The 40,908-nt window shown below is 66.6% G+C and carries 42 protein-coding genes and 1 other RNA gene; 22 read left to right on the top strand and 21 right to left on the bottom strand.

Features of this window, described 5'->3' with window-relative positions; all coding sequences use genetic code 11:
• On the top strand, positions 1-481 hold a 481-nt coding region (locus ACYP5B_RS03190), incomplete at its 5' end, for an amino acid ABC transporter ATP-binding protein (RefSeq protein WP_459568512.1).
• 94 nt (positions 482-575) lie between these two features.
• On the opposite strand, the gene ACYP5B_RS03185 is transcribed toward ACYP5B_RS03190, so the two are convergent.
• Positions 576-1,406: a class II glutamine amidotransferase gene (locus ACYP5B_RS03185; protein WP_043343649.1), complete on the bottom strand. Its 831-nt coding sequence runs from the start codon at positions 1,404-1,406 to the stop codon at positions 576-578.
• A gap of 142 nt (positions 1,407-1,548) precedes the next feature.
• Here ACYP5B_RS03185 and ACYP5B_RS03180 point away from each other — a divergent pair, with 142 nt between their 5' ends.
• From ACYP5B_RS03180 to rnpB, 5 genes are all read left to right on the top strand, one after another.
• Positions 1,549-2,637 carry a tartrate dehydrogenase gene (locus ACYP5B_RS03180; protein WP_267605506.1) on the top strand — a complete coding sequence of 363 codons (1,089 nt, stop codon included), beginning with the start codon at positions 1,549-1,551 and terminating at the stop codon, positions 2,635-2,637.
• Positions 2,634-3,974, top strand: coding sequence for a glycerate kinase type-2 family protein (locus ACYP5B_RS03175; RefSeq protein WP_459568511.1), 1,341 nt, complete (start codon positions 2,634-2,636; stop codon positions 3,972-3,974). Before ACYP5B_RS03180 ends, ACYP5B_RS03175 begins: the two co-directional genes overlap by 4 nt.
• A 47-nt stretch (positions 3,975-4,021) precedes the next feature.
• The gene (pyrC, locus tag ACYP5B_RS03170) at positions 4,022-5,056 is read left to right on the top strand and encodes a dihydroorotase (protein WP_459568510.1); all 1,035 of its coding nucleotides are present in this window, start codon (positions 4,022-4,024) and stop codon (positions 5,054-5,056) included.
• A 38-nt stretch (positions 5,057-5,094) separates the two neighbouring features.
• A complete protein-coding gene (locus ACYP5B_RS03165; RefSeq protein WP_459568509.1) occupies positions 5,095-5,994 on the top strand; it encodes a DUF3025 domain-containing protein in 900 nt (299 codons plus the stop codon).
• Between the two features lie 43 nt (positions 5,995-6,037).
• Positions 6,038-6,379, top strand: an RNA gene (gene rnpB, locus ACYP5B_RS03160) — RNase P RNA component class A.
• Positions 6,380-6,460: 81 nt separating this feature from the next.
• Here rnpB and ACYP5B_RS03155 read toward each other — a convergent pair.
• Positions 6,461-6,883 (bottom strand): OsmC family protein, encoded by a 423-nt coding sequence (locus ACYP5B_RS03155; protein ID WP_459568508.1) that lies wholly within the window; start codon positions 6,881-6,883, stop codon positions 6,461-6,463.
• A 766-nt stretch (positions 6,884-7,649) separates the two neighbouring features.
• Here ACYP5B_RS03155 and rplM point away from each other — a divergent pair.
• From rplM to erpA, 5 genes are all read left to right on the top strand, one after another.
• A complete protein-coding gene (rplM, locus tag ACYP5B_RS03150) occupies positions 7,650-8,078 on the top strand; it encodes a 50S ribosomal protein L13 (RefSeq protein ID WP_006156415.1) in 429 nt (142 codons plus the stop codon).
• A gap of 11 nt (positions 8,079-8,089) precedes the next feature.
• Positions 8,090-8,482: a 30S ribosomal protein S9 gene (gene rpsI / locus ACYP5B_RS03145; protein WP_006156414.1), complete on the top strand. Its 393-nt coding sequence runs from the start codon at positions 8,090-8,092 to the stop codon at positions 8,480-8,482.
• 325 nt (positions 8,483-8,807) lie between these two features.
• A complete protein-coding gene (locus ACYP5B_RS03140) occupies positions 8,808-9,503 on the top strand; it encodes a DUF6776 family protein (RefSeq protein WP_459568507.1) in 696 nt (231 codons plus the stop codon).
• 34 nt (positions 9,504-9,537) lie between these two features.
• On the top strand, positions 9,538-9,951 hold the full coding sequence (locus ACYP5B_RS03135; RefSeq protein WP_400095813.1) for a bactofilin family protein: 414 nt from the start codon (positions 9,538-9,540) through the stop codon (positions 9,949-9,951).
• A 110-nt stretch (positions 9,952-10,061) separates the two neighbouring features.
• Entirely contained in the window at positions 10,062-10,430 is a 369-nt protein-coding gene (erpA, locus tag ACYP5B_RS03130; protein WP_150987988.1) for an iron-sulfur cluster insertion protein ErpA, read from the top strand.
• Positions 10,431-10,494: 64 nt separating this feature from the next.
• Here erpA and ACYP5B_RS03125 read toward each other — a convergent pair whose 3' ends face one another.
• Entirely contained in the window at positions 10,495-11,292 is a 798-nt protein-coding gene (locus tag ACYP5B_RS03125; RefSeq protein WP_459568506.1) for a phytanoyl-CoA dioxygenase family protein, read from the bottom strand.
• A gap of 92 nt (positions 11,293-11,384) precedes the next feature.
• On the opposite strand from ACYP5B_RS03125, the gene ACYP5B_RS03120 reads away from it, so the two are divergent.
• Positions 11,385-12,299 (top strand): LysR substrate-binding domain-containing protein, encoded by a 915-nt coding sequence (locus ACYP5B_RS03120; protein WP_400095811.1) that lies wholly within the window; start codon positions 11,385-11,387, stop codon positions 12,297-12,299.
• Between the two features lie 16 nt (positions 12,300-12,315).
• Here the strand turns inward: ACYP5B_RS03120 and ACYP5B_RS03115 are convergent, their stop codons facing one another.
• Both ACYP5B_RS03115 and ACYP5B_RS03110 read right to left on the bottom strand, forming a co-directional pair.
• Positions 12,316-13,458, bottom strand: coding sequence for an anhydro-N-acetylmuramic acid kinase (locus ACYP5B_RS03115; protein WP_400095810.1), 1,143 nt, complete (start codon positions 13,456-13,458; stop codon positions 12,316-12,318).
• 19 nt (positions 13,459-13,477) lie between these two features.
• Positions 13,478-14,860, bottom strand: coding sequence for a peptidoglycan DD-metalloendopeptidase family protein (locus ACYP5B_RS03110; protein ID WP_459568505.1), 1,383 nt, complete (start codon positions 14,858-14,860; stop codon positions 13,478-13,480).
• Between the two features lie 226 nt (positions 14,861-15,086).
• Between ACYP5B_RS03110 and tyrS the strand changes: the two genes are divergently transcribed.
• From tyrS to ACYP5B_RS03085, 5 genes are all read left to right on the top strand, one after another.
• Positions 15,087-16,328 (top strand): tyrosine--tRNA ligase, encoded by a 1,242-nt coding sequence (gene tyrS / locus ACYP5B_RS03105; RefSeq protein WP_318236705.1) that lies wholly within the window; start codon positions 15,087-15,089, stop codon positions 16,326-16,328.
• Between the two features lie 19 nt (positions 16,329-16,347).
• Positions 16,348-16,848, top strand: coding sequence for a D-aminoacyl-tRNA deacylase (gene dtd, locus ACYP5B_RS03100; protein WP_459568504.1), 501 nt, complete (start codon positions 16,348-16,350; stop codon positions 16,846-16,848).
• 22 nt (positions 16,849-16,870) lie between these two features.
• Positions 16,871-17,038: a hypothetical protein gene (locus ACYP5B_RS03095; RefSeq protein ID WP_400095805.1), complete on the top strand. Its 168-nt coding sequence runs from the start codon at positions 16,871-16,873 to the stop codon at positions 17,036-17,038.
• A 47-nt stretch (positions 17,039-17,085) separates the two neighbouring features.
• The gene (locus ACYP5B_RS03090) at positions 17,086-17,745 is read left to right on the top strand and encodes a YbhB/YbcL family Raf kinase inhibitor-like protein (protein WP_267605519.1); all 660 of its coding nucleotides are present in this window, start codon (positions 17,086-17,088) and stop codon (positions 17,743-17,745) included.
• A gap of 111 nt (positions 17,746-17,856) precedes the next feature.
• On the top strand, positions 17,857-18,531 hold the full coding sequence (locus ACYP5B_RS03085) for a histidine phosphatase family protein (protein ID WP_459568503.1): 675 nt from the start codon (positions 17,857-17,859) through the stop codon (positions 18,529-18,531).
• 17 nt (positions 18,532-18,548) lie between these two features.
• On the opposite strand, the gene ACYP5B_RS03080 is transcribed toward ACYP5B_RS03085, so the two are convergent.
• The 16 genes from ACYP5B_RS03080 to ACYP5B_RS03005 form a co-directional block, all read right to left on the bottom strand.
• Positions 18,549-19,274, bottom strand: a complete 726-nt coding sequence (locus ACYP5B_RS03080; protein ID WP_459568502.1) for a queuosine precursor transporter — start codon at positions 19,272-19,274, stop codon at positions 18,549-18,551.
• 129 nt (positions 19,275-19,403) lie between these two features.
• Positions 19,404-19,988 carry a BPSL1445 family SYLF domain-containing lipoprotein gene (locus ACYP5B_RS03075; RefSeq protein WP_459568501.1) on the bottom strand — a complete coding sequence of 195 codons (585 nt, stop codon included), beginning with the start codon at positions 19,986-19,988 and terminating at the stop codon, positions 19,404-19,406.
• Positions 19,989-20,163: 175 nt separating this feature from the next.
• Complete coding sequence (ruvB, locus tag ACYP5B_RS03070; RefSeq protein ID WP_318236699.1) at positions 20,164-21,222, bottom strand: Holliday junction branch migration DNA helicase RuvB; 1,059 nt, start codon at positions 21,220-21,222, stop codon at positions 20,164-20,166.
• 127 nt (positions 21,223-21,349) lie between these two features.
• The gene (gene ruvA / locus ACYP5B_RS03065; protein WP_006156399.1) at positions 21,350-21,931 is read right to left on the bottom strand and encodes a Holliday junction branch migration protein RuvA; all 582 of its coding nucleotides are present in this window, start codon (positions 21,929-21,931) and stop codon (positions 21,350-21,352) included.
• A 180-nt stretch (positions 21,932-22,111) separates the two neighbouring features.
• Positions 22,112-23,299, bottom strand: coding sequence for a glycerophosphodiester phosphodiesterase (locus tag ACYP5B_RS03060; protein ID WP_459568500.1), 1,188 nt, complete (start codon positions 23,297-23,299; stop codon positions 22,112-22,114).
• A gap of 77 nt (positions 23,300-23,376) precedes the next feature.
• Positions 23,377-23,922: a crossover junction endodeoxyribonuclease RuvC gene (gene ruvC / locus ACYP5B_RS03055; protein ID WP_267605525.1), complete on the bottom strand. Its 546-nt coding sequence runs from the start codon at positions 23,920-23,922 to the stop codon at positions 23,377-23,379.
• 431 nt (positions 23,923-24,353) lie between these two features.
• Positions 24,354-25,928, bottom strand: a complete 1,575-nt coding sequence (gene purH / locus ACYP5B_RS03050; RefSeq protein WP_400095797.1) for a bifunctional phosphoribosylaminoimidazolecarboxamide formyltransferase/IMP cyclohydrolase — start codon at positions 25,926-25,928, stop codon at positions 24,354-24,356.
• Positions 25,929-25,945: 17 nt separating this feature from the next.
• On the bottom strand, positions 25,946-26,179 hold the full coding sequence (locus ACYP5B_RS03045) for a Fis family transcriptional regulator (protein WP_006156396.1): 234 nt from the start codon (positions 26,177-26,179) through the stop codon (positions 25,946-25,948).
• A complete protein-coding gene (dusB, locus tag ACYP5B_RS03040) occupies positions 26,176-27,279 on the bottom strand; it encodes a tRNA dihydrouridine synthase DusB (RefSeq protein ID WP_459568499.1) in 1,104 nt (367 codons plus the stop codon). Before dusB ends, ACYP5B_RS03045 begins: the two co-directional genes overlap by 4 nt.
• 208 nt (positions 27,280-27,487) lie before the next feature.
• A complete protein-coding gene (locus ACYP5B_RS03035) occupies positions 27,488-28,729 on the bottom strand; it encodes a UbiH/UbiF/VisC/COQ6 family ubiquinone biosynthesis hydroxylase (RefSeq protein WP_459568498.1) in 1,242 nt (413 codons plus the stop codon).
• Entirely contained in the window at positions 28,710-29,237 is a 528-nt protein-coding gene (locus ACYP5B_RS03030; protein ID WP_459568497.1) for a hypothetical protein, read from the bottom strand. The genes ACYP5B_RS03035 and ACYP5B_RS03030 overlap by 20 nt, the downstream gene beginning before the upstream one ends.
• Positions 29,234-30,616 carry an aminopeptidase P N-terminal domain-containing protein gene (locus ACYP5B_RS03025; RefSeq protein ID WP_459568496.1) on the bottom strand — a complete coding sequence of 461 codons (1,383 nt, stop codon included), beginning with the start codon at positions 30,614-30,616 and terminating at the stop codon, positions 29,234-29,236. Before ACYP5B_RS03025 ends, ACYP5B_RS03030 begins: the two co-directional genes overlap by 4 nt.
• A gap of 81 nt (positions 30,617-30,697) precedes the next feature.
• A complete protein-coding gene (gene murU / locus ACYP5B_RS03020) occupies positions 30,698-31,438 on the bottom strand; it encodes an N-acetylmuramate alpha-1-phosphate uridylyltransferase MurU (protein ID WP_400095788.1) in 741 nt (246 codons plus the stop codon).
• Between the two features lie 17 nt (positions 31,439-31,455).
• Positions 31,456-31,794, bottom strand: a complete 339-nt coding sequence (locus ACYP5B_RS03015) for an AzlD domain-containing protein (protein WP_318237878.1) — start codon at positions 31,792-31,794, stop codon at positions 31,456-31,458.
• The gene (locus ACYP5B_RS03010) at positions 31,791-32,543 is read right to left on the bottom strand and encodes an AzlC family ABC transporter permease (RefSeq protein WP_459568495.1); all 753 of its coding nucleotides are present in this window, start codon (positions 32,541-32,543) and stop codon (positions 31,791-31,793) included. Before ACYP5B_RS03010 ends, ACYP5B_RS03015 begins: the two co-directional genes overlap by 4 nt.
• A gap of 31 nt (positions 32,544-32,574) precedes the next feature.
• On the bottom strand, positions 32,575-33,609 hold the full coding sequence (locus ACYP5B_RS03005) for an aminoglycoside phosphotransferase family protein (protein WP_459568494.1): 1,035 nt from the start codon (positions 33,607-33,609) through the stop codon (positions 32,575-32,577).
• Positions 33,610-33,765: 156 nt separating this feature from the next.
• On the opposite strand from ACYP5B_RS03005, the gene ACYP5B_RS03000 reads away from it, so the two are divergent.
• The 5 genes from ACYP5B_RS03000 (at position 33,766) to trpS (ending at position 40,768) form a co-directional block, all read left to right on the top strand.
• On the top strand, positions 33,766-36,174 hold the full coding sequence (locus tag ACYP5B_RS03000; RefSeq protein ID WP_459568492.1) for an LPS-assembly protein LptD: 2,409 nt from the start codon (positions 33,766-33,768) through the stop codon (positions 36,172-36,174).
• Positions 36,175-36,183: 9 nt separating this feature from the next.
• A complete protein-coding gene (locus ACYP5B_RS02995; protein ID WP_267605535.1) occupies positions 36,184-37,674 on the top strand; it encodes a peptidylprolyl isomerase in 1,491 nt (496 codons plus the stop codon).
• A gap of 18 nt (positions 37,675-37,692) precedes the next feature.
• Positions 37,693-38,742, top strand: coding sequence for a 4-hydroxythreonine-4-phosphate dehydrogenase PdxA (gene pdxA / locus ACYP5B_RS02990; protein ID WP_400095782.1), 1,050 nt, complete (start codon positions 37,693-37,695; stop codon positions 38,740-38,742).
• Between the two features lie 20 nt (positions 38,743-38,762).
• Positions 38,763-39,584, top strand: coding sequence for a 16S rRNA (adenine(1518)-N(6)/adenine(1519)-N(6))-dimethyltransferase RsmA (gene rsmA, locus ACYP5B_RS02985; RefSeq protein WP_400095780.1), 822 nt, complete (start codon positions 38,763-38,765; stop codon positions 39,582-39,584).
• 161 nt (positions 39,585-39,745) lie between these two features.
• Complete coding sequence (trpS, locus tag ACYP5B_RS02980; protein ID WP_400095778.1) at positions 39,746-40,768, top strand: tryptophan--tRNA ligase; 1,023 nt, start codon at positions 39,746-39,748, stop codon at positions 40,766-40,768.
• Positions 40,769-40,908 lie beyond the last annotated feature (140 nt).

Below are 40,908 nucleotides of genomic sequence, written 5' to 3'. Positions count from 1 at the left end.
CTTCGAGCTGTTCCCCCACCTGTCGATCACCGAGAACCTGACCATCGCCCAGATGAAGGTGCTCGGCCGCTCCAAGGAAGAGGCTACCGCCAAGGGCCTGAAGTACCTGGACCGCGTGGGCCTGAAGGCGCAGGCGGCCAAGTTCCCGGGCCAGCTGTCGGGCGGCCAGCAGCAGCGCGTGGCAATTGCCCGCGCGCTGTCGATGGATCCGATCTGCATGCTGTTCGACGAGCCGACCTCCGCGCTGGACCCGGAAATGGTCAACGAAGTGCTGGACGTGATGGTGCAGCTGGCGCAGGAAGGCATGACCATGATGTGCGTGACCCACGAAATGGGCTTCGCGCGCAAGGTGGCCAACCGCGTGATCTTCATGGACCAGGGCAAGATCGTCGAGGACTGCGCCAAGGAAGAGTTCTTCGGCAATATCGAAGCGCGCTCCGAGCGGGCCAGGCAGTTCCTGTCGAAGATCCTGCATCACTGATGCGGGCAGCCGCCTCGCCGCGCTGATGGGTGGCAGGCAGGATGCAAAAAGGGACGCCTCGGCGTCCCTTTTTGCATGGCTTGCCCGCAATCGTTCAGGTGCAGGCGCTGTTGGCCGCGTTCTTGGCCTGGACTTCCGGCGGGATCGGCACCGTCAGCGTCATCACCGAGCGGCCTTCCTCGAACATCATCAGCTCTCCGGGCGCGAAGGCGGTCCAGGTTTCGTTGTCGGTCAGCGGCGCGGTGGCGATCACCGCCACGCGGTCGTCGGGCGTGGTGACCTGGGCGAAGTCGATCGACAGGTCGGCATCGATCAGGTGGGCGGTGGAGAACGGCCACTGGCGCACGATGTAGTACAGGCGCGTGGAGCAGTGGGAGAACAATGCCTGGCCGTTGGAAAGCAGGTAGTTGAACACGCCGTGCTGCGTGATCTCGCGCGTGATGTCGGCGAGCGCGTGGCACAGCTCGTTGAGCGGCGGCTGCGAGCCGGGGAAGCGCTTGCGCAGCCCCTGCATCAGCGTGCAGAAGGCGAGTTCGCTATCGGTGTCGCCGACCGGCTGGTAAACCCCTGACAGGAAAGGCGAGAAGTCCTTCAGGTCGCCGTTGTGGGCGAAGATCCAGTGCCGCCCCCACAGCTCGCGCATGAAGGGGTGGCAGTTTTCCAGCCGCACCGTGCCCTGGGTCGCCTTGCGGATATGCGAGATGACGTTCTTGGACTTGATCGGGTAGCGCTTGACCAGCTCGGCCACCGGCGAGGTGCCGGCGGACTGGTTGTCGATGAACAGACGGCAGGCCTTGTCCTCGAAGAACGCCACGCCAAAGCCGTCGGCATGGTGATCCGTGACGCCGCCGCGGGCGGCGAAGCCGGTAAAGGAGAACGTCACGTCGGTCGGCGTGGCGCAGTTCATGCCGAGCAGCTGGCACATGGCGGGCACCGGAGCGGCAGCAGGCTGCCGGATTGCAATAGAATGTTCCATTATCCGGCCTGCCCGGCTTATCTGCCAAGCGCAGCGCGCCTTGCAGTGCGTTTCCCCCCGATTTCAATACAATTCAGCGGGCCCTCGAGACATGAGCAAATACAAGATCGCAGTCATTCCCGGCGATGGCATCGGCACTGAAGTGATGCCTGAGGGCCTGCGCGTGATGGACGCCGCCGCGCGCCGGTTCGGCATCGACATGCAGTTCGACCACTTCGACTTCTCCAGCTGCGACTACTACGCCCGCCACGGCAAGATGCTGCCGGACGATTGGTTCGACACCCTGGTCAAATACGACGCCATTTATTTCGGCGCGGTGGGCTGGCCGGACGCCGTGCCCGACCATGTCTCGCTATGGGGTTCGCTGCTGCAGTTCCGGCGCTCTTTTGACCAATATGTCAACCTGCGCCCGGTGCGGCTGATGCCCGGCATCCGCAGCCCGCTGGTGGACCGCGATGGCAATGCGCGCAAGCCGGGCGACATCGATTTCTATGTGGTGCGCGAGAACACCGAGGGCGAATACTCCAGCATCGGCGGGCGCATGTTCCCCGGCACCGACCGCGAGGTGGTGATCCAGGAAACGGTGATGACGCGCACGGGCGTGGACCGCATCCTCAAGTTCGCCTTCGAACTGGCGCAAAAGCGCCCGGCCAGGCATCTGACCTCGGCCACCAAGTCCAACGGCATCTCCATCACCATGCCCTACTGGGATGAGCGGGTGGAGGCCATGGCCACCAACTACCCCGGCGTGAAAGTCGACAAGTACCACATCGACATCCTGACCGCGCACTTCGTCCAGCACCCGGACTGGTTCGACGTGGTGGTGGCCAGCAACCTGTTCGGCGACATCCTGTCCGACCTGGGCCCGGCCTGCACCGGCACCATCGGCATTGCGCCCTCGGGCAATATCAACCCGGACCGAACCTTCCCCAGCCTGTTCGAGCCGGTGCACGGCTCCGCGCCCGACATCGCCGGGCGCGGCGTGGCCAACCCGATCGGCCAGATCTGGTGCGGCGCCATGATGCTGGAGCACCTGGGCCAGCCGGAAGCCGGCGCGGCCGTGCTAGGCGCCATCGAGAAGGTGCTGTCGGCCGGGCCGGAGCATGCCCCGCTGACCCGCGACATCGGCGGCAAGGCCGGTACGGCGGACCTGGGCCAGGCCATCGCGGGCGCGCTATGAGCACGGGCGCCCAACCTATCCCGGCCACGGCGGCCGACGCGCGCAGCCTGCTGCTGGAGAGCTTCCGTGCCGCGGTAGCGGCAGCCGATCCGCTGCGCATCGTGGCGGACCACTTGCCGCCGCCCCAGGCTGGCGGACGCACCCTGGTGGTCGGCGCCGGCAAGGCCGCGGCCTCGATGGCGCTGGCCGTGGAGCGGGCTTATGCCAGCCAGAACAGCGCGGTGCAGCTCGACGGCCTGGTGGTGACGCGCTACGCCCACGGCCTGCCGACCGAACACGTCCGCGTGATCGAGGCCGGCCACCCGGTGCCAGACGAGGCCGGCGAGCGCGCCGCGGCCGAGATCCTGGCGCGGGCGAGCGAGCTTGGGCCACATGACAAGCTGATCGTGCTGGTGTCCGGCGGCGGCTCCAGCCTGCTGTCGCTGCCTGCGGAGGGCATCGCCATGGCGGACCTCAAGGCCACCACGCAGGAGTTGCTGCGCTGCGGCGCGCCCATCACGGACATGAATATCGTGCGCAAGCACCTGTCGCGCATCCAGGGCGGGCGCCTCGCCCAGGCCTGCCGCGCGCCGGTGACCACGCTGATCGTGTCGGACGTGGCCGGGGACGACCCCAGCGCCATCGCTTCCGGCCCCACCGTGCCCGACGCCAGCACCTACGCCGATGCGCTGGCGATCCTGCGCCGCTACGGTGCGGCGGTCCCGCCGGTGGTGCAGGCTTACCTCGAGCGCGGTGCACGCGGCGAAGTGGCGGAAACGCCCAAGCCGGGCGATCCGCTGTTCGCGCGGGTGGAGAATCGCGTCATTGCCACCGCCCACGGCAGCCTGGTGGCGGCAGCGGATCACTTCCGCGCGCGCGGCATCCAGCCGGTGGTGCTGGGCGACACGGTGACCGGCGAGGCGCAGGAAGTTGCCCGGGTCTACGCGGCACTGGTGCGCGAGATACGCGCGTACAATGCGCCATTCGCGGCGCCCGTGGTGCTGATTTCCGGCGGTGAATGCACCGTCACGCTGCCGCAGGGCGGTGGCGGGACGGCTGGAAAGCCCCGTGGCGGGCGCTGCTCGGAGTTCCTTCTGTCGCTCGCCCTGGAGCTGGATGGCGTTGATAATGTGTATGCCATCGCGGCGGACACCGACGGCATCGACGGCTCCGAGGACAACGCCGGCGCGTTGCTGGACCCGTCCACGCTAGCGCGTGCGCAGGCTGCCGGCGCACCGGCGCGCGCCCGGCTCGACGCGCATGACGCGTGGGGCTTCTTCGGGGCCGCCGGCGACCTCGTGGTGACGGGCCCCACGCGCACCAATGTGAATGACTACCGCGCCATCCTGATTCTGTAATCCAAAGCAAGCGCCAGCCGCGACTGCCGGCCGGCCCCCCGAAAGCCATGACCCAGACTCTCACCATCACCCGCCCGGACGACTGGCACCTGCACCTGCGCGACGGCACGGCTCTTGCCGCCGTCCTGCCGGATACCGCCCGCCAGTTCGCCCGCGCCATCATCATGCCCAACCTGAAGCCGCCCGTGACCACGGTGACGCAGGCCGCGGCTTACCGCGACCGTATCCTGGCCGCGCTGCCGGCCGGCATGGCGTTCGAGCCGCTGATGACGCTGTACCTGACCGACAAGACCACCGCCGAGGAAATCATCGCGGCCAAGGCCAGCGGCTTCGTGCACGGGGTCAAGCTGTATCCGGCCGGCGCCACCACCAATAGCGATGCCGGCGTGACCGACCTGCGCCACTGCGCGGCAGCGCTGGAAGCCATGCAGCGCGTGGGCCTGCCGCTGCTGGTGCACGGCGAAGTGACCGATCCGGCGATCGATATCTTCGACCGCGAGGCCGTCTTCATCGACAAGGTCATGACGCCGCTGCGCCGCGACTTCCCCGGGCTCAAGGTGGTGTTCGAGCACATCACTACCAAGGACGCGGCCGAGTATGTGCGCGATGCCGACGGCCCCGTCGCCGCCACCATCACCGCGCATCACCTTCTATACAACCGCAACGCCATTTTCACCGGCGGGATCCGGCCGCACTATTACTGCCTGCCGGTGCTCAAACGCGAGACCCACCGCGAAGCCCTCGTGGCTGCGGCCGTGTCCGGCAGCGAGCGCTTCTTCCTCGGCACCGACAGCGCGCCGCACGCGCGCGGGCTGAAGGAACATGCCTGCGGCTGCGCTGGCTGCTACACCGGGCTGCACGCCATGGAACTGTACGCCGAGGCGTTCGAAGCCGCCGGTGCCCTGGACAAGCTGGAGGCCTTTGCCAGCTTCAACGGCCCGGCCTTCTACAGCCTGCCGCGCAATAGCGGCACGCTTACCCTGGTCCGCGAGGAATGGGAACTGCCGGCCGAACTGCCGTATGGCGATACCACGCTGGTGCCGCTGCGCGGCGGCGAGACGCTGCACTGGAAGGCCCGCTAAGCCGCGCTGGCGAAGTGGACGCGGCAGTGGAAGCGGCAGTGAAAGCAAAAGGTCATGTCCGGCCGGTGCCGGCGTCACAGGATGCCGACGCCGTAGCCAGGCTAGCGCTGGCCGCCGCGGTGGCGCAGATCGACTGGGCACAGCCGTGGTTCCGGCCGTTCGCCACCATCGGCACGGCGCTGGATAGTGCGCTGAAGGGCGGCGCCGACCTGCGCGCCGTCCTCGGCACAATGGCCACGCAACGTGCGCTGCGCAATGCCCGCGGCGTGCCGCTGCGTTTCGTTGCGCAAGCCGAACTGCCCGCCGGCACGGCCTACGAGGCGCATATCTACGCCACCGGCGCCGTGCCGACGCGCGACAACCTGCACGATTTCTTCAATGCGCTCATCTGGCTGCATTTCCCCCGTTCCAAGCGGGTGCTGAACCGGCTGCAGGCCCACACCATCGCGGCGGCAGGCGTGCACGGCCGCCGTGGCAGCCTGCGCGACGCCGCCACCTTGTTCGACGAGAACGCCATCCTGTTCCTGAGCGCCGACAGTGGCCTGGAGTCCGTGCTGCGCGGCTTCGGCTGGGAGCATCTGTTCGTGGCGCGGCGGGATGTCTGGGACGGTAGCGAGCACGCCGGCAGCCGTGACGGCACAGCCCGCTGCAGCGTGGTGCCCTTCGGCCACGCCCTGCTGGAAAAGCTGGTGCGGCCCTACAAAGCGCTGACCGCGCATGCGTGGCCGCTGGCCGTCCCGCCGGCCGCCGGCGCTGCGCTGCCTGGCTCGCTCGACGATTCCGTGTGCGCCTCGCTCGAGGCGGCCGAGTTGCACAGCGGCCGCTTTGCGCCATTGCCGGTGCTGGGCATCCCCGGCTGGTGCGAAGCCAATCGCGATCCGGCCTACTACGCGGATGCCACGGTGTTTCGCCGCGGGCGCCGCGCGCAGGCTGCATGAGGGTGGCCGTTTCGTGGTCAAACGGTGTTAGACTGCGGGCCGCAAAGCAGGCCAGACAATCGCTGCTTGCATCCTCGCGGTGCAAGGGGAGGAAAGTCCGGACTCCACAGGGCAGGGTGTTGGCTAATAGCCATCCACGGCAACGTGCGGAATAGGGCCACAGAGACGAGTCTTGCCATCGGGTTCGCCTGATGGGAAGGGTGAAACGCGGTAACCTCCACCTGGAGCAATCCCAAATAGGCAGGCATTGAGGCGGCCCGCTGAGCCTGCGGGTAGGGAGCTTGAGCCGGTCGGTAACGACCGGCCTAGAGGAATGATTGTCACGTGCCGGCAACCGCAAGGAAGCCGGCGCGCACAGAATCCGGCTTATCGGCCTGCTTTGCTTCCGATTCTTTAGTGTGGCGCGCACCCATCCCAATGGGAGCGCCACAGCAGGCCCCCCCGGGGCTGGCCAGGCGCCAGGCGCCTACACCTCTACAATTTCCACCGTGTGCGTGATTTCCGCCGTCTTGGCCAGCATGATCGAGGCCGAGCAATACTTGTCGTGCGACAGGTGGATGGCGCGCTCGACAGCGCTGGGGTTCAGGTTCCGGCCGCTCACCGTGAAGTGGAAGTTGATCTTGGTGAACACCTTCGGGTCTTCGCTGGCGCGCTCCGCTTGCAGCTTGACGCTGCAGCCGCGCACATCCTGCCGGCTCTTCTTCAGGATCAGCACCACGTCATAGGCGGTGCAGCCGCCGGTACCCAGCAGGACCATTTCCATCGGACGCGGGGCCAGGTTGTGGCCGCCGCCCTCGGGCGCACCGTCCATCGCCACGATATGGCCACTGCCCGTCTCGGCCACGAAGCTCATGCCGTCGGTGCCCATCCAAGTTACTTTGCATTCCATTTTGTTCGATCCTGCGTTCTGGTGAGTGCGCATTCGATCACGAACACGCGATTTCGAAGCTTGCTTTTTGAGTATAGGCCACTTGCTGGTAAGCGCCGTAACTCGGCAATTTTCCCGGAAACTGAAGCTTTCTTCTAAGATGACAGTACTGTTACAGTACGTTAAACTCTTAAGTTATTGATTCTATTGAATAAAAAATATTCGTGTGCGGCTTCGTGATTTTTTACAATGCGGAATGCCATTTCGCACTGCAAATTTCCTTGCGCTGGGAGGGCACCCGTGTATAATTTGAATCATTGAACGACGGCGCACAAGGCGGCGCAGAGTGCGAAAGCGAATCGGATGGTTACAGCCACATTCGCCGGCCCGCACCGCGACCCAGCCCCGTCGATCTCCCGGTGTCTCCTCCACCCTCCTCCTTTGGTGGATTCAAACCCAAGCTCAATAGCTTGGGTTTTTTTTATTCTGCGCCTGTGCCGGCCAGATGCGCTTCCTGCTGCGAAGTGCCTCATGGCCTGCTTTCTTGCCGGTCGCTGCCGTTCCGGATAGCGAGCAGCACACTGAGCGGCACCATCTTGGCGTTCTTCCCTAACTTTCCTTGTGCTCAGGCCTCAGTCCGCAGTATACTCGTGGGCTTTTCCGTCATGCCCGCGGGAAGGAATTCAGGGAGAGCCTGCACATACAAGCAGGAAGGTCAGATCCTAAGGGTCGGCCGACGACGTAAAGTCAATGTTTCGGGCAGGTTCTACAAGTCTCAGGAAAAATCATGAAGACCTTTTCCGCAAAGCCTGCAGAGGTTAAGCGCGACTGGTACGTGATTGACGCGACGGACAAAGTCCTCGGCCGTGTTGCCAGCGAAGTGGCACGCCGACTGCGCGGCAAGCACAAGCCGGAATTTACTCCGCACGTCGACACGGGTGATTACATCATCATCGTCAACGCAGGCAAACTGCGTGTCACGGGTACCAAAGAAACCGACAAGAAGTACTATCGTCACTCGGGTTACCCGGGCGGCATTTACGAAACGACGTTCGGTAAGATGCAGCAACGTTTCCCGGGCCGCGCCCTGGAAAAAGCTGTGAAGGGCATGTTGCCGAAGGGCCCGCTGGGCTATGCGATGATCAAGAAGCTGAAGGTTTACGCCGAAGCCGAGCATCCGCATGAAGCGCAGCAGCCTAAAGCGCTGGAAATCTAAGGGGGCCATCCATGATCGGAAATTGGAATTACGGTACTGGCCGCCGCAAGAGCGCAGTGGCTCGGGTCTTCATCAAGTCGGGCAAGGGCGATATCATCGTCAATGGCAAGCCCATCAATGAGTATTTCGCTCGCGAAACCTCGCTGATGATCGTGCGCCAGCCGCTCGAACTGACTGCCAACGCACAGACCTTCGACATCAAGGTCAACGTGACTGGCGGCGGTGAAACGGGTCAAGCCGGCGCAGTGCGCCACGGCATCACCCGTGCACTGATCGACTACGATGCCACCCTGAAGCCGTCGCTGTCCAAGGCCGGTTTCGTCACGCGCGATGCGCGTGAAGTGGAACGTAAGAAGGTCGGTTTCCACAAGGCGCGTCGTCGGAAGCAATTCTCGAAGCGTTGATGTGTGTTCGGCAGGTCCGGTTCACCGGATCTGGCCGCGCCAGAAAAAAACCGCACGGTTCGCCGTGCGGTTTTTTTTCGCCCCCGGCGCTCGTGAAGACATGTGCAATAGCGCGCAACGGCTGGCTTTAACCACGTTTTACAAATACTTTGCATCTCCCCGGCTACAATCCCTGCTCCTGCCGCCCGGAGAACCCGACCATGATGCATAGGATGCGATGGCCAGCCGACCCGCACCGCGCCAGCCTGTCGGTGCCGCCCGCCCGCCGCGCATGAAGTATCGCTTGTTGCGCCCGCGCCGGGGCTCACTGTCCGGGAGCCTGGCGGTGCGTTCGCACCTGCCGTGGCGGCTTCGCGTGCTGGGCGCCGCGTTGATGCTCGTCGTCATGCTCGTCGTGGCGGTGGTCGCCGCGGGTTGGGCGTACGACGCTGGCCGGCGGCTCACCGGCGCGCCGGATATGACGGCGCAGGGCAAGGCGCTGCACGAGCAGGTTGCGGCGATGACGGCTCAGCGCGAGCGCTTGCAGGCGGTGGCCAACACCGCCGAGGCGCAGTTGCAGATGGCGCGCAGCGCCCAGGAGGCGCTGGCCGGGCAGTTGAAGACGGCAGAAGGCGAGGTCGCCCAACTCAAGGAAGACCTGGCGTTTTTTGAGAGCCTGCTTCCGGCCAGCGACAATACCTCCGGCATCCATGTGCGGAGTTTTCGCGTGGGTCTTGATGAAGCCGACCCACTGAAGATGCACTATCGATTGCTGATAATGCAGGGTGGATCCAAGGCTTTTTCATCCTTGCCTGAGTTCCGCGGTGAGTTACAGTTGGTCGTTTCACTGCTGCGGGATGGCAAGCCAGTCACATTGAGCCTGCCCGAAAACGGCGCCGGCCCGTTGCCTGGTCTGCGGGTCACGCACTACCAGCGGATTGAAAGCGCCTTTGCGCTGCCTGCGGGCGCCGCGGTGCGGGCGGTCACGGTACGAATTTTGCAAAACGGTCAGTTGCGCGCGACCCAGACGGCCATGCCGTAGGGCTGCGCTGGGCCAGCAACGAAAAAAGGGACCTATGTTGTTTTCCAAGAAAAAAAGCCTGTCTATCGATACCCTGATCGGCCAGCACAGTGTGATCCAGGGCGACCTGACGTTTTCGGGCGGCCTGCGCCTGGACGGCCGGGTACGCGGCAACGTGATAGCGGCTGCCGACCAGGCAAGCATGCTGGTCATCAGCGAAAAGGGCGTGGTCGAGGGCGAGGTCCGGGTCGGACACCTGATCCTCAATGGCACGGTCACCGGGCCGGTGCACGCGACCGAGCTGCTGGAGCTGCAACCGCACGCCCGCGTGCAGGGCGAGGTGCACTACGCCGCGCTGGAAATGCACCAGGGCGCATTGGTGGAAGGCCGCCTGGTGCCGCTCGGCAGTGCGGAGCCCAAGGCGCTGCCCAACCTGGTCCTGGCATCAGGTACCCAGGAATCCGCCTGATACGGCACCTCTGGCCTGATTGCACCAACAGAACCCCTTGAATTCACGGGGTTTCGGCACGATCTTCCCAGAGCGCTTAAAATACAGGCGTATCTACATAGGAGAACCCCATGAACGCAGTCGCAGAGGCACCCGTTACCGAGGACATGCCGGCCCCGTTCGTCTTTACTGACAGCGCTGCCGACAAGGTCAAGCAGTTGATCGAGGAAGAGGGCAATGCCGAGCTGAAACTGCGCGTGTTCGTGCAGGGCGGCGGCTGTTCCGGCTTCCAGTATGGCTTCACCTTCGATGAAGAGGTGAACGAGGACGACACCACGCTGGACAAGAATGGCGTCACGTTGTTGATTGACTCGATGAGCTACCAGTATCTGGTGGGTGCCGAGATTGATTACAAGGAAGACATCAACGGCGCACAGTTCGTGATTAAGAACCCCAACGCAAGCACCACCTGCGGTTGCGGCTCTTCGTTCTCGGTGTAAGGCTCGCAAGAGCGCCACGGATTCCGGCGGCAATAAAAAAGCGCACTTCGGTGCGCTTTTTTATTTACTTCTCCCGGCGCCAGACCACCGGGAACCAGTCTTCGCGCATCCGCTCGCCGCTGGCCAGCCCGATCCCGGGGAAGGGCGGCGAGGTACGGCCCGGCCGCTCCAGGTAGCGCACGTCGTCGCCCAGGAAACGTGCCGAGAAGGCGCGGCGCCGTCCCGCGCCGGTATTGCCCGCGGCGCCATGCACCGTGCGGAAGTCGAACACCACGGCATCGCCCGGCTCCAGCGCCGGCACCAGGATGGCGTGGTTGCCGTCGTCCACGTCCGGCATCTCCATGAACTGGTCGCTGCCGGCGTAGAAATTCTCATTGCTGGCCCAGCGCTTGGGCCGTACCAGCTTGGGCCAGCGGTGCGAGCCCAGCACCACGCGCAAGGTATTGGCGGTGGTGACCGGGTCCAGCGGGATCCAGTAGCTCGCGGTCTGCAGGCCATCCAAACAGTAGTAGGGCAGGTCCTGGTGCCACGGCGTAGGCTTTGCCGTGCCCGGTTCCTTGACCAGGATGTGCTCGTGGAACACCTGGACGGCCTCGGCCTGCATGATGTGGCCGGCGATGGCGGCGGCCGGCGAGCGCCGGATGAAATCGGCGAACGGCTGGATGCGCTCCCAGTTGCAGTAATCCTCGAAAAAACGGCCGCGTTCGCCGCTGCCGACGTTCTCGATGGCAAAGGGGCCGGGCTGGGCGAGATTCTGCTCGAATCCTTCGCGCAGCGGCGTCACCCAATCGGCGAAGGCGCCGCGCAATACTAGGGCGCCGTCGCGCTGGTAGGTCTCGATATCGGCTGTGGTGATGTGCATGAGGGTCCCGTGGATGGCTGGCCTGGGACGAGTATCGGGGTAGGGCGGTAATAGGAAAAGAATATATTTCCTATGCTGTAGTATAGGAAATCATGATTGGATTCTCCTTCCGCCAGCTCGAGTACTTTGTCGCGGCCGCCGAGCACGGCAGCATCAGCGCGGCTGCCCGCGCGCGCCACGTATCGCAGCCTTCGGTGTCGCAGGCCGTGGCGCAGCTCGAGGAAACGCTGGGCGAGGCCTTGTTTCGCCGCCAGGTCAGCCGCGGGCTGGAACTGACGCCGGCGGGCCAGCGCCTGCTGGGCCGCGCCCGCGACATCCTGGCACTGGCGGCCGGCCTGGCAAGCGAAGGTGCGGACCAGGCGCAGGCGCGTGGCCTTAGCGGGCAACTGTCGCTGACGTGCTTCCAGGATCTTGGCGCCTACTACGCGCCGCGGCTGCTGGCCGGCTTCCGGCGCCTGCATCCGCATGTTGCCGTGACGCTGTTCGAGGCCGACCTGGCCACGGTGCATCGCACGCTCACTGCCGGCAAGGCGGAACTGGCGCTGACCTACGATCTCGGTTTCGACCAGCGCATTGCGCGCTGGATACTTGCCCGGCTCGCGCCTTACGCGCTGCTGCCTGCCGGCCATGCGCTGGCCGCCCAGCAAAGCGTAAGCCTGAAAGACCTGGCGGGCGAACGGCTGATCCTGGAGGACATTGCGCAAACACGTGAGTACTTCCTCTCACTGTTCTGGGCGCACGGCTTGCGCCCGCAGCTGCACCAGTACACGCAGACCTTCGAGATGCAGCGCGGCCTGGTGGCGCACGGCTATGGCGTGGCGCTGTCATGCACGCGCCCGGCGGGCGACCACAGCTACGACGGCCAGCCCATCGTCTGCCTGCCGCTGCGCGAGGCCGTGACGCCGCAGCGCGTGGTGCTGGCGCGTTCGCCGGCCATGCGGCCTTCGCCCATTGCCGAGGCATTCATCCAGTGGGTTTGCGAGGCAGGCCACGCCGGGCCGGCATGAGGGTCGGGAGGTTTTGCTACCGAGGGTAGAGCGCGCCCAATACGCGCGGGCCGGCCGCGCCGGTGACGGTGGGCACATTGCCCGGCGCCCTGCGCAGCATCTGGCGCGCCAGCCAGGCAAAGGCGATGCCTTCCACCTGCGATACCGGAACGCCCAGGTCGTCCGAGCTTTGCACCGTGACGCCGGGCAGCGCATGCGCCAGCAGCGCCATCACCAGGCCGTTGCGGGCGCCGCCGCCGCACACGATCAGCCGCGCCGCGTCGGGCGCATGCAGGCGGATATCGCGGGCAATGGCCTCGGCGGTCAGCGCGGCCAGCGTGGCCTGCACGTCGGCGGCATCGAGTGCCTTGCCGAGCTGGGAAAGATGATTTTCCAGCCAGGCGGGATGGAACAGGTCGCGGCCAGTGCTCTTGGGCGGGGCCACGCTGAAATAGGGCTCGGCCAGCAGGCGTGCCAGCAGCGCCTGGTCGATCTTGCCGCTGGCGCCCCAGGCGCCGTCGGCGTCGTAGGCCAGGCCGTGATGCCGGTCGATCCAGTAGTCGAGCAGCACGTTGCCCGGGCCGCAGTCGAATCCGGTAACCGGCCGCGCCGCGCCACCTGCGCTGGCGGCGGGCAGCACGCTGATATTGGAGATCCCGCCGATATTGCACGCCACCCGCGTCTCGGCGGCGTCTGCGAACAGCGCCTGGTGCAGCGCCGGCACCAAGGGCGCGCCCTGGCCGCCGGCCGCCACGTCGCGGCTGCGGAAATCCGCCACCACGTCGATGCCCGTCAACTCTGCCAGCAGCGCGGGTTGCTGGCTCTGGCGGGTATAGCCGGTGCCATCGTACAAGCCGGGCCGATGGCGCACGGTCTGGCCGTGCGCGCCGATCGCCGCGATGGCGCCCGGCGCCTGGCCGGCATCGCGCAGCAGGGCAGCCACGCAAGCCGCATAGACGCGCGCCAGCCCATTGGCCGCCAGTGCCTCGTGGTGGATTTCATCATTGCCGGGCTGCTGCAGCGCTGCGAACGCGTCGCGCAGCTCGGCCGGGAAGGGCTGGAAGGCCGCCGCCAGCACCGCGGGCCGTGGCCCGGAGAAATCGACCAGCACGCCGTCCGCGCCGTCCATGCTGGTGCCGGACATGATGCCGATGAAGCAGTCTGAGGACGATGTTTGCATGCTGGCCGGGCGGGCTCGATCAATTGCTGGCCGAAGCCACGTTGTAGGTACGCAGCGCGTTGATGCGGCTGAGCATCTCGCTGGTATAGCTCAGGAACTGCTGGCGCGCCGGCCCCGACAGCGCGGGCGTGTCGAGCGCGGCGATGGCCAGCGGGTTCAGCGGCACATCGTTGACGCGGAACTCGTAGTGCAGGTGCGGGCCGGTGGCCCAGCCGGTCTGGCCGACGAAGCCAATGACCTCGCCTTGCGACACATGCTGCCCGCGCTTCATCGTGGCAAAGCCGGACAGGTGCGCGTAGTAAGTGGAGTAGCCGCTATGGTGCTTGAGGATGACGATGTTGCCGTAGCCGTTCTGCTGGCCGACAAACTCGACTTCACCGTCGCCGGTGGCCATCACCTTGGTGCCCGTCGGTGCGGCAAAGTCCACGCCTTTGTGCTGCGCCCAGTGGTGGTGCAGCGGATGGTCACGCCCGCCGAAGCCCGACGACACGCGCGAAAACTCCACCGGCGAGCGCAGGAACGGCCGCTTCATGCTGCGCCCGTCGAAGGTGTAGTACGCGCCGCCCTGCTTGCTGCCTTCCGGTGCATACCAGAGCGCCTGGTGCAACTGGTTGTGGTTGATCAGCTCGACCGCAACCACGCGGCCGTTGCGCACGAACGCGCCGTCGCGATAGCCCGCTTCGTAGACGATGCGGAAGCGGTCGCCGCTGGTGATGTCGTGGTGGAAGTCGATCACGCCGGAGAAGATCGAGAGCATCTGCTGGACGATCTCGTCGGGCACGTTGGCCGCGTCCATGGCCTTGAAGAAACCGCCGTTGGCGATGGCGCCGGACAGCATCTCGTAGTGCAGCTCGTTCTTCACCGACTGCACGCGGGCCTTGTAGACCGGATCGGCAGGGTCGCCCGCGCGTTCGATCACCAGCTCGCGGGAGGCGTTTGCGTCACCGCCGAGGTTGGCTTGCAGCGACACCAGCAGGTTGTTCTCGTCGACCTCGGCCTGCACCGTCTGGCCGGGATTGAGGTCGAACAGGCCGCGCGCAGTGGTGTTGCGGCGGATAAAGGCCTGCGCATCGGGGTCGTCCACGCCAAGCCGCTTGAGCAGGCTGCCAATCGTGTCGCCACGCTGCATGCGCTCTTCGCGCACAAAGGTAGCGTCGGTTTCGGTAAGCTGTTCGAGTTGTGTGCGTAAATCGGGCAGGCGTATCGCCTCCCGGACACGCGGAGCCTGGGGATCGTCGAAGGCGCTACGGGGGGCCACGCCCATGGCGGCGGCCATGCCCAGCGTGAACACCGTACCCACCGCCGCTGTCAACTGCTTGCGCCGACGGGCGTGCAGGGCATTGGTAGGATCGACTAGAACCACCAGCTCACGCGCGAAAACTTCGCGGAGTCTGGACCACATCACGTAAAATTCACTCTTTGTTTCGGGCTGCGCTGCCGCGACGATTTGCCTCGTCTGCCTTCCTCCCCCGAGGTGCGGCGCCTGCCATATTGGTTTGCCGCCTAGAATGGCGGTTGGCCCACGGGAGCATTCCCGTTTGCACAAGAAGCGCGGATTATACCAAAACCGGCCGCAAGCCGTTTTTGTGTCCCCGTCTGAATTCTCATGTTTTTCAAAGACTTACGTCATGACTGAAGTTTCCTCCGGCGCTGCCACCTCCTACCCCCTCACGCCCACAGTGATGCACGCCCTGGAGGTGTCCAAGCGCGGTTGCGACGAACTGCTGGTCGAATCCGAATGGCTGGCCAAGCTCGCGCGCAGCGAGGCCACCGGCGTGCCGCTGCGCATCAAGCTGGGGCTGGACCCGACCGCGCCCGATATCCATATCGGCCACACGGTGGTGCTCAACAAGATGCGTCAGTTGCAAGACCTGGGCCACCAGGTCATCTTCCTGATCGGCGACTTCACCTCCACCATCGGCGATCCGTCCGGGCGCAACGCCACCCGTCCTCCGCTCACGCGCGAGCAGATCGAGGCCAACGCCCAGACCTACTACAGCCAGGCCAGCCTGGTGCTGGATCCGGCCAGGACCGAGATCCGCTACAACAGCGAGTGGTGCGATCCGCTGGGTGCGCGCGGCATGATCCAGCTGGCGGCCAAGTACACCGTGGCGCGGATGATGGAGCGCGACGACTTCACCAAACGGTTCCGCACTGGGATTCCGATTTCGGTGCATGAGTTCCTTTACCCGCTCATGCAGGGCTACGATTCGGTCGCGCTCAAGGCCGACCTGGAGCTGGGCGGCACCGACCAGAAGTTCAACCTGCTGGTGGGCCGCGAGCTGCAGAAGGAATACGGCCAGGAGCAGCAGTGCATCCTGACCATGCCGCTGCTGGTGGGCCTGGACGGCGTGGAGAAGATGTCCAAGTCCAAGGGCAACTACATCGGCGTGACCGAAGCCCCGAGCGAGATGTTCGGCAAGCTGATGAGCATCTCGGACGACCTGATGTGGAAGTACTTCGAGCTGCTGTCGTTCCGCCCCATGAGCGAGATCGACCTGATGAAGCAGGAGATCTCGCTGGGCCGCAATCCGCGCGACTGCAAGGTGATGCTCGGCCAGGAGATCGTCACGCGCTTCCACAGCGCTGCCGACGCCGAGCGCGCGCTTGAGGACTTCAACCACCGCGCGCGCGGCGGCGTGCCCGACGAAATCCCCGAGGTCAGCCTTTCCGGCGCGCCGCTGGGCATCGGCCAGTTGCTCAAGCAGGCCAACCTGGTGCCTTCCACGTCGGAAGCCAACCGCAATATCGAGCAGGGCGGCGTCAAGATCGACGGCACCATCGTCAGCGACAAGGGGCTGAAGGTCGAGGCTGGCAGCTACGTCGTGCAAGTGGGCAAGCGCCGCTTCGCACGCGTGACGCTGGCCTGAGGCCGGGCAGGGACGGTTCATGATCGCGTTGATCCAGCGGGTCGCACAGGCCCGCGTCACTGTCGACGGCCGCACTACCGGGGAGATCGGCGCCGGCCTGCTGGCACTGGTCTGCGCCGAGCGTGGCGACACCGAAGCGCAGGCCGAGCGGCTACTCGCCAAGCTGCTGGCTTACCGCGTGTTCTCCGATGAGGCCGGCAAGATGAACCTGCCCGTGCAGGACATCGATGGCCGCGGCACGCGCGGCGGCCTGCTGGTGGTGTCGCAGTTCACGCTGGCCGCCGATACCAACAGCGGCACGCGGCCCAGTTTCACCCCGGCCGCGGCGCCGGCCGATGGCGAGCGCCTGTACAACCATTTCGTGGCGCGCGCGCGCGCCGCGCATGGCGAGGTGCAGACCGGCGAGTTCGGCGCCATGATGCAGGTCAGCCTGGTCAACGACGGTCCGGTCACCTTCTGGCTGCGCGTGCCGCCGGCCGCGCCGGCCACCAATTCCCAGCCAGCGCAGGCCAGCGGCTGATGCGGCGACGGCCTGACCGGACATGACCCAGACAGTTACCCTCTACATCGCCACCAGCCTCGACGGCATGATCGCTTCGCCGGACGGCAGCGTGGACTGGCAACTGGCGGCGCACCGCGCCTTCGACGACGGCCTGCTGCAGCTCAGCTACCGCCGCCGCACCTCACCGCCGGGACCGGCCTCGGCCTGATCCCGCATGCCGCGCAGCGCGCGGCGCAACCCAGCAAGGAGAGAAACATGAAACTCTGGAGCAAGGCATTTAGCGACAACGGGCCGATTCCCGTCGAGTTCGCTTTCGGTGCGATCGACCCCGCCACCCACGTGACGCTGTCGAGCAACCGCAATCCCGACCTGCACTGGGATGAGGCGCCGGCCGAGACGCGTTCCTTTGTGCTGACCTGCCACGATCCGGACGTGCCCAGCCGCGGCGACGACGTCAACCAGGAAGGGCGCGAAGTGCCCGCCTCGTTGCCGCGCGTGGACTTCTTTCACTGGGTGCTGGTGGATATTCCGATGGGGCTGCGCACTATCTCGGCGGGCACCCACAGTGATGGCGTGATCGCGCGCGGCAAGCCGGGCCCCGAGGCCACCGGCGGCACCGCCGCGGCGGGCGGGCTGCGCCACGGCCTGAACGACTACACCGGCTGGTTTGCCGGCGACCCGGACATGAAGGGCGACTACTACGGCTACGACGGCCCTTGCCCGCCGTGGAACGACAGCCTGGTGCACCGTTACGTGTTCACCGTCTACGCGCTCGACCTGGACCGCCTGCCGCTCGAGGGCACCTTCACGGGCGCCCAGGTGCGCGAAGCCATCCAGGGCCACGTACTGGCGCAGGCCGCCTTCACCGGCACCTATACCCTCAATCCGAAACTCGCCGGCCAGCCGGCGAAGTAAGCATGGGCCGCGCGGCGCGCAAGCGCTGCCCGCCAGGGACGCTACGACCGCGTAGCGTCGCCTAAATCGCCTAAATCGCCTAAAGCGCCTGAGTCGCGTAGAGGAAACGGCATGTCGCAATTGCCCGGGCCGCATTCGCTGGCCTTCACCCACCTGATCCTGATCCGTCACGGTGAGACCGCATGGAACCGCGAACGGCGCCTGCAAGGCCAGCTCGACATCCCGCTCAACGCCACCGGCGCGGCGCAGGCGGATGCCCTGGCCCAGGCGCTGGCGGTCGAGCCGATTGATGCGGTCTACGCCAGCGACCTGTCGCGCGCGATGCAGACGGCGGCGCCGCTGGCCGAGGCGCTTGGCCTTGCGGTGCAGCCCGATCCCCGCTTGCGCGAGCGCTGCTACGGCTCGCTCGAAGGCATGACCTACGCGGAAGTGGCCGAGCAGCTGCCCGAGGATTTCGCCAGGTGGCAAGCGCGGGTTCCCGACTACGCGCCCGATGGCGGTGAGTCCTTGCTGGCGTTTCACGAGCGCGCGGTGGAAGCCGCGCTGGCGCTCGGGCGCCGCCATCCCGGCGAGCGCATTGCCCTGGTGGCGCACGGCGGCGTGCTGGACTGCCTGTACCGCGAAGCCAACGACATGACGCTGGAGGCGCCGCGCCGGCACGAGCTGCTCAATGCCAGCATCAACCGGCTGCGCTGCGACAGCGTGCGGCTCACGGTCATGCAGTGGGCGGACGTGGGCCACCTGGAAACGCTTACCCTCGACGAAGTCGACCGCAGGGTGCCCTGAGCCGCGCTGGCCGCGCGCTACACCCGCAGGCGGAAGGGCGTGAAATCGGTATTGCGGTCGTAGAAGTCTTCGCGCTCGGCGCGCTTGAGGAAGTTCACCACCTTGTAGGTGACCGGCGTCATCACCACTTCCCATGTGGTCTTGAGGATGTACTGGGCAATGGCGACCTGGATCACCTTCTCCAGCGGCCAGATGCCGTAGAAGGCGATCACGTAGAACAGCGAGGAATCGACCAGCTCGCCGGCCAGCGTGGAGCCGATGGTGCGGGTCCACAGCCAGCGGCCATTGGTCCACAGCTTCATCTTGGCCAGCACGTAGCTGTTGGTGAAGCTGCCGCAGCAGAACGCGATCAGCGAGCCCATCGCGATGCGCCAGGTATTGCCGAAGACGTCTTCCAGGCTCTTCTGGTAATCGCTCATGAAGGGCGCCACCGGCATCTTCAGCACCGCCAGGCTCATGAAGGTGGCGAATGCCAGCGCGGCGAATCCGGCCCAGACCACGCGGCGATCCCGCCCGTAGCCGTAGACCTCGGTCAGCACGTCCCCAAAAATGTAGGAGATCGGGAAGAACAGCACGCCCGCGCCGAAGGTCACCGCGCCGATCACCGGCAGCGTGACCTGGGCCGCCTTGGCCGCGCCGATCAGGTTGGAGCACAGCAGGACCGTGACGAAAGCCACCATCACAAGATCGTAGTAACGATAGACGCGCCCGCTGTGGGCGGGCGTGGCGCTTGACATGGTCATCGGGGTGTTCCAGGGGCGATTTTGCGCGATTATGCCAGCCGCGCCACCACCTTGCCCCGCCACACTGTAGACGAGCGGGCACCCTGGCCGGGTCGCCACGGGCCAGGGCTGCCTGCGTGGGGGCTGCGGCTAGATGTTCAGCTTGCTGATCTTGGAGCCGTCCAGCGACACGTCGAACATCAGCCCGACATTGGTCTGCAGGAAGGCGATCACCGGCTGCTGGCCGGTGATCGTATCGAGTTTGCCGTTGGCACCGACCTTGGCGAGCGCCACGCCGGCATCCGCGCCGACCGTCCAGCCGCTGCTGCTGACGAACTTGTTGTAGGCATCGGGCGTCATGAACATCAGCACCACCGACTTGGACTGGCCGCCGGCAGTCAGGCCGACCGAGGCAGAGGTCGTGCGGTAGTAGCCCATCGGGGCACCGTTTGAGCGCAGCACGCCCTCGCCGTATTCGCCGCCAACTACCAGCCCAGCAGACAGCACACGCGGGAAAATCAGGATGCCCTGGGCTCGCGACGCCAGCTCGCGCGAGCCGTCGACTGTCGTGAACAGCCGGTTGAGCGCGCCGTCGGCACCGGCATCGATTTCTTTCTTCTTGGCCGCCGCGTCGGTTGGCGCATAGGTGCCGGTCGTGGTGCAGCCAGCCGCGAACGCGGTGGCCACGACCAGGCTCGAGCCCGCCAGCCGGGTGACAAAGTGGCGTCGATTCATGTGCTCTCTCCTGTCTGGGATCCGTTAGCCGGCCGTCGGGCATCTGCCGTCTGTCGTCGCCTTGCCTTGGCGGTCGGGGCTAAGTCATTGTGGACAAGGAGGTTGCCCGCAGCAATGCATGACAAAAGAATTGTCTGGGGGCCTCGAAACTATTTAATGCGGATTTCGATGCCGCTCAGGCAGGCGCCGGATCGCCGCTGTCCCCGGGGGCGGCCAGCCCGAAGTGCCGGTAGGCGGCAGCGGTGGCCATGCGGCCCCGTGGTGTGCGCTGCAGGTAGCCCTGCTGGATCAAGAAAGGCTCGAGCACGTCCTCGATGGTGTCGCGCTCCTCGCCGATGGCAGCGGCCAGGTTATCCACGCCCACCGGGCCGCCGCTGAACTTGAGCAGGATCGCTTCCAGCAGCTTGCGGTCCATCAGGTCGAAGCCGACCGCGTCCACGTCGAGCATGGCGAGTGCGGCGTCGGCAATCGCGCGGGTGATGTTGCCGTCTCCTTTGACCTCCGCAAAGTCGCGCACGCGGCGCAGCAGCCGGTTGGCGATCCGCGGCGTGCCGCGCGCGCGGCGTGCGATTTCCAGCGCGCCCATCGGGTCGATGCGGGCACCCAGCAGCTGGGCGGAGCGCGTGACGATGCGCGAGAGCTCCTCGGCAGTGTAGAACTCCAGCCGTGCCACGATGCCGAAGCGATCGCGCAGCGGGTTGGTCAGCATGCCCGCGCGGGTGGTGGCGCCGACCAGCGTGAAGGGCTGCAGGTCCAGCTTGACCGAGCGCGCGGCCGGGCCTTCGCCGATCATGATGTCGATCTGGTAGTCCTCGAGCGCCGGGTACAGGATTTCCTCGACGACCGGGGAAAGCCGGTGTATTTCGTCGATGAACAGGACGTCGTTGGCTTCCAGGTTGGTCAGCAGCGCGGCCAGGTCGCCCGGGCGCTCCAGCACCGGGCCCGAGGTCTGGCGCAGGTTGACGCCCATCTCACGGGCGATGATGTGCGCCAGCGTGGTCTTGCCCAGCCCAGGTGGCCCGAACAGCAGCACGTGATCGAGCGCTTCGCGGCGGTTGCGCGCGGCGTGCATGAAGATGTCGAGCTGGCCGCGCACTTTTTCCTGGCCGACGTATTCGTCGAGCAGCTTGGGACGCAGCGCGCGCTCGAAGGCCTCTTCGTTGGGGGAGACGGCGGTGGGGGCGATCACGCGATCGGGGCCCCGCTCGGTGGCTAGCTTGTCGGTTTCGATCATGTTACGGATGCGGGCAAAGTGGTTGGATTGTAGCCCTTCCGGGCGTGGCGCCGGCCGCGTGGGCCCTGTGCCGCCAGCGCGGGCTCAGCGTCGGGAGCGTCCTTGGCCCGCCCTCGATCCGGTCGGGTCAACCCTTGGATAGCGACTTCAGCGCCATCTTGATGCCGTCCGACACGCCAGTGCCGGCCGGCACCGGCTTGATCGCCAGTGCCGCCTCCTTCTCCGAGTAGCCGAGTGCCAGCAGGGCGTTGAGGATGTCGACGGCGTTGTCGTGCACCGGGGTGCTGCCGGGCGCAGCCCCAAGCTCGGCGCCCAGCTTGCCCTTGAGCTCTAGCAGCAGGCGCTCGGCGGTCTTCTTGCCGATGCCCGGCACGCGCGTCAGGCGCCCGGCTTCCTGCAGCGTGATGGCCTGCGCCAGTTCGCTGACCGACATGCCGGAGAGCACCGCCAGCGCCATGCGCGCGCCGATGCCGGTGATCTTGATCAACTCGCGGAAGGTGTTGCGCTCGGTGGCGCTGCCGAAGCCGTACAGCAGGTGCGCATCCTCTCGCACGATCTGCTGGGTCAGCAGGGTGACGGGATGGCCGACGGCGGGCAGGTTGTAGAAGGTGCTCATCGGCACGTCGATCTCATAGCCGACGCCGTGGCAATCGACCAGCAGGTGCGGGGGATTCTTCTCGATGAGGGTGCCGGCGATGCGTCCGATCATGGTGTGGTGTCTGCAGCGAATTACGGCGCGTGCGCCGGGATGGGAAGGGAGTGCGGCGGCGGGCACCGCAGGGGAAGGCCCGCCATCGCGAAGGCCGCCAGTGTAGCCCAGCGTGCGGCGTACCGGCGCTGCCGGGCCACATTGGCCGATGGCTATCGGCTATCGGCTATCGGCTATCAGCTATCGGCCCAGCGTGTCCACCGCCTGGCGTCCCAGCGCGGGATCGTCGGTGAAGAAGCCGTCGATGCCGGCGGCGAGGAATGCTTGCACCTCGCGCACCATGCCGCCGGGGCTGCGCGTGGCATCATCGCCGCCGGTGCGCAGGTTGCGCGGCAGGAAGGTGTTCTCAGGGCGGAAGGTATAGGGATGGACCAGCAAGCCGGCCGCGTGCGCGTTGCGCACCAGCGCGGTCGGCGTGCCGAGGTTGCCGTTGGCGTCGCGGGGCACCACGTTGGACTTCTCCGGGCCGATGCCGTTGGCGTAGCTGGCGACTTCGCGCAGGCCGATCGGGGTCATCATGTTGGCGAAGGTGCGGGTGTCGCCGGCCAGGCGCCAGTCGGCAGGCCGGTTCTTCGCGCCACCCATCAATTGGATGAGCTTCACATTGGGCATGCCCTGGGCCAGGCGCTGGCGCATCTCGCGCAGGTTGCCGGTCTCGAAGGACTGCACGAATACGGGCGCGCTGCGCGTATACGCATGGGCTTGCAGCGTGGCCACCAGCTTCTCCTCCAGCGGCAGCCCGATGCCGCGGAAATAGCTCGGGTGCTTGGTTTCCGGATACAGGCCGATCACGCGCCCGCTGCGTTGCGATGCCTTGGCCACCAGCTCGATGATCTCGTCGAAGGTGGGGATCTCGAACTTGTCGTTGTACTGGGTATTGGCCTTGCGCACCTGCGGGATGCGCTCGCGCGCGCGCAACGTCTTGAGCTCTGCCAACGTGAAGTCTTCGGTGAACCAGCCGTCCAGGCGCTCGCCGTCGATCACCTTGATGCGCTTGCGGCTGGCGAACTGGGGCAGCTCCGCCACATTGGTCGTGGTGCCGATCTCGTTCTCGTGCCGGGCTACCAGCACGCCGTCGCGCGTCATCACCAGGTCGGGCTCCACCACGTCGGCACCGTCGTCGATGGCGCGCTGGTAGGACGCCAGCGTGTGCTCAGGGCGCAGCGCGCTGGCGCCGCGATGCCCGATCACCAGCGCCTTGGGCGCGGTTGGCGCCGGGCTGGGGGCCGGGGCTGCCGGGGCGGTGGCCACGGGCGGCTGCGCGGCGCAGCCGGCGAGGACCGCGGCGGCCAGCGCGGACAGCAGTGCTGGCAGGCGAGCGGAGCGGGGCGAATTCAAGGCGCGGAACGCGCGAAGCGAGCGGAGCATGCGGCATCCTTTGGCGGGCGATCGCTCGATTGTAAGAGACTTGAAGGTGCAGGCGGCTGCTTAGCCGCTTGGCTCACTTAGCCGATCAGGCGCCCACGCCGTACGCGCATGCCCTTGCGCACCAGGTCCGGGGCCAGCCCGGTCAGGGCGGTGAGCGTGTTGCTGCCATTGGCATGGCAGATTGCCATGCCCAGCGCATCCGCCGCGTCGGAGCTGGGCCGCCCCGTCAGGCTCAGCAGGCGCATCACCATTTCCTGCACCTGTTCCTTGTTGGCGCGGCCGTAGCCGACTACCGCCACCTTCAATTGCAGTGCTGTGTACTCGAACACCGGCAGGCCATGCGCCACCAGCCCGCAGATCGCCGCGCCGCGGGCCTGGCCCAGCAGCAGCGTGGATTGCGGGTTGACGTTGACGAATACTTTCTCGATCGCGGCGCAATCGGGCGCGTAGGTGCGGGTGACTTCGCTGATGCCGTCGAAGAGGGTTTTCAGCCTTGCCGGCAGGCCGCTGTCGCCGTCGCTCTTGATGGTGCCGGAGGCGATGTAGGTTAGCTTGTTGCCGTGCTTTTCGAGCACGCCGAAGCCGGTGGTGCGGAGGCCGGGGTCGATGCCGAGGATACGCATGAGGGTCGGGCTCGGCTTTTAATGGGTGATGGGGGATTGTAACGTTGGGAGGGTAGGGGCGGCTGCAACTGCAACTGCAACTGCAACTGCAACTGCTTAAAGTCAACTGCAGTTTCACTACCCCTGCGGGGCGGCGACCTACTTTTTTGTCTTGCCAAAAAAGTAGGCAAACAAGGCGCGCCGGATGGGGCGACACCCCCGAGGCGCCCCATACGGCCTTGGCACACCTTCACGGCTCGCTTCGCATCGCGCGTGGGTGTTTCCCGCCTGGGGGCGGGAAACACGGCTACACCGAATCGTTGGTCTGACGATGTCGTTTCTGCTCCCGCTGGTTTGCTCCCCTCTCCCGCTTGCGGGAGAGGGGCCGGGGGAGAGGGCGGGCGCTTGCGATGCCGCGATGCGTTCAAGTGCCCAGCCTGGACCTCAATGCGTCAATGGCGGAAGTGACGAACGCCGGTCAGCACCATCGCGATATTGCGCTCGTCCGCTGCGGCGATCACTTCGTCGTCGCGCATCGAGCCGCCCGGCTGGATGACGCAGGTGGCACCTGCATCCACCACCACGTCCAGGCCGTCGCGGAACGGGAAGAAGGCGTCCGAGGCCACGGCCGAACCTGCCAGCGTGAGGCCAGCGTTTTGCGCCTTGATGCTGGCGATGCGGGCCGAGTCCACGCGGCTCATCTGGCCGGCGCCGACGCCGAGCGTCATGCCGCCGCCGCAGAACACGATGGCGTTCGACTTGACGAACTTGGCCACGCGCCAGGCGAACATCAGGTCGTCCATTTCCTTGGGCGTGGGCTGGCGCTTGGTCACCACGCGCAGTTCGTCCTGCTGGACGTTCCTGGCGTCGGGGCTTTGCACCAGCAGGCCGCCGCCGACGCGCTTGAAGTCATACGGGTTGAGGCCGTTGCCCAGCGGGATTTCCAGCAGGCGCACGTTCTGCTTGGCAGCAAACACGGCGCGCGCGCCGGCGCTGAAGGACGGGGCGATCAGCACTTCGACGAACTGCTTGGCCACGGCTTGCGCGGCGGCTTCGTCCAGCTCGACGTTGAAGGCGATGATGCCGCCGAAGGCCGAGGTCGAGTCGGTCTTGAGGGCTTTTTCGTAGGCTTCCAGCGCATTGGCGCCGACTGCCACGCCGCACGGGTTGGCGTGCTTGATGATCACGCAGGCCGCGCCGGTGGCGGCGCCGAAGGTCTTGACGCATTCCCATGCCGCATCGGCGTCGGCGATGTTGTTGTACGACAGTTCCTTGCCTTGCAGTTGCGTGTAGTTGGCCAGCGCGCCGTCGGAGGCCTTCAGGTCGCGGTAGAAGGCGGCCGACTGGTGCGGGTTCTCGCCGTAGCGCATCTCCTGCACCTTCTCGAAGGCCACGTTCAGCGTCTGCGGGTAGGCGCTGCGGGTCTGGTGCGACTTGTCAGCGCCGAGGCTGGTCAGGTAGTTGGTGATGGCGCCGTCGTACTGCGCGGTGTGGGCGAACACCTTGGTGGCCAGGCGGAAGTTGGTGTCGTAGCCGACGCTGTTGGCGTTGGCGCGCATTTCTTCCAGCACCGGCGCGTAGTCGGCCGGGTCGACGATGACGGTGACGTCGCGGTGGTTCTTGGCGGCCGAGCGCAGCATGGTGGGGCCGCCGATGTCGATGTTCTCGATGGCATCCGGCAGCGAGCAGTCATCCTTGGCCACGGTTTGCTGGAACGGGTACAGGTTCACGACCAGCAGGTCGATGGTGGGGATGTTGTGCTCGGCCAGCGCCGCCATGTGCTCGGGCAGGTCACGGCGGGCCAGGATGCCGCCGTGCACCTTCGGGTGCAGGGTCTTGACGCGGCCGTCGAGCATTTCGGGGAAACCGGTGTAGTCGGCCACCTCCGTGACTGGCAGGCCGGCTTCGGCGAGCAGCTTGGCGGTGCCGCCGGTGGAGAGCAGCGCGATGCCGAGCGCGTTGAGCTCGCGGGCAAATTCGACGATGCCGGTCTTGTCGGATACGGAGAGGAGGGCTTGCTTGATCATGGCTATGGGGAGACGCTTCAAAGTAAACCGTGCTGCTGCAACTTCTTGCGCAGCGTATTGCGATTGATGCCCAGGTAGGCGGCCGCGAGCGACTGGTTGCGCTCGGCGCGCGCCATCACTGCTTCAAGCAGCGGCCGTTCCACGGCTTCGAGCACCATGTTGTACATATTCGACGGCTCTTCACCGTCCAGGTCGCGAAAGTAGGCACCCAGGCTGTCCCGGATGCACTGGTCGATAGCGTTGCGGCTCATGCGGCAAGCAACTCCCCGTTATTGTTGTTGTTCGACTGGTTGCGTTTCTCGTTGTCGGCGTCGATCGCATCATCCGTGCCGTTGGCGCCTTCTTCCACATAGACCAGGCGCTCCGACAGCTGCGCCTGCTCATCGAAGAATTCGTTGACCGCGGCGAGCTGTGCCGTGGTGCTGTCCAGCGTGTTCATGCGGTGGCGGAACAGGTTGGCGCCGGCCAGGCCGCGCGTGTACCAGGCAATGTGCTTGCGCGCGGTGCGCACGCCGGTGAACTCGCCGTAGAAGTCGTAGTGGTCTTCCAGGTGCGCGTTCATGATGGCGCGGATCTCGGCCACTTCCGGCGACGGCAGCAGCTCGCCGGTGGCGAGGTAGTGCTCGATCTCGCGGAACAGCCAGGGCCGGCCCTGCGCCGCGCGCCCGATCATGATGGCGTCGGCGCCGGTCACGGCCAGCACATGCTTGGCTTTTTGCGGCGTGGTGACGTCGCCATTGGCGACCACGGGGATGGACAGCGCTGCCTTGACCGCGGCAATGGTCTCGTACTCGGCTTCGCCCTTGTACAGGTCGGCGCGCGTGCGCCCGTGCACGGTGAGCATGCTGATGCCGGCGTCTTCCACCATGCGCGCAATGCGAAGCGCATTGCGGTTCTGGCGGTCCCAGCCGGTACGGATCTTGAGCGTGACGGGCACGCTCGGATCGACCTCGGCCACGGCGGCGACCACCGCCTGGACGATGCGCACCACCAGCGGCTCGTTTTGCAGCAGCGCCGAGCCGGCGGCCACATTGCACACCTTCTTGGCCGGGCAGCCCATGTTGATGTCGATGATCTGCGCGCCGCGCTCGACGTTATGGCGCGCGGCTTCCGCCATCATGGCCGGCTCGGCGCCGGCGATCTGCACCGCGATGGGCTCGACTTCGCCGGTGTGGTTGGCGCGCCGCATGGTTTTTTCGCTCTTCCACAACTGCGCGTTGGAGGCCACCATTTCGGACACCGCGTAGCCCGCCCCCAGCCGTTTGCACAGCTGGCGGAATGGCCGGTCCGTCACACCGGCCATAGGCGCGACGAACAGGTTGTTGCGGAGTTGGTGCGGTCCGATTTGCACGATAGCGACTGTAGCGGCTGACGAGGGGCCGCAAGGCGGCCCGCAACTAGACAAAAATGAAAATGGCATGCCCTGCCGAAACAGCGCTCGGCGTCATTCAGTGGGCATGTGTGAGGGCAGGATTTTACCGCCAAACGGCCCCGGTTGCTCAAGATTTGAGCAAATATTGCGCCGGGCCGCATTGCAAACAATGTTGTCGGCGCCGCCTTTAGCGGCGCATGCCGTACATCATCTGGCGCGCCAGCGTGTCCTTGAGCGGTCCCAGGCAAGCGAGCGCCGCCAAGGAAGCCCCACGCGCGTGGGCAGCGAGCGGGTAGGAAACGCCAAACACGCGGGGGAGCAGGTCGGTCACGCCGATGGTGACGGCCCGATCCAGCTTTTGTTGCGCCGCAAACGCCTGCAAGGCTTGCAGGCTGCAGTCGGCGCGCAGCGCGAGCGCCAGGGCAAAGGCATCGCGCAGGCCGAGGTTGAGGCCCTGGCCGGCTACCGGATGTAGCGTCTGCGCCGCATTGCCGACCGCCACCACGCGGCCCTGCACGGTGACGGGCGCCGCGTTCAGCCCGAGCGGGAAGGCATGGCGCTTGCCAATGCCGGTGAAGCGGCCCATGCGCGGGCCGAATGCTTGTTCCAGTTCAGCGAGGAACTCGCCTTCGGGCAGCGCGAGCCGGCGCGCCGCCTGTTCTGGCGGGCAGCACCAGACCAGGGCGTAGCCGGGCGTGCCGTGCTCTTCATGCGGCAGCAGCGCCAGCGGCCCTTCCTCGGTAAAGCGCTCCCAGGCCCAGCCAGGCTGCGGGCGCGAGCAGGCCACGTGGGCCACGATCGCGGTCTGCCCGTAGTCGCGCCGGTATTTCTGCGCCTGCACGCCACGCTGCGCGCGGGTGGACTGCTGGTGGAACAGGCCGCCTTCGGCCTGCACCGCCAGGCGCGCGCCAAGGGCGGCGGGCTGCCGGTCATGCCCATGGCCGGAGAGGCGCACCAGGCCGGCCGTATCGGGACCGGATTGCTCCAGGTGATCGATGCGTGTCTCATAGACCCGTGCCAGGCGCTCGCCAGCGGCAGCGGGGCTGGCCTGGATGGCCTGGGCCAGCGCGCGCTCAAGTGCCTCGCACAGCTCGCCGTAGCGCACCACATAGCCCAGCGCGGGCACGTCGTAGTCGTCGCTGTGCAACCTGACGTGGCCGAACCGCCCGCGTTGCGAGACATGGATATGCTCGATCGGCGTGACGGCGCGGGGCCACGCGCCGATCTGCTCGAGCAGCTGGCGGCTGCCGTAGGACAGCGCGATGGCGCGCGGATCGCGGGACGCGCGCGCAGGCGTGGCGGCGTCGATCAAGGTCAGGCGCCACGGGCTCCTGCGCAGCAACAGGCAGGCCAGCGCGAGGCCTACCGGCCCCGCGCCGACGATGGCGATATCCGTGTCCGCAGAGACTTCAGTGCTTGCCGGGCTCATGCGCGCTGCCTGGCTGGGCGAACGGGTTGCTGTCGTTGCTCGCATTGCCCATGGTGTGCATGGTGTCCATGGCGTCCGATTCCGCCGGCTGCGCGCCGCGCTTCCAGCAATTGGCGTCGGTGCGGTGCTTGCCCGCCGCCGCGTCGCTCAGGGCGTTGTCCAGTTTCTGCTGGTTGAAGCCGGGAAATGCCTGCAGGCGTTCCAACAGCGCCGCGTGATTGGCCGCATCGAGCGGCACCACGCAGCCCCGGGGCGTGCCGTTGGACTTGGGGTCTCCCACCAGGATCAGCCATGCTTTGCCGGCCCACGGCTCGCGGTTCGAGACCCGCACCACCACGCGCTCGATCACATCCCATTCGAGTTCTTCGCGCTGGCCATCGGGGCGATGCACGACGAGCCGGTCGTCGTAGAGGTTGACCACGAACGGTTGCCCGGGATCGACGGAGCGCGCGCGGCTGGCCTGTGCGCGATTGCCCGTCGGAAGTATCTTGCGTAGCCAGCTGATCATCGTGCACCTCCCGCGTCGCGCATCAGCGCCTCGATTTCGTCGGCCTTGACCGGGACGCCACGCGTCATCAGTTCGCAGCCGCCATCGGTGACAACCGCATCGTCCTCGATGCGGATGCCGATATGCCAGAAGCGCTCCGGCACGTCCGGTGCCGGGCGCACGTAGATGCCGGGCTCCACCGTCAGCACCATGCCGGGCTCGAGCGGGCGCCAGGCGCGCTCGCCCTCGGCCGGCGCGGCACCGGGCACGCGGTATTCGCCCACGTCATGCACGTCCATGCCTAGCCAGTGGCCGGTGCGGTGCATGTAGAACTGGCGGTAGCTGCCGCTGGCGAGCACGTCGTCCAGGCTGCCGCAGCGGTTCGCGTCGAGCAGGCCGGTATCGAGCATGCCCTGCGCCAGCACGCGGGTCGCCGCGTCGTGCGGCACGTTGTAGGGCACGCCGGGGCGGGTCTCGGCGATGGCGGCTTCCTGTGCGGCCACCACCAGGTCATACAACTCGCGCTGGGCCGGCGAGAAGCGGCCGGAGACGGGGAAAGTGCGGGTGATGTCGGACGCATAGCCGTCGAGCTCGCAGCCGGCGTCGATCAGGCACAGGTCGCCGTTGCGCAGCTCGGCGGGGCCGGCGCGGTAATGCAGCACGCAGCCATTGGGGCCGGTGGCGACGATCGAGTTATAGGCGACGCTCTGCGCGCCGTGGCGGCGGAATTCGTAGAGCAGCTCGGCTTCCAGGTGGTACTCGCGCAGCCCCTCGCGCGACGCGCGCATGGCGCGCACATGGGCCTGGGCCGAGATCTCGGCGGCGCGGCGCATGGTGACAATCTCGCCGGCGTCCTTGAACAAGCGCATCTCGTCGAGGATGGTGCGGATGTCGATCGCCGTCGATGGCGCGGTCACGCCGGCGCGGCCTTGCATGCGCACCGTTTCCAGCCAGCGCCGCACCTGCATGTCGGTGCGGGTGTTGGCGGCCAGCGGGTAGGCCACCACGGCGTGGTTGGCCAGCAGCGACGGCAGCAGGGCGTCGATCTCCTCGACCGAATGCGCTTCGTCGAAGCCGAAGGCCGCCTGCGCGCCTTCCGGGCCATAGCGGAAGCCATCCCAGATCTCGCGTTCTTCGTGCTTGGGGCGGCAGAACAGGATGCTGCGCTCGGCGCCGGACGCCTGCGCCACCAGGACCAGCACTGCCTCCGGCTCGGTGAAGCCGGTCAGGTAGTAGAAATAGCTGTCGTGGCGATAGGGATAGTCGCTATCGCGGTTGCGCATGGCTTCCGGCGCGGTGGGCAGGATGGCCACGCCGCCGCCGGCGACGCGCAATTGCTGCAGCACGCGGGCGCGCCGGTCGCGACAGGCGAGAAGGAGGGCGGAGTCGGGTGCGGACATGTGTTGGGCCACGTGGATGGGGAATAAGGCGATTCTAACGCCGCCGGATTGCCGGTGCGGGCCTGGACGTGCTGGACCCGCTCAGGGCAGGGGTGCGCACGCGGTGCCGGCCCGGGCTAGCACTGCGGCATCGAGTGCCGCCAGCTGGGCCGGCGTGCCGATGTTCTCCCAGGCGCCGTCGAAGCGCTCGCCGCTGGCTAGCCCGGCTGCCACCGCGGCGCGGTAGTAAGGCGTCATGGCAACTTTCTGGCCGGGCTCGATAGCAGTAAACAGCCGGGTGTCGTACAGGCCGATATTGCCGAAGGTCAGGCTCGGTGCCGTTGCCGTGGGCGCGGGCAGCAGCAAGCCATCGGCCCCGAGTGCAAAATCGCCGCGCGGATGGAATGGCGGATTGGGCACCATCACCAGGTGCATGCGCGGCTCGGGCGCACCGGCCATGGCGCGCGCCCGGGGCAGCAGGGCGCGGAAGTCGTAGTCGGTGAAGATGTCGCCGGATACCGCCAGGAATATCTCTCCGCGCTCGGGCGCGGCAGACAACAGCGGCAGCGCCTGGGCAATGCCGCCGGCGGTTTCCAGCGCGCTGGGCTCGGCCGAGTACGCCAGGCACACGCCGAAGCGGTTGCCATCACCGAGCGCCTGTTCGATTTGCTCGCCAAGCCAGGCGTGGTTGATCACGATGTCCTTGAAGCCGGCACGCGCCAGCGCCTCGATCTTCCAGACGATCAGCGGTTTTCCGCCCACCTGCAGCAGCGGCTTGGGGCAGGCATCGGTCAGCGGGCGCATGCGCTCGCCGCGCCCGGCTGCAAAAATCATGGCTTTCAATGCAGGGTCTCCGGCGCTTATTTCAGCGCGTGGTTCAGCAGGTATGTCATTGCGATCAGGGTGCCCATGCCGCCGGCGATGGTCCAGCCGATGCTGCGCGTCCTGGCGGCGATGACGATGGCCACCAGGCCGGCAATCAGGCGCGCGTTGCCAGGGCCGATGTCGAGCTGGCCATCGCGCATCAGCAGGTCGGGGGCGATCAACGCCGAGAGCATGGCGGCCGGCACGAACTGCAGCGCGGTGCGGAACCACGACGGCAGCCGCACCCGGCCTTCCACGGCAATGAAGGACAGGCGGATCAGGAAGGTGGCGAGGCCGGCGCCGATGAATACCAGCAGCAGGGTCAGCTGGCTCATGCGGCAGGCTCCGTCGCGGCCGGCTTGCGCTGCCCGCGGTCCTTGCCCAGCAGCAGCATGCCCACGGCAATCCCGCCCAGCGCCGCGGCCATCAGGCCGAGCTTGTGCGGCATGCCGTAGCAGGCCACCGCCAGCGCCGTGGCCACCAGCGCCGCCGCGGCGTGCGGGCGGTGCTTGATGCCGGGCACGATGATGGCGATGAAGGTGAGCGGCAGGAAGAAATCGAGCGGCCAGTCGCGCGGGATCTGGGCGCCCACCAGCACGCCCGCCAGCGTCGAGACCTGCCAGCTGGCCCACAGCGCGAAGCCGGCGCCAAAGAAGAACCAGTGGCGGTAGCGCTTGTGCTCGTTGTCGTCGCCAAGGCGCCGCGTCATGGCGGCGAAGGCCTCGTCGGTCAGCAGGTAGGCGATCAGCGCCTTCCAGCGGCCCGGCAGGTGCGCCAGCGCCGGGGCCATGGTGGCCGAGTACAGCGCATGGCGCAGGTTGACCATGGCGACCGTCACGGCAATCAGCACCGCCGGCGTGCCCGCCGCCCACAGCTGCGTCAGGATCATCTGCGAGGCGCCACCGAACACGATCGCGCTCATGGCGCAGGCCAGCCACGCGGGCATGCCGGCGTTGACCGCCAGCACGCCATAGATCAGGCCGAACGGAGCCACGCCCAGCAGCATGGGCGCCAGCGCGCGCACGCCGGCCCACCACTCGCCGCCGCGGGTGAGCTTGCCCGGAGGGTGGCCGCCGGAGATCATGGCTGTGCACCCGGCATGGCTTGCGCTGGCATCAGAAGGTGTAGCTGACCGGGCGTTCGACGCCATCGAGGGCGTCGAACAGGCGTACCAGCCTGCGCAGCTCGATGTAGCGGCCCGCCACCTGGCGAGCGTACTTGAGCACCAGCGGCAGGTTGGCCAGGTAGCCATCCTTGCCGTCGCGATGGTAAAGGCGGGCAAAGATGCCGAGCACCTTGAGGTGGCGCTGCAGGCCCATCCACTCGAAATCCCGGTAGAAGTCGCCAAAATCGGGCGCCACCGGCAGCCCGGCCTTGCGCGCGCGTTCCCAGTAGCGGATCAGCCAGTCGAGTTGCTCCTGCTCGTCCCATTCAATATAGGCATCGCGCCATAGCGACACCGCGTCATAGGTGATGGGGCCGATCACCGCGTCCTGGAAATCGAGGATGCCGGGATTGGCCTCGCCCTCAAGCACCATCAGGTTGCGCGAGTGATAGTCGCGATGCACGTACACCTGCGGCTGGGCCAGGTTGTTGGCCAGCAGCGTCTGCATCACATCGGCCAGTCCGGATTCCTGGTCGGGCGTGAGTGTCACACCCAGGTGCCGGGTCACGTACCACTGCGGGAACAGGTCGACTTCACGCTGCAGCAGCGCGCGGTCGTAGGCGGGCAAGGTGCCGGGGCAGGTCGCGAGCTGGATCTTCACGAGCGCGGCGCAGGCATCGCCATAGAGGCCGCGCGCGCTGGCAGCGTCCAGCCGGGACAGATACGTGGTGTTGCCCAGGTCGCTGAGCAGCAGGAAGCCTTGTTCGAGATCCTGCGCCAGTACCTTGGGCACGTTCACGCCGGCGGCGCCGAACAGTTCCGCCACATGGATGAACGGGCGGCAGTCCTCCTGCGCGGGCGGCGCATCCATCACGATCACGCTCGGATGGTCGGGGTGGCTGGTGCTGGCCCGGAAGTACCGCCGGAAGCTGGCGTCGGCCGATGCCGGGGCGCAGGAGTCGGGGTTAACGGACCAGGCCGGACCGAGTCCGGACACCCAGACTTTGAGCTGGTCGAGACGCGGGTCGAGAGGATGTGCTGCCATGCCGGAAAGGGAGAATAGGATGCCCCGTATAATACCCGACCAGACCCAGGCCCCAGGGCGGCTCCCAGGCGGGCCTCCCCCAGCCCGACAGCCTGCTTCGGCGGTGGCTGGCGGTTGCTGGGCCGCCGCCGCCGCTCTGACTCATGACCCGCTCGCATGACCGAACAACGACGATCACCGAACCAGAAGGCTAGCAAGACACCGGCACGACTCCCCGGCAGCGCGTTGCGCCCGCTCGTGCTGGCCATGGCCGGCTGGTCGGTGGGTGCGCACGCGCAGGCCGTGAGCTCCGCCATTCCCGACCTGCCGGTGGCCGAGCCGACCGTCGAGGCGATGCCCGAGGCCCCGCCGGTAGCCGGCGAGCTGGTGCCGCGCCTGGCTGAGCCGGGCACGGCCAGGACCACGCCGGCCGAACCCGACGACAATCCGCCCACCTTTGTCTCGGGCGACCGCATGACCGGCTATAACCAGCGCGGCGTGGAACTCGAGGGCAACGCCGAGCTGCGCCGCGCTGGCGGCGTGGTCAAGGGCGACAAGCTCACCTACGACCAGGACAGCGACGAGGCTTTTGTCCACGGCAATGCCCGCATCGCCCGCGACGGCTCACTCTCGGTCGGGCCGGAAGCCCGGCTGCGGGTCGAGGCCAACGAAGGCTACATGCTGTCGCCGGACTACTATTTCCAGCAGACCGGCGGCTCGGGCAAGGCCGAGCGCATCGATTTCATCGACAAGAACCTGAGCACGATCAAGCGCGCCACCTATACGACCTGTTCGCCGGACAACGCGGACTGGTATTTCAGCGCGCGCGAGCTCGATATCGACAGCGACCGCCAGGTGGGCACCGCCTATGGCGGCGTGCTGCGCTTTTTCGATGTGCCGATCATGGCGGCACCGGTGTTCAGCTTCCCGCTCAACAACGAGCGCCGCAGCGGCGTGCTGCCGCCGCTGTTCGGCTACAGCTCGCGCTCGGGGGCCGACCTGACGGTGCCGTATTACTTCAATATCGCGCCCAATCGGGATCTGACGTTGTTCCCGCGCTATCTGAGCTCGCGCGGGGCGCAACTAGGTAGCGACTATCGCTACGTCGGTGATGGCTATAGCGGACGCCTGCGCGGCGAGCTCCTTCCGGACGATCAAAAGACCAAGACCAATCGCTGGGCTTATTCGGTCCAGCACACCCAGTTGCTCGCCCGTGGCCTTACCGCCTACGTCAATGTGAACAAGGTTTCGGACAACCAGTACCCCGACGACCTGACACGATCGGTGACGCAGGCGACTCAGAGGCAATACACGCAGGAAGGGGGTGTTTCTTACACCTGGCAGGATTTTTCCGTGCTCGCGCGCGTGCAGAAGTTCCAGACCCTGACGCCGAGCCAGCCCTCTTACGAGCGCGTGCCGCAGATCAATGGCAGCTATACACGGTATGATCTGGCCGGCTTCGACGTCCAAGTCCAGACCGATTTCACGCGCTTCCGTATCCCGCTGACTTCGGATGGCACGCAGCAACCGGAAGGTGACCGGCTCTTCGTCCAGTCTTCGATCAGCTATCCGATCGTGCGCCCGGGCTGGTTCGTCACGCCCAAGGTATCGTTCAACGCCACCCAGTACCAGATGGAACCCGGCTCGGTCGCCGCCGGCACACCCACCACACTGAACCGCACGCTGCCGACGCTCAGCCTGGATTCGGGCATGACCTTCGAGCGCGAAGCGCCGACCATGAGCCGCTTGTTTGGCGTCAACTACGTGCAGACGCTCGAGCCACGCCTGTTCTACGTCTACACGCCGTTCCGTGACCAGAGCCAGTTCCCGCTGTTCGATACCGTACAGTCCGACTTCGGCTACGGCCAGATCTTCAGTGAAAACCCGTTCACCGGCTATGACCGCATCGCTGACAACAATAAGGTGACGGCGGGCGTGACCACGCGCCTGATCGAGGCAAGCAGCGGCATCGAGCGCTTCCGTGGCACGATCGCGCAGCGTTTCGACCTGACGGGCCAGCGCGTGCAGATCAGCGGCACCGACCCGATAGGCAAGGCAGGCTATTCCGACCTGCTGGCGGCGACGACCATCCAGATGTTCAAGGGTTACTACCTCGATGCGGGGATGCAGTACAACCCGGACAGCGCACGAGTGATCTACTCGAACATTGCCTTCTCCTGGCGGCCGGAGCAGCGAAAGACGCTGAATATCGGCTATCGCTACCGGCGCCCGACTTCGGTGACGGACAATACCGCCATCGACCAGTTCGAGGTGTCGAGCCAGTGGCCGCTGTCCCAGCGCACCTATGGCATCGGCCGGGTCGCGTTCGACCTGAGCGCGAGCCAGTTGGTTGACGCGCTGGCCGGCTTCGAATACGCAGCGGATTGCTGGGTTGGCCGTGTGGTCTACCAGCGCTTCCGCAATACCTCGCAGGGCTACACCGGGCGCATCTTCTTCCAGGTGGAGTTCCGCGGGTTATCCAAGATCGGTTCCAATCCGCTGGATGTGCTGCGGCTGAACGTGCCGGGTTATGAGCCCGTCCTCGCCAAGCCTGTTATCCCATCCCAGTTCGACCACTATGAATGACGGACCATGATGAAACGTCAAGAATTCAACGCGCTCTCCTCGATGTCTTCCCGCCTGACCGGCTGGCAAAGCTTGCTGCTGACCGCACTGCTGGCCGCCTTCGCGCTGCCCGCTTCGGCGCAGCTCAAGGCGCCCGGGCAGAAGGCCACCGGCATCTTCATGCCCCAGGCCGGCGACAGCGCTGCCGCTTCTCCCAGCCAGCCGCGCCTGGGGGTGACGCAGCCGGGCACGAGTGCCCAGCGCTCGCAACTGGTGGACGAGGTGGTGGCGATCGTCAACAACAGCGTGATCACACGGCGTGAGCTGCTGGATCGCGCCGACGAGATCGAATCGCAGCTGCGCCAGGCCAACCGGCCGGTGCCGGCGCGCGCCGACCTGTTGGGCGAAGTGCTCGAGCGGCTGGTGATGGAGCGCGTGCAGACGCAGGCCGCGCAGGATGCCGGCATCAAGGTGACGGACCAGGAAGTGGACCGCGCCGTCGAGTCGGTCGCGCAGCAAAACCACATTAATGCGACCGACCTGCGCAGCCAGGTCGAGCGCAGCGGCATGACCTGGACCAAGTACCGCGACGAGCTGCGCAAGCAGGTCCAGGTGATCCGCCTGCGCGAGCGCGAAGTCGACTCCAAGATCCAGGTCTATGACGGCGAGATCGACAACTATCTCGCCGCCCGTGGCGGCCAGGGCGCCGCCGCCAGCGGCCCCACTGAATACAACGTGGCCCAGATCCTGGTGCGCGTGCCGGAGGATGCCTCCGAAGCACAGAAGGCCACTTTGCGCGCCAAGGCCGAAGGCCTGCTCAAGCAGGCCCAGGGCGGCGCGGATTTCGCCCAGCTGGCGCAGGGCTCCGACGGCCCCGAGGCCGCCCAGGGCGGCTCGCTCGGCTTCCGCGAAATCGGCCGGCTGCCGGCGCTGTTTGCCAATGCCGTGCTTGACCTGCAGCCCGGTGGCGTGGCGCCCCAGGTCATCGAGAGCGCCAACGGTTTCCACGTGCTCAAGCTGGTGGCCAAGCGCACCGCGCCGCCGGCATCGTCGAACCCTGAGGCCAGCAATCACATCACGCAGACCCAGGTGCGCCATATCCTGATCCGCACCGGCCCCAACATGCCGGAAGCCGAGGCGCGCCGCCAGCTTTCCACGCTGCGCGATCGCATCACCCACGGTGGCGATTTCGCCGACGCGGCCAAGCGCTTCTCCCAGGATGGCTCGGCGCAGAACGGCGGCGATCTCGGCTGGGTATCGCCGGGCGAACTGGTGCCGGAGTTCGAGCAGGCCATGAGCCGCCTGCGCCCGGGCGAGGTGTCCGAGCCCATCGTCACGCAGTTCGGCGTGCACCTGATCCAGGTGCTCAACCGCCGCGAGACCGAGGTCACGCCGGAGAAGCAGCGCGACTTTGCCCGCGCGGAACTCCGCGAGCAGAAGGTGCGCGCGGCGTATGAAGACTGGCAGCGCCAGTTGCGCCAGGCCGCCTACGTGGAATACCGCGTCAACCGCCAGCGCTAACCAGAACCCATCGCCACCATGTCCGAGACGCTCGCGCTAGCCGTCACCACCGGGGAGCCCGCCGGCATTGGCCCCGACATCACCGTTGGTGCCTTGCTGCAACTCGCCGGCGAGCATCCGCAGGTGCGTTTCCACGTGCTGGGCGACGCGGGCCTGCTGGCGGCACGCGCCGCCGCGCTGGGTGTCGCGCAAGCCTGGGCGCACCGGCTGGCGGATGGCAGCGTGGTGTGCGACGATATCCCTCTGGCCGTGCCTTGCGATGCTGGCCGGCTGGATGCGCGCAACGGTGCCTATGTGCTCGCCTTGCTCGATGCCGCCATCGATGGCTGCATGGCGGGCACCAACGGCACGCGGCGCTTTGCCGGCATGGTGACAGCGCCCGTGCAGAAGAGCACCATCAACGATGCCGGCGTGCCCTTCACCGGGCACACCGAATACCTGGCCGAGCGCGCCCGCGTGCCGCGCGTGGTGATGATGCTGGCCGGCCCGCAGCCCGCGCATGCCAACGCCATGCTGCGCGTGGCGCTGGCCACCACCCACCTGCCATTGCGCGCGGTGCCCGATGCGCTGACCGTGTCCATGCTGGAAGAAACGCTGGCCATCGTCGACCACGACCTGCGCCGGCATTTCGGCATCGCCCGGCCGCGCATCCTGGTGACCGGCCTGAACCCGCATGCCGGCGAAAGCGGCCACATGGGCCATGAGGAAATCGATGTGATCATTCCCGCGCTGGCCCATGCCGTGGACGCGGGCATCGATGCCCGCGGCCCGTATCCGGCCGACACGCTGTTCCAGCCCCGCCATCTCGATGGGGCGGACTGCGTGCTGGCGATGTACCACGACCAGGGCCTGGCCCCGCTCAAGTACGGCACCTTTGGCCACGGCGTGAACATCACGCTGGGGCTGCCCTTTATCCGCACCTCGGTCGACCATGGCACCGCGCTCGACCTGGCCGCAAGTGGCCAGGCCGAGCACGGCAGCATGATCGAGGCGATCCGCAACGCCATCGCCATGGCCGGCCACGCCAACGGCCGGCCGCGCGTCGCGCCGCTGACGGCAACACGCTGACGCCCGAGCGAGACCAAACTATGCGTTCCAACGTACACCAGGGCCATGTGGCCCGCAAACGATTCGGGCAGAACTTCCTGGTCGATGACGGCATCATCCACGGCATCGTCAGTGCTATCGACCCGCAGCACGGCGACACCCTGGTCGAGATCGGCCCCGGCCTCGGCGCGCTGACCCAGCCGCTGCTGGAGCGCCTGCCGCAGATGCAGGTGGTCGAGCTTGACCGCGACCTGGTGGAGCGCCTGCGCCGCCGCTACGGCGAGCGGCTGGTGATCCACGCCGGCGACGCGCTGGCCTTCGATTTCGGCAAGCTGTGCGAAGCCGGCAAGCCGCTGCGCATCGTCGGCAACCTGCCCTACAACATCTCCAGCCCGCTGCTGTTCCACCTGGCCGAGTTTGCCGACCAGGTGCGCGACCAGCACTTCATGCTGCAAAAGGAAGTGGTCGAGCGCATGGTGGCCGAGCCCGGCAGCAAGGCCTTTGGGCGGCTGTCGATCATGCTGCAGGTGCGCTATCACATGGAGCATGTGCTCGACGTGCCGCCGGCCTCGTTCAACCCGCCGCCCAAGGTCGACTCCGCCGTGGTGCGCATGATCCCCTGGCCGCGGCAGCCCGATGGCCAGTTGCGCTCGCCGTATCCCGCGTGCGACCTGACGGTGCTGGGCGACGTGGTGGCCGCGGCGTTCTCGCAGCGGCGCAAGGTCCTGCGCAATACGCTGTCGATGCTGCGCGACCAGGTCGATTTTGAAGCGCTTGGCTTCGACCTGGCGCGCCGTGCCGAGGAAGTCCCCGTGGCCGAGTACGTCGGCCTGGCGCGCCAGCTTGAAACCCCGGCCACATGATGCGCGCGGCCGGCTCCCGTTCCCATTGCCATTGGTGGCGCTGCTGAACGCAGCGGCACGTCGTCATCCCCTGATCCCGACTCCAGCCGCCGCAGCCCGGTTGGCAGCAAACTGCCTGCGCTGACCGGCCCCGCGGCGCTTCTCTTACCGAAGGAAATGCCATGACTAGCGAAACGCAGGCGCCCCAGCGCAAGGTCATCCTCACCGGCGACCGCCCCACCGGCCAGCTTCACCTTGGCCATTACGTTGGCTCGCTCAAGAGCCGCGTGGCGCTGCAGGACACCCACAAGCAATACCTGTTGCTGGCCGACACCCAGGCCATGACCGACAACGCGCACGATCCGGACAAGGTGCGGCGCAACGTGCTGGAGGTGGCGCTGGACTACCTCGCGGTCGGCATCGACCCGGCCAAGACCACCATCACGGTGCAGTCGCACCTGCCCGCGCTGGCCGAACTGACCCTGATGTACCTGAACTTCGTCACGGTGGCCCGGCTCGAACGCAACCCGACCATCAAGGATGAGATCCAGGCGCGCGGCTTCGGCCGCGATATCCCGGCGGGCTTCCTGTGCTACCCGGCATCGCAAGCTGCCGACATCACCGGCTTCAAGGCCACCGTGGTGCCGGTCGGCGAGGACCAGGCGCCCCTGATCGAGCAGACCAACGAGATTGCGCGCCGCATCAACCACCAGGTTGGCCGCGAAGTACTGCCGGAAGCCGCCGCGCTGATCCCGCGCTTTGGCCGGCTGCCCGGCGTCGACGGCAAGGCCAAGATGAGCAAGTCGCAAGGCAACGCGATCTCGCTGGCGGCCTCGCCCGAGCAGGTCAAGGAAGCGGTCATGCGCATGTACACCGACGCCAACCACCTCAAGGTGTCCGATCCGGGCCAGGTCGAAGGCAATGTGGTGTTCACCTACCTCGACGCGTTCGACGAGGCTGTCGATGAAGTGGCCGAGTTGAAGGAACACTATCGGCGTGGCGGCTTGGGCGATATGGTGCTCAAGCGCAGGCTGGATGGGGTGCTGCAGGCGCTGCTGGCGCCGATTCGCGAGCGGCGCGAGGAGCTGGCGAAGGATCCGGCGTCGGTGTTCGATATCTTGAAGCAGGGGACGGAGCGGGCTCGCGTGGTGACTCAGGCTACGCTGGATGAAGTGCGTGAGGCGCTGGGAACGTTCCGGTTCTGAGTTTTTTTGGGGGGCGAGGGGTTGCAACTGCTTAACTGCAACTGTGTAGTGGTCAAGTTTTTTCGGACAGGCTGATAGGTTGTTTTGCTGTTGGCTTGGCCTCATAAGCGGTAGGCGAGACATAGCCGAGGGTTGAGTGC

The sequence above is a fragment of the Cupriavidus sp. 8B genome, from assembly GCF_054589115.1.
The sequence above is the reverse complement of the archived record's forward strand: the minus strand, read 5'-3'. Positions and strand labels throughout refer to the sequence as shown.

Excerpts from the sequence above, each read along its gene's own strand:
- ACYP5B_RS03110 (WP_459568505.1), bottom strand. The coding sequence starts at position 14,860 with ATGTGGTCCAGACTCCGCGAAGTTTTCGCGCGTGAGCTGGTGGTTCTA.
- ACYP5B_RS03115 (WP_400095810.1), bottom strand. The coding sequence starts at position 13,458 with ATGCAAACATCGTCCTCAGACTGCTTCATCGGCATCATGTCCGGCACC.
- purH (WP_400095797.1), bottom strand. The coding sequence starts at position 25,928 with ATGATCAAGCAAGCCCTCCTCTCCGTATCCGACAAGACCGGCATCGTC.
- ACYP5B_RS03175 (WP_459568511.1), top strand. The coding sequence starts at position 2,634 with ATGAGCACGGGCGCCCAACCTATCCCGGCCACGGCGGCCGACGCGCGC.
- ACYP5B_RS02995 (WP_267605535.1), top strand. The coding sequence starts at position 36,184 with ATGAAACGTCAAGAATTCAACGCGCTCTCCTCGATGTCTTCCCGCCTG.
- ACYP5B_RS03005 (WP_459568494.1), bottom strand. The coding sequence starts at position 33,609 with ATGGCAGCACATCCTCTCGACCCGCGTCTCGACCAGCTCAAAGTCTGG.
- ACYP5B_RS03185 (WP_043343649.1), bottom strand. The coding sequence starts at position 1,406 with ATGTGCCAGCTGCTCGGCATGAACTGCGCCACGCCGACCGACGTGACG.
- ACYP5B_RS03090 (WP_267605519.1), top strand. The coding sequence starts at position 17,086 with ATGAAACTCTGGAGCAAGGCATTTAGCGACAACGGGCCGATTCCCGTC.
- ACYP5B_RS03095 (WP_400095805.1), top strand. The coding sequence starts at position 16,871 with ATGACCCAGACAGTTACCCTCTACATCGCCACCAGCCTCGACGGCATG.
- dtd (WP_459568504.1), top strand. The coding sequence starts at position 16,348 with ATGATCGCGTTGATCCAGCGGGTCGCACAGGCCCGCGTCACTGTCGAC.
- pyrC (WP_459568510.1), top strand. The coding sequence starts at position 4,022 with ATGACCCAGACTCTCACCATCACCCGCCCGGACGACTGGCACCTGCAC.
- ACYP5B_RS03180 (WP_267605506.1), top strand. The coding sequence starts at position 1,549 with ATGAGCAAATACAAGATCGCAGTCATTCCCGGCGATGGCATCGGCACT.
- ACYP5B_RS03060 (WP_459568500.1), bottom strand. The coding sequence starts at position 23,299 with ATGCTCCGCTCGCTTCGCGCGTTCCGCGCCTTGAATTCGCCCCGCTCC.
- ACYP5B_RS03155 (WP_459568508.1), bottom strand. The coding sequence starts at position 6,883 with ATGGAATGCAAAGTAACTTGGATGGGCACCGACGGCATGAGCTTCGTG.
- ACYP5B_RS03035 (WP_459568498.1), bottom strand. The coding sequence starts at position 28,729 with ATGAGCCCGGCAAGCACTGAAGTCTCTGCGGACACGGATATCGCCATC.
- ruvB (WP_318236699.1), bottom strand. The coding sequence starts at position 21,222 with ATGATCGAAACCGACAAGCTAGCCACCGAGCGGGGCCCCGATCGCGTG.
- pdxA (WP_400095782.1), top strand. The coding sequence starts at position 37,693 with ATGTCCGAGACGCTCGCGCTAGCCGTCACCACCGGGGAGCCCGCCGGC.
- erpA (WP_150987988.1), top strand. The coding sequence starts at position 10,062 with ATGAACGCAGTCGCAGAGGCACCCGTTACCGAGGACATGCCGGCCCCG.
- ACYP5B_RS03030 (WP_459568497.1), bottom strand. The coding sequence starts at position 29,237 with ATGATCAGCTGGCTACGCAAGATACTTCCGACGGGCAATCGCGCACAG.
- ACYP5B_RS03135 (WP_400095813.1), top strand. The coding sequence starts at position 9,538 with ATGTTGTTTTCCAAGAAAAAAAGCCTGTCTATCGATACCCTGATCGGC.
- ACYP5B_RS03085 (WP_459568503.1), top strand. The coding sequence starts at position 17,857 with ATGTCGCAATTGCCCGGGCCGCATTCGCTGGCCTTCACCCACCTGATC.
- ACYP5B_RS03080 (WP_459568502.1), bottom strand. The coding sequence starts at position 19,274 with ATGACCATGTCAAGCGCCACGCCCGCCCACAGCGGGCGCGTCTATCGT.
- ACYP5B_RS03075 (WP_459568501.1), bottom strand. The coding sequence starts at position 19,988 with ATGAATCGACGCCACTTTGTCACCCGGCTGGCGGGCTCGAGCCTGGTC.
- tyrS (WP_318236705.1), top strand. The coding sequence starts at position 15,087 with ATGACTGAAGTTTCCTCCGGCGCTGCCACCTCCTACCCCCTCACGCCC.
- trpS (WP_400095778.1), top strand. The coding sequence starts at position 39,746 with ATGACTAGCGAAACGCAGGCGCCCCAGCGCAAGGTCATCCTCACCGGC.
- ACYP5B_RS03025 (WP_459568496.1), bottom strand. The coding sequence starts at position 30,616 with ATGTCCGCACCCGACTCCGCCCTCCTTCTCGCCTGTCGCGACCGGCGC.
- ACYP5B_RS03010 (WP_459568495.1), bottom strand. The coding sequence starts at position 32,543 with ATGATCTCCGGCGGCCACCCTCCGGGCAAGCTCACCCGCGGCGGCGAG.
- ACYP5B_RS03125 (WP_459568506.1), bottom strand. The coding sequence starts at position 11,292 with ATGCACATCACCACAGCCGATATCGAGACCTACCAGCGCGACGGCGCC.
- ACYP5B_RS03015 (WP_318237878.1), bottom strand. The coding sequence starts at position 31,794 with ATGAGCCAGCTGACCCTGCTGCTGGTATTCATCGGCGCCGGCCTCGCC.
- ruvC (WP_267605525.1), bottom strand. The coding sequence starts at position 23,922 with ATGCGTATCCTCGGCATCGACCCCGGCCTCCGCACCACCGGCTTCGGC.
- ruvA (WP_006156399.1), bottom strand. The coding sequence starts at position 21,931 with ATGATCGGACGCATCGCCGGCACCCTCATCGAGAAGAATCCCCCGCAC.
- ACYP5B_RS03045 (WP_006156396.1), bottom strand. The coding sequence starts at position 26,179 with ATGAGCCGCAACGCTATCGACCAGTGCATCCGGGACAGCCTGGGTGCC.
- rpsI (WP_006156414.1), top strand. The coding sequence starts at position 8,090 with ATGATCGGAAATTGGAATTACGGTACTGGCCGCCGCAAGAGCGCAGTG.
- rsmA (WP_400095780.1), top strand. The coding sequence starts at position 38,763 with ATGCGTTCCAACGTACACCAGGGCCATGTGGCCCGCAAACGATTCGGG.
- ACYP5B_RS03000 (WP_459568492.1), top strand. The coding sequence starts at position 33,766 with ATGACCGAACAACGACGATCACCGAACCAGAAGGCTAGCAAGACACCG.
- rplM (WP_006156415.1), top strand. The coding sequence starts at position 7,650 with ATGAAGACCTTTTCCGCAAAGCCTGCAGAGGTTAAGCGCGACTGGTAC.
- ACYP5B_RS03120 (WP_400095811.1), top strand. The coding sequence starts at position 11,385 with ATGATTGGATTCTCCTTCCGCCAGCTCGAGTACTTTGTCGCGGCCGCC.